General features: G+C 66.8%; 56 protein-coding genes (2 of these 56 cut by a window edge). 35 read left to right on the top strand and 21 right to left on the bottom strand.

What is annotated here, in order from left to right:
* Positions 1–627 carry the 5' portion of a phosphoribosylaminoimidazolesuccinocarboxamide synthase gene (locus ACX3PH_RS02535; protein ID WP_459089052.1) on the bottom strand. It extends 222 nt beyond the left edge of the window, so 627 of the gene's 849 nt are visible here — the first part of the coding sequence; its start codon is at positions 625–627; the stop codon falls past the left edge of the window.
* Positions 624–1,889 (bottom strand): phosphoribosylamine--glycine ligase, encoded by a 1,266-nt coding sequence (gene purD, locus ACX3PH_RS02530; protein ID WP_459089050.1) that lies wholly within the window; start codon positions 1,887–1,889, stop codon positions 624–626. The genes ACX3PH_RS02535 and purD overlap by 4 nt, the downstream gene beginning before the upstream one ends.
* Before the next feature lie 144 nt (positions 1,890–2,033).
* Here purD and ACX3PH_RS02525 point away from each other — a divergent pair, with 144 nt between their 5' ends.
* Genes ACX3PH_RS02525 through ACX3PH_RS02515 form a run of 3 tightly spaced genes read left to right on the top strand, consistent with a single transcriptional unit; the run spans position 2,034 to position 3,420 of the window.
* On the top strand, positions 2,034–2,603 hold the full coding sequence (locus ACX3PH_RS02525) for a GNAT family N-acetyltransferase (protein ID WP_459089048.1): 570 nt from the start codon (positions 2,034–2,036) through the stop codon (positions 2,601–2,603).
* 18 nt (positions 2,604–2,621) lie between these two features.
* Positions 2,622–3,014 carry a sterol carrier family protein gene (locus ACX3PH_RS02520; protein ID WP_459089046.1) on the top strand — a complete coding sequence of 131 codons (393 nt, stop codon included), beginning with the start codon at positions 2,622–2,624 and terminating at the stop codon, positions 3,012–3,014.
* Positions 3,015–3,036: 22 nt separating this feature from the next.
* A complete protein-coding gene (locus ACX3PH_RS02515; RefSeq protein ID WP_459089044.1) occupies positions 3,037–3,420 on the top strand; it encodes a hypothetical protein in 384 nt (127 codons plus the stop codon).
* 30 nt (positions 3,421–3,450) lie between these two features.
* On the opposite strand, the gene purF is transcribed toward ACX3PH_RS02515, so the two are convergent.
* The gene (gene purF / locus ACX3PH_RS02510) at positions 3,451–4,908 is read right to left on the bottom strand and encodes an amidophosphoribosyltransferase (RefSeq protein ID WP_459089042.1); all 1,458 of its coding nucleotides are present in this window, start codon (positions 4,906–4,908) and stop codon (positions 3,451–3,453) included.
* Positions 4,909–5,018: 110 nt separating this feature from the next.
* Here purF and purM point away from each other — a divergent pair, with 110 nt between their 5' ends.
* On the top strand, positions 5,019–6,110 hold the full coding sequence (purM, locus tag ACX3PH_RS02505) for a phosphoribosylformylglycinamidine cyclo-ligase (protein WP_459089040.1): 1,092 nt from the start codon (positions 5,019–5,021) through the stop codon (positions 6,108–6,110).
* A 4-nt stretch (positions 6,111–6,114) separates the two neighbouring features.
* Here the strand turns inward: purM and ACX3PH_RS02500 are convergent, their stop codons facing one another.
* Positions 6,115–6,816, bottom strand: a complete 702-nt coding sequence (locus tag ACX3PH_RS02500; RefSeq protein ID WP_459089038.1) for a winged helix-turn-helix transcriptional regulator — start codon at positions 6,814–6,816, stop codon at positions 6,115–6,117.
* A 163-nt stretch (positions 6,817–6,979) separates the two neighbouring features.
* On the opposite strand from ACX3PH_RS02500, the gene ACX3PH_RS02495 reads away from it, so the two are divergent.
* Positions 6,980–7,807: a class I SAM-dependent methyltransferase gene (locus ACX3PH_RS02495; protein ID WP_459089036.1), complete on the top strand. Its 828-nt coding sequence runs from the start codon at positions 6,980–6,982 to the stop codon at positions 7,805–7,807.
* A gap of 32 nt (positions 7,808–7,839) precedes the next feature.
* Here ACX3PH_RS02495 and ACX3PH_RS02490 read toward each other — a convergent pair whose 3' ends face one another.
* Positions 7,840–8,040: a DUF3073 domain-containing protein gene (locus ACX3PH_RS02490; protein ID WP_459089034.1), complete on the bottom strand. Its 201-nt coding sequence runs from the start codon at positions 8,038–8,040 to the stop codon at positions 7,840–7,842.
* A 169-nt stretch (positions 8,041–8,209) separates the two neighbouring features.
* On the opposite strand from ACX3PH_RS02490, the gene ACX3PH_RS02485 reads away from it, so the two are divergent.
* Entirely contained in the window at positions 8,210–9,304 is a 1,095-nt protein-coding gene (locus tag ACX3PH_RS02485) for an NAD(P)-binding domain-containing protein (RefSeq protein ID WP_459089032.1), read from the top strand.
* 97 nt (positions 9,305–9,401) lie between these two features.
* Here ACX3PH_RS02485 and ACX3PH_RS02480 read toward each other — a convergent pair whose 3' ends face one another.
* The 5 genes from ACX3PH_RS02480 to ACX3PH_RS02460 are packed head-to-tail and all read right to left on the bottom strand — an operon-like array spanning position 9,402 to position 16,667.
* Positions 9,402–11,864, bottom strand: a complete 2,463-nt coding sequence (locus tag ACX3PH_RS02480) for a hypothetical protein (RefSeq protein WP_459089030.1) — start codon at positions 11,862–11,864, stop codon at positions 9,402–9,404.
* 4 nt (positions 11,865–11,868) lie between these two features.
* On the bottom strand, positions 11,869–12,399 hold the full coding sequence (locus tag ACX3PH_RS02475; RefSeq protein WP_459089028.1) for a hypothetical protein: 531 nt from the start codon (positions 12,397–12,399) through the stop codon (positions 11,869–11,871).
* A 25-nt stretch (positions 12,400–12,424) separates the two neighbouring features.
* A complete protein-coding gene (locus ACX3PH_RS02470) occupies positions 12,425–13,378 on the bottom strand; it encodes an Ig-like domain-containing protein (RefSeq protein ID WP_459089026.1) in 954 nt (317 codons plus the stop codon).
* A complete protein-coding gene (locus tag ACX3PH_RS02465) occupies positions 13,371–13,874 on the bottom strand; it encodes an RNA polymerase sigma factor (RefSeq protein WP_459089024.1) in 504 nt (167 codons plus the stop codon). The genes ACX3PH_RS02470 and ACX3PH_RS02465 overlap by 8 nt, the downstream gene beginning before the upstream one ends.
* A 60-nt stretch (positions 13,875–13,934) precedes the next feature.
* On the bottom strand, positions 13,935–16,667 hold the full coding sequence (locus tag ACX3PH_RS02460) for a helix-turn-helix transcriptional regulator (protein ID WP_459089022.1): 2,733 nt from the start codon (positions 16,665–16,667) through the stop codon (positions 13,935–13,937).
* Positions 16,668–16,781: 114 nt separating this feature from the next.
* On the opposite strand from ACX3PH_RS02460, the gene ACX3PH_RS02455 reads away from it, so the two are divergent.
* Both ACX3PH_RS02455 and ACX3PH_RS02450 read left to right on the top strand, forming a co-directional pair.
* Complete coding sequence (locus ACX3PH_RS02455; protein ID WP_459089020.1) at positions 16,782–17,279, top strand: RNA polymerase sigma factor; 498 nt, start codon at positions 16,782–16,784, stop codon at positions 17,277–17,279.
* A gap of 212 nt (positions 17,280–17,491) precedes the next feature.
* Complete coding sequence (locus ACX3PH_RS02450; RefSeq protein WP_459089018.1) at positions 17,492–18,688, top strand: BtrH N-terminal domain-containing protein; 1,197 nt, start codon at positions 17,492–17,494, stop codon at positions 18,686–18,688.
* Between the two features lie 69 nt (positions 18,689–18,757).
* Here the strand turns inward: ACX3PH_RS02450 and ACX3PH_RS02445 are convergent, their stop codons facing one another.
* The 3 genes from ACX3PH_RS02445 to ACX3PH_RS02435 are packed head-to-tail and all read right to left on the bottom strand — an operon-like array spanning position 18,758 to position 20,129.
* Positions 18,758–19,135, bottom strand: a complete 378-nt coding sequence (locus ACX3PH_RS02445; protein WP_459089016.1) for a fluoride efflux transporter FluC — start codon at positions 19,133–19,135, stop codon at positions 18,758–18,760.
* Complete coding sequence (locus tag ACX3PH_RS02440; RefSeq protein WP_459089013.1) at positions 19,132–19,551, bottom strand: fluoride efflux transporter FluC; 420 nt, start codon at positions 19,549–19,551, stop codon at positions 19,132–19,134. Before ACX3PH_RS02440 ends, ACX3PH_RS02445 begins: the two co-directional genes overlap by 4 nt.
* Positions 19,552–19,571: 20 nt before the next feature.
* Positions 19,572–20,129 carry a DUF3558 domain-containing protein gene (locus ACX3PH_RS02435; protein ID WP_459089011.1) on the bottom strand — a complete coding sequence of 186 codons (558 nt, stop codon included), beginning with the start codon at positions 20,127–20,129 and terminating at the stop codon, positions 19,572–19,574.
* An 89-nt stretch (positions 20,130–20,218) separates the two neighbouring features.
* Between ACX3PH_RS02435 and ACX3PH_RS02430 the strand changes: the two genes are divergently transcribed.
* Complete coding sequence (locus tag ACX3PH_RS02430; protein WP_459089009.1) at positions 20,219–20,860, top strand: hypothetical protein; 642 nt, start codon at positions 20,219–20,221, stop codon at positions 20,858–20,860.
* A 119-nt stretch (positions 20,861–20,979) separates the two neighbouring features.
* On the opposite strand, the gene ACX3PH_RS02425 is transcribed toward ACX3PH_RS02430, so the two are convergent.
* Both ACX3PH_RS02425 and ACX3PH_RS02420 read right to left on the bottom strand, forming a co-directional pair.
* Positions 20,980–21,582, bottom strand: a complete 603-nt coding sequence (locus ACX3PH_RS02425) for a PadR family transcriptional regulator (RefSeq protein WP_459089007.1) — start codon at positions 21,580–21,582, stop codon at positions 20,980–20,982.
* Complete coding sequence (locus ACX3PH_RS02420) at positions 21,579–22,388, bottom strand: DUF4097 family beta strand repeat-containing protein (RefSeq protein WP_459089005.1); 810 nt, start codon at positions 22,386–22,388, stop codon at positions 21,579–21,581. The genes ACX3PH_RS02425 and ACX3PH_RS02420 overlap by 4 nt, the downstream gene beginning before the upstream one ends.
* 143 nt (positions 22,389–22,531) lie before the next feature.
* Between ACX3PH_RS02420 and ACX3PH_RS02415 the strand changes: the two genes are divergently transcribed.
* Positions 22,532–23,290 (top strand): MerR family transcriptional regulator, encoded by a 759-nt coding sequence (locus ACX3PH_RS02415; RefSeq protein WP_459089003.1) that lies wholly within the window; start codon positions 22,532–22,534, stop codon positions 23,288–23,290.
* A gap of 84 nt (positions 23,291–23,374) precedes the next feature.
* On the opposite strand, the gene ACX3PH_RS02410 is transcribed toward ACX3PH_RS02415, so the two are convergent.
* Together ACX3PH_RS02410 and ACX3PH_RS02405 are read right to left on the bottom strand one after the other, a co-directional pair.
* On the bottom strand, positions 23,375–24,016 hold the full coding sequence (locus tag ACX3PH_RS02410; protein ID WP_459089001.1) for a hypothetical protein: 642 nt from the start codon (positions 24,014–24,016) through the stop codon (positions 23,375–23,377).
* A gap of 1 nt (position 24,017) precedes the next feature.
* Complete coding sequence (locus tag ACX3PH_RS02405; protein ID WP_459088999.1) at positions 24,018–24,677, bottom strand: hypothetical protein; 660 nt, start codon at positions 24,675–24,677, stop codon at positions 24,018–24,020.
* 63 nt (positions 24,678–24,740) lie between these two features.
* On the opposite strand from ACX3PH_RS02405, the gene ACX3PH_RS02400 reads away from it, so the two are divergent.
* Complete coding sequence (locus ACX3PH_RS02400) at positions 24,741–25,406, top strand: TetR/AcrR family transcriptional regulator (RefSeq protein ID WP_459088997.1); 666 nt, start codon at positions 24,741–24,743, stop codon at positions 25,404–25,406.
* 24 nt (positions 25,407–25,430) lie between these two features.
* Here ACX3PH_RS02400 and yczE (ACX3PH_RS02395) read toward each other — a convergent pair whose 3' ends face one another.
* A complete protein-coding gene (gene yczE / locus ACX3PH_RS02395) occupies positions 25,431–26,054 on the bottom strand; it encodes a membrane protein YczE (protein WP_459088995.1) in 624 nt (207 codons plus the stop codon).
* A 61-nt stretch (positions 26,055–26,115) separates the two neighbouring features.
* Here yczE (ACX3PH_RS02395) and yczR point away from each other — a divergent pair, with 61 nt between their 5' ends.
* Positions 26,116–27,531 (top strand): MocR-like transcription factor YczR, encoded by a 1,416-nt coding sequence (gene yczR / locus ACX3PH_RS02390; RefSeq protein ID WP_459088993.1) that lies wholly within the window; start codon positions 26,116–26,118, stop codon positions 27,529–27,531.
* Positions 27,532–27,621: 90 nt separating this feature from the next.
* Here the strand turns inward: yczR and ACX3PH_RS02385 are convergent, their stop codons facing one another.
* Positions 27,622–28,317: a hypothetical protein gene (locus ACX3PH_RS02385; protein WP_459088991.1), complete on the bottom strand. Its 696-nt coding sequence runs from the start codon at positions 28,315–28,317 to the stop codon at positions 27,622–27,624.
* Between the two features lie 148 nt (positions 28,318–28,465).
* Here ACX3PH_RS02385 and ACX3PH_RS02380 point away from each other — a divergent pair, with 148 nt between their 5' ends.
* The 4 genes from ACX3PH_RS02380 to ACX3PH_RS02365 all read left to right on the top strand — a co-directional run bounded on the left by ACX3PH_RS02380 (position 28,466) and on the right by ACX3PH_RS02365 (position 33,268).
* Positions 28,466–29,629 carry an ATP-binding protein gene (locus ACX3PH_RS02380; RefSeq protein WP_459089818.1) on the top strand — a complete coding sequence of 388 codons (1,164 nt, stop codon included), beginning with the start codon at positions 28,466–28,468 and terminating at the stop codon, positions 29,627–29,629.
* Positions 29,626–30,294 carry a response regulator transcription factor gene (locus tag ACX3PH_RS02375; protein WP_459088989.1) on the top strand — a complete coding sequence of 223 codons (669 nt, stop codon included), beginning with the start codon at positions 29,626–29,628 and terminating at the stop codon, positions 30,292–30,294. Before ACX3PH_RS02380 ends, ACX3PH_RS02375 begins: the two co-directional genes overlap by 4 nt.
* 199 nt (positions 30,295–30,493) lie before the next feature.
* Positions 30,494–32,080: an ABC-F family ATP-binding cassette domain-containing protein gene (locus tag ACX3PH_RS02370; protein WP_459088987.1), complete on the top strand. Its 1,587-nt coding sequence runs from the start codon at positions 30,494–30,496 to the stop codon at positions 32,078–32,080.
* Between the two features lie 138 nt (positions 32,081–32,218).
* Positions 32,219–33,268: an EamA family transporter gene (locus ACX3PH_RS02365; RefSeq protein WP_459088985.1), complete on the top strand. Its 1,050-nt coding sequence runs from the start codon at positions 32,219–32,221 to the stop codon at positions 33,266–33,268.
* On the opposite strand, the gene yczE (ACX3PH_RS02360) is transcribed toward ACX3PH_RS02365, so the two are convergent.
* Positions 33,201–33,833 carry a membrane protein YczE gene (yczE, locus tag ACX3PH_RS02360; protein ID WP_459088983.1) on the bottom strand — a complete coding sequence of 211 codons (633 nt, stop codon included), beginning with the start codon at positions 33,831–33,833 and terminating at the stop codon, positions 33,201–33,203. The two genes, ACX3PH_RS02365 and yczE (ACX3PH_RS02360), sit on opposite strands and share 68 nt — an antisense overlap.
* 70 nt (positions 33,834–33,903) lie before the next feature.
* Here yczE (ACX3PH_RS02360) and ACX3PH_RS02355 point away from each other — a divergent pair, with 70 nt between their 5' ends.
* The gene (locus tag ACX3PH_RS02355) at positions 33,904–37,182 is read left to right on the top strand and encodes an efflux RND transporter permease subunit (protein WP_459088981.1); all 3,279 of its coding nucleotides are present in this window, start codon (positions 33,904–33,906) and stop codon (positions 37,180–37,182) included.
* 52 nt (positions 37,183–37,234) lie between these two features.
* Here ACX3PH_RS02355 and ACX3PH_RS02350 read toward each other — a convergent pair whose 3' ends face one another.
* Positions 37,235–38,239: a LacI family DNA-binding transcriptional regulator gene (locus tag ACX3PH_RS02350; RefSeq protein WP_459088979.1), complete on the bottom strand. Its 1,005-nt coding sequence runs from the start codon at positions 38,237–38,239 to the stop codon at positions 37,235–37,237.
* A 292-nt stretch (positions 38,240–38,531) separates the two neighbouring features.
* Here ACX3PH_RS02350 and ACX3PH_RS02345 point away from each other — a divergent pair, with 292 nt between their 5' ends.
* The 18 genes from ACX3PH_RS02345 to ACX3PH_RS02260 form a co-directional block, all read left to right on the top strand.
* On the top strand, positions 38,532–39,062 hold the full coding sequence (locus ACX3PH_RS02345; RefSeq protein WP_459088977.1) for a TRAP transporter small permease: 531 nt from the start codon (positions 38,532–38,534) through the stop codon (positions 39,060–39,062).
* The gene (locus ACX3PH_RS02340; RefSeq protein ID WP_459088975.1) at positions 39,059–40,336 is read left to right on the top strand and encodes a TRAP transporter large permease; all 1,278 of its coding nucleotides are present in this window, start codon (positions 39,059–39,061) and stop codon (positions 40,334–40,336) included. Before ACX3PH_RS02345 ends, ACX3PH_RS02340 begins: the two co-directional genes overlap by 4 nt.
* 54 nt (positions 40,337–40,390) lie before the next feature.
* Complete coding sequence (gene dctP / locus ACX3PH_RS02335; RefSeq protein ID WP_459088973.1) at positions 40,391–41,428, top strand: TRAP transporter substrate-binding protein DctP; 1,038 nt, start codon at positions 40,391–40,393, stop codon at positions 41,426–41,428.
* Positions 41,429–41,504: 76 nt separating this feature from the next.
* The gene (gene aroQ, locus ACX3PH_RS02330; protein WP_459088971.1) at positions 41,505–41,957 is read left to right on the top strand and encodes a type II 3-dehydroquinate dehydratase; all 453 of its coding nucleotides are present in this window, start codon (positions 41,505–41,507) and stop codon (positions 41,955–41,957) included.
* Positions 41,958–41,965: 8 nt separating this feature from the next.
* Complete coding sequence (locus tag ACX3PH_RS02325) at positions 41,966–42,949, top strand: Gfo/Idh/MocA family protein (protein WP_459088969.1); 984 nt, start codon at positions 41,966–41,968, stop codon at positions 42,947–42,949.
* A complete protein-coding gene (locus tag ACX3PH_RS02320; RefSeq protein WP_459088967.1) occupies positions 42,946–43,818 on the top strand; it encodes a shikimate dehydrogenase in 873 nt (290 codons plus the stop codon). Before ACX3PH_RS02325 ends, ACX3PH_RS02320 begins: the two co-directional genes overlap by 4 nt.
* 13 nt (positions 43,819–43,831) lie before the next feature.
* Entirely contained in the window at positions 43,832–45,673 is a 1,842-nt protein-coding gene (locus ACX3PH_RS02315) for a bifunctional sugar phosphate isomerase/epimerase/4-hydroxyphenylpyruvate dioxygenase family protein (RefSeq protein ID WP_459088965.1), read from the top strand.
* A 104-nt stretch (positions 45,674–45,777) separates the two neighbouring features.
* On the top strand, positions 45,778–46,866 hold the full coding sequence (locus ACX3PH_RS02310; protein WP_459088963.1) for a Gfo/Idh/MocA family protein: 1,089 nt from the start codon (positions 45,778–45,780) through the stop codon (positions 46,864–46,866).
* A complete protein-coding gene (locus tag ACX3PH_RS02305) occupies positions 46,863–47,654 on the top strand; it encodes an IclR family transcriptional regulator (protein ID WP_459088961.1) in 792 nt (263 codons plus the stop codon). The genes ACX3PH_RS02310 and ACX3PH_RS02305 overlap by 4 nt, the downstream gene beginning before the upstream one ends.
* Positions 47,651–48,415, top strand: coding sequence for an SDR family NAD(P)-dependent oxidoreductase (locus ACX3PH_RS02300; protein ID WP_459088959.1), 765 nt, complete (start codon positions 47,651–47,653; stop codon positions 48,413–48,415). Before ACX3PH_RS02305 ends, ACX3PH_RS02300 begins: the two co-directional genes overlap by 4 nt.
* A 27-nt stretch (positions 48,416–48,442) precedes the next feature.
* The gene (locus ACX3PH_RS02295; protein ID WP_459088957.1) at positions 48,443–48,739 is read left to right on the top strand and encodes a Dabb family protein; all 297 of its coding nucleotides are present in this window, start codon (positions 48,443–48,445) and stop codon (positions 48,737–48,739) included.
* A complete protein-coding gene (locus ACX3PH_RS02290) occupies positions 48,736–50,490 on the top strand; it encodes an FAD-dependent oxidoreductase (protein WP_459088955.1) in 1,755 nt (584 codons plus the stop codon). The genes ACX3PH_RS02295 and ACX3PH_RS02290 overlap by 4 nt, the downstream gene beginning before the upstream one ends.
* Positions 50,491–50,503: 13 nt before the next feature.
* The gene (locus ACX3PH_RS02285) at positions 50,504–51,253 is read left to right on the top strand and encodes a hypothetical protein (RefSeq protein WP_459088953.1); all 750 of its coding nucleotides are present in this window, start codon (positions 50,504–50,506) and stop codon (positions 51,251–51,253) included.
* Complete coding sequence (locus ACX3PH_RS02280) at positions 51,250–52,185, top strand: NAD-dependent epimerase/dehydratase family protein (RefSeq protein WP_459088951.1); 936 nt, start codon at positions 51,250–51,252, stop codon at positions 52,183–52,185. Before ACX3PH_RS02285 ends, ACX3PH_RS02280 begins: the two co-directional genes overlap by 4 nt.
* Positions 52,185–53,027, top strand: a complete 843-nt coding sequence (locus ACX3PH_RS02275) for a sugar phosphate isomerase/epimerase family protein (RefSeq protein ID WP_459088949.1) — start codon at positions 52,185–52,187, stop codon at positions 53,025–53,027. The genes ACX3PH_RS02280 and ACX3PH_RS02275 overlap by 1 nt, the downstream gene beginning before the upstream one ends.
* 114 nt (positions 53,028–53,141) lie before the next feature.
* Complete coding sequence (gene dctP / locus ACX3PH_RS02270) at positions 53,142–54,170, top strand: TRAP transporter substrate-binding protein DctP (protein ID WP_459088947.1); 1,029 nt, start codon at positions 53,142–53,144, stop codon at positions 54,168–54,170.
* Between the two features lie 10 nt (positions 54,171–54,180).
* Positions 54,181–55,215, top strand: a complete 1,035-nt coding sequence (locus ACX3PH_RS02265) for a zinc-dependent alcohol dehydrogenase (RefSeq protein WP_459088945.1) — start codon at positions 54,181–54,183, stop codon at positions 55,213–55,215.
* Between the two features lie 110 nt (positions 55,216–55,325).
* A protein-coding gene (locus tag ACX3PH_RS02260) for an IclR family transcriptional regulator (protein ID WP_459088943.1) crosses the window boundary here: on the top strand, positions 55,326–56,074 show its 5' portion. Its footprint extends 40 nt past the window's final position; only the first 749 of its 789 coding nucleotides appear in the window; the start codon lies at positions 55,326–55,328; the stop codon falls past the right edge of the window.

The raw sequence follows: 56,074 nt of genomic DNA, 5'->3' as shown, positions 1-56,074 counted from the left end.
GGTGCCGTCCGCGTCCGCGCCGAACTCGAACTTGGTGTCGGCAAGGATCAGCCCGCGGCTTTCTGCGATAGCGGATGCCTGGCTGAAGACCTGCAGGCTGAGGTCACGTAGCCGCTCGGCCACCTCCGCACCGACCAACTCCACCGTGCGCTCGAAGGTCACATTCTCGTCGTGCTTCCCCATCGGCGCCTTCCAGGCCGGGGTGTAGATGGGCTCCGGCAGCCGGTCGCCGTTGCTGAGGCCGGCGGGGAGGGCAACGCCGCACACGCTCTGCGTTGCCTGGTACTCCTTCCAGCCGCTGCCGCTCAGGTAACCGCGCACAACGCACTCGACGGGGAACATGTCGAGCTGCCTGACGAGCATCGCGCGGTCGGCGACCTCGGCGGGAACCGGCGCCGACGCATCCGCGACCAGGTGGTTCGGCACCCCCTCGAGCTGGGCGAACCACCACAGGCTCAACGTCGTCAGCAGCGCCCCCTTGCCGGGGATGCCGGGCTCGAGCACGTGGTCGAAGGCGCTCACCCGGTCGCTGGCGACCACCAGCATCCGCCCGGGCTGTGACGGGGAGGTGTACAGGTCGCGCACCTTGCCAGAGTGGGCGTGGTCCCAGCCGGGCAGTCCGGTCACGATGCGTCCCGCTCGCCGGCCACCCGCAGGGCGATGTCGGTGCGGAACTGGCCGCCCTCCAACTCGATCGCCTCCAGGGCTCGGTAGGCGCGGGATCTGGCCTCGGTGAAGTCGACGCCCGTCGCGACAACGCTGAGCACGCGCCCCCCGGTCGACACGAAATCGTCACCGGCGAACGCCGTTGCCGCGTGGGCGATCGTGACCCCGTGGATGGCCTCCGCGGTATCTAGACCCGTGATGATTCGTCCGATGACCGGGCGCTCAGGGTAGCCCTCGCTGGCGAGCACGACGGTCACCGCGACCTCTGGCGAGAATTCGGGGCGCGGCAACGACCCCAACCCACCAGTCGCCGCGGCGTAGAGCAGGCCGCTCAACGGGGTGACCAGCCGCGGCAGCACGACCTGGGTCTCCGGATCGCCGAACCTGGCGTTGAACTCGATGACGCGCGTTCCGGCCTCCGTCAGGATGAGCCCGCAGTAGAGCAGCCCGATGAACGGTGTGCCCTCCTTCGCCAGCTGGCGAACGGTGGGCAGGGCGACCTGGTCGATCACCTCGTCGACGAAACCGTCGGGCAGCCAGGGCAGCGGCGAGTAGGCGCCCATGCCTCCGGTGTTCGGCCCCTCGTCATTGTCAGCAAGCCGCTTGAAGTCCTGCGCCGGAGAGAGGGGGAGCACGTTCTGCCCGTCGGAGAGCAGGAACAGCGACACCTCCTGCCCGTCGAGGAACTCCTCGATGAGCACGCTGCCCTGGCCGAGGTAGTGCTCGGCGTGGGCGATGGCTGCTGCCCGGTCCTGCGTGACCAGCACGCCCTTCCCGGCGGCGAGGCCGTCGGCCTTGACCACGTACGGTGCGCCGAACTCGTCGATGGCGCCGACCGCTTCCTCCACAGTGGTGACCCGGGAGGCGCGACCGCTCGGCACTCCGGCGGCCTCCATGATGCGCTTGGCGAAGTTCTTGCTGCCCTCCAGCTGGGCGGCGGCCTTGCTGGGGCCGAAGACCGCGATGCCGCGCATCCGGAGCCGGTCGCAGACGCCGGCGACCAACGGTGCCTCAGGGCCGACAATCACGAGGTCGATGCCGTTGTCGACGGCGAAGTCGGTGACCACGGCAGGGTTCTCGGAGTCGAGCTGGATCACCGGCACCACCGCCGCGATTCCCGCGTTGCCGGGGCCGGCCACGATGTCGTGCCCGGCATCCTCCGCCAGCAGGGCGGTGACGATGGCGTGCTCCCTGGCACCTGAACCGAGGACAAGGATCTTCACCCTGTCAGAGTACCGGTCGCTGCCGAGCCAATTCCCAGCGTGACGAAAATGAAGGAAATGCGGCGGCGCATGCGCGTTGCGGCGTCCGAAAGCACCAATTCGGGCGAATCTCCTTCGTTTCGACACCGCAAATATCATGGGCGAATGAGCGCTGTAGCCGAGCCGTGGGCTCCCACCTACCCGATCCGAACGGAGCGGCTGCTGCTGCGGCCGCACCTGGAGACCGACCTCGACGACCTGGTACTGTTCCACTCCGACCCGGAGGTCACCAGGTACATCCCCTGGCCGGTGCGCAACCGGGTGGAGACCCGCGCCGCACTCTTGATGCGGCTCGACAAGGGCACGGCGGCGGCGGAGGGGGACTGGCTCATCCTCGCGATCGTCTATGCCCCCCAGGACCGAGTCATCGGCGAGGTGCTTCTGAAGCGCGAGGACGACACGCAGCGTATCGGCGAGCTCGGCTACGTGATCGCCCGGAGTCACCAGGGCCAGGGCCTCGCAACCGAGGCGGCGCGGGCGATGCTGGACCTGGCGTTCGGCGAGTTCGGGCTGGAGCGTGTGACCGCGAGGATCGATGAGCCCAACGAGGCATCGAGGCGGATGATCGCCCGGCTCGGTTTCACCGAGGTTTCCCGGTCAGAGCCGGATCCGGGCAGTGGCGAGACCGAGGTGCTGGTGCACTACTCGCTGCCAAGGGGTGCCGCGGCGCCCTGAGGTTGTTAGCGTTGAGGCATGGCCAAAGCGAAGATTGTCGCGCTCGTCGGGGAGGCCGCTGTTCGCCAGGCGCTCGGCGGCTCGGATGACCGCACCGTGGTGGCGACGGCAGTGCGCTACCTGCTCCAACTGCTTGCCGCCGAAGCACCGGGAAATACGGTCGAGGTGAGGGTGCCGCCGCACGGCGCCGTGCAGTGCATCGATGGCCCGAACCACACCCGCGGCACGCCACCGAATGTGGTGGAGCTGGATGCCGACACCTGGCTCGCCCTTGCCACCGGCTCACTGGCGTGGGCGGATGCTCTCGCATCCGGTCGCCTGTCGGCCTCCGGACAGCGCGCAGACTTCAGTGCCCACCTGCCGATCGTGTGGGAGCGGGAAGCGCAGGCATCCGGCGTCAGCGATGACTGACCGGATCGGCGACAATGGGAGTATGAGCGAAACGCCTGAGCCTGCCGCCCACGCCACCATCCGGCGGGCGCCGAAGCTGTCGATGTTCATGGTGGTCGGCGGCGGGCTCGGTGCCGTCGTCACGTTCATCCTCACCGCCATCCGGCCGGTCGACCCGCAGGTCGGGTTCGGTGCGCTGCTCGGTTACTTCATGCTCTACGGGATCCCCGCCGGGGTGGTCTTGGGCGCCGCCGTCGGGCTGATCCTCGACCGTCGCTCCCGCCGTCGGGCGACCGGTGTCTCGGTGGAGCGTGAGAACGTGGTTGAGCCCGAGCCGGTCGCCCCGCAGCCGGTGCAGCTCGACGCAGAGCCGCTCGCCGAGCCGCTTCAGCCTCGCGCCGGCGACCCCGACAACCCCAAGGGCTAGCCTTTCTGCCCCGCGCGGGCGGAAGCCCGATCAGCTCAGTTGCGTGCGCTCGACCCAGTCGAGGTACTCGGGGGTGACTGTTCCGGTCACGTAGTCGCCGGTGAAGCAGCTCATCTCGAGCGACTCCACGGATGAGCCCTCGATGATGGCGGCCTCCATGTCGGCGACCTCCTGGAAGATCAGGTGGTCGGCGCCCAGTTCGGCGTTGATCTCGGGGATCTTCCGTCCGTGCGCCACCAGCTCCTGCCGGGTCGGCATGTTGATGCCGTACACGTGGGGGAAACGCACCGGTGGTGCGGCTGAGGTGAAGGTGACTTTGTTGGCGCCGGCCTGCCGCGCCATCTCGATGATTTCCTTCGACGTCGTGCCGCGCACGATGGAGTCGTCGACGATGAGGATGTTCTTGCCGCGGAACTCGCTGCCCATCGCGTTCAGCTTCTGCTTGACCGAGCGCTTGCGCTCCGCCTGCCCGGGCATGATGAAGGTGCGGCCTACGTAGCGGTTCTTGTAGAACCCCTCGCGGTACTCGATGCCGAGCTTCTGCGCGACCTGCATGGCGGCCGGCCTGCTCGAGTCGGGGATCGGCATGACGACATCGATGTCGCCGAGCGGGGCGTGGCGCGAGATCGTGTCGGCCAGCCGGTTGCCGAGGCGCAGCCGCGCTTCGTAAACCGAGATGCCGTTCATGATCGAGTCTGGCCTGGCCAGGTAGACGTATTCGAAGGAGCACGGCACCAGGCGGGGGTTGCGTGCGCACTGCCTGGACGTCATTTCGCCGTCGATCGCGATGAACACGGCCTCGCCAGGGGCGATGTCGCGAACGACCTCGTACCCGCCACTCTCCAGCACCAGGGACTCGGATGCGACGACCCACTCGGTTCCGACCAGTCCGGTTGCGCGGCGGCCGAGTACCAGGGGGCGGATGCCGAACGGGTCACGGAAGGCGAGTAAACCGTGCCCGGCGATGAGGGCGATGGCGGCGTAGGAGCCCTCCACCCGCTCATGCACGCGCTCGACGGCGGCGAAGACCTGGTCGGGATCGAGGTCGGTTCCCGACACTTTCTCCTGCAGCTCATGCGCCAGCACGTTGACGAGCAGCTCGGTGTCGGAGGTGGTGTTCAGGTGGCGGCGGTCGACGTGGAACAGTTCCTCGCTGAGCTCCCGCGTGTTGGTGAGGTTGCCGTTGTGCACCAGCACGATGCCGTAGGGCGCGTTCACGTAGAACGGCTGCGCCTCGCCCTCGTTCTCGGCTGCGCCTTTGGTCGCATAGCGCACGTGGCCCAGGCCCATGGTGCCGGGTAGCGCACGCATGTCGCGGGTTCTGAACGCCTCACGCACCTGGCCCTTGGCCTTGTGCAGGTGGAAGCTGTGGCCATCCGCTGTGGCGATACCGGTGGAATCCTGCCCGCGATGCTGCAACAGCAGAAGGCTGTCGTAGATCAATTGGTTGGCAGGTTCAGACGAGACGATGCCCACAATGCCGCACATTCGGTGCAGACTCCAGACCGTAGAGTTGATGGTGCTAACAGTCTTTCATGCCGCCGAACCCCCGAGGTACGCCCAGCGAGCCCGGGACGCTGACGAACAGGATCACACTCATGGCCGATGCTTACGCCGCCTCGGGCGTCGACACTGCTGCCGGCGACCTCGCCGTCGAAATGATGAAGGCGGCCGTGGCGAAGACGCATGGCCCGCAGGTTTTCGGTGGGGTGGGCGGGTTCGCCGGGATGTTCGACGTCTCGTTCCTGACCTCCTTCCGGCAGCCCCTGCTGGCGACGTCGACGGATGGGGTCGGCACCAAGGTGGCGATCGCCCAGTCCCTGGACAAGCACGACACCATCGGCCAGGACCTGGTCGGCATGGTGGTCGACGACATCATCGTGGTCGGTGCGAAGCCGATGTTCATGACCGACTACATCGCCTGCGGGAAGGTCGTCCCCGCACGGATCGCCGACATCGTTGCCGGCATAGCCCGGGCCTGCTCTGAGACGGGCACCGCGCTCGTGGGCGGCGAGACGGCCGAACACCCCGGGCTCCTCGGGCCGGACGACTATGACGTCGCCGGCGCCGCGGTCGGCGCTGTGGAGGCGGATGCCCTGCTCGGCCCTCACCGGGTGGAGCACGGTGACGTGGTCGTGGCATTGGAGTCCTCCGGGCTGCACAGCAACGGATTCTCCCTGGTGCGGCACATCCTCGCCGGGCGGGACCTCGGCTTCACCGAGCACTCGGATGACCTCGGCGGCGTCATCGGCGAGGTACTGCTGGAGCCGACCCGCCTGTACACGACACCGCTGCTGCGGTTGTTCGAGGCTCATCCTGGAGTCGTGCACGCGCTCAGCCATGTCACTGGCGGTGGCATCGCGGCGAACCTGGCCCGCGTGCTGCCGGTCGGATCCTGGGTCGAGGTGCAGCGCGGCTCCTGGTCGCCGCAGCCGGTGTTCCGGGCGCTCGCCGAACTGGGTGGGCTGACGCTGGAAGACACCGAGGGAACCTGGAACCTCGGGGTGGGCATGTTCGCCGTCGTGAAGGCGGATGCCGCGGCATCCGTCATCGAATTCCTGGGCACCCAGGGGGTGCGGTCCTGGGTCGCTGGCGAAGTGTCGACCCACGCCAACGACCTGGCCGGCTTCGAGCAGGGCGCCAAGGGTGTCAACGGCGGCGCCGTGCGCCTGGCCGGGTCGTTCGCCTAGGAAGTTACGCCGGCTGCGGTTGCTCGGCTACTCGTACTGGACGCGGGACATCCGCCCACGCGCTGTGGCCCAGCCATGCCGGCACCGCCTGGGCAACGCCGGCTGAGCCGGTGATGACCATGCTGCCGGTCTTGAACGCTTCGGCCCAGGAGATGTCCCCTCGCCAGATTCTGGTCATGGTGCGCAGGCTCGTCGAAATTGTCGCGGTCACATCGAAGCCGGGGTCGAAATCACAGACGTCGGCGTGACCGTCGGCGACGACGATCCACCAACGTGCTTCACGCGCGGGCATGTCGTCGAAGGTGAAGTGCAGAATCGTGCGGGTGCGCGGCCAGGCATCGACGGGGACCCTGCGGCGCATGTCCCACATCAGCAGGTGCGGGTCGAGTTCCTCCTCACCGAGTTCCGAGATCCACCGCATGCCCCACACGCCGAGTGCCTCAATCGCGACCTTGAGCTCATGTCCACTCTCGGTGAGCTCGTAGGAGATGCGCCCCGAGCGCTCCCTACGGCGGATGACGCCACCACGTTCCAGGGTTCGCAGTCGTTTGGAGAGGAGAGCCGGCGACATTTTGGGGAGACCGCGACGCAAGTCGTTGAAGTGGGTGCTGCCGGCAACCAGCTCGCGCACCACGAGGAGGGTCCAGCGCTCGTCCAATAGGTCCATCGCCTTGGCAACCGGGCAGAACTGGCCGTAGGTAGACATCGTTGCCTCCGAGAGTCATCGCATGACATCGACAAGTACACACCCTGATGCGCACGGTGACTAGTACACATCGTGTACCGCATCCGCTTCACATGTGAGACTGGATTGGCGATAACGGCGATCTGACACTGGGTGTACCACCACACACCACAAGGAGATTGGCATGAACCAGCAAGTCATTGACCAAACCGACCGAGAGCTCAAGGCGAAGCACCGTGCGGTGTGGACGCTCGGAGACTACCCCGCGGTCGCAACCGAGATCATTCCGGAACTGGGCAGAACCCTGGTCGACGCTTCCCGCATCCGCCCAGGGGACCGGGTTCTCGACGTCGCAGCGGGCGCCGGCAATGTGGCGATCCCCGCCGCGCTCGTTGGAGCCCGCGTCGTGGCCAGCGACCTCACCCCCGCGCTGTTGGAGACAGGTCGCCGGCACGCCGCCGAACAAGGTGCGCGACTGGACTGGATCGAGGCTGACGCGGAGGCCCTGCCGTTCGCCGACGGAGAGTTCGACGCTGTGCTGTCGTGCGTCGGAGTGATGTTCGCGCCGCACCACCAGGCAAGCGCGAACGAACTCGTCCGTGTTGTCCGCCCAGGCGGAACGATCGGGCTCATCAGCTGGACACCCGAAGGCTTCATCGGCCAGATGTTCCGGGCGATGAAGCCCTACGTTGCACCGGCGCCGACGGGGGCTCAGCCTCCGCCGCTGTGGGGCGACGAGAAGCACGTACGTGAACTGTTCGGCGATCGCGTCACCGACATCGTCGCGGAGCGACGGAATCTCGTGGTCGATCACTTCGCCAGCCCGGATGCGTTCCTCGACTACTTCAAGGCGAACTACGGCCCGACCATCGCGGCGTACCGGGGGATCGCAGGCGACCCGGAGAAAGTGACCGGGCTCGACCACGACCTCTCAGCCCTGGCGGAGCGCTACCTCGGCCCAGGTTCCGAAATGGATTGGGAGTACCTGTTGTTCACCGCGCGACGGGCCTGATCAGGCGCAGCGGTTCACGCACTCGCACCGCGTCACGCGGTGCGAGTGTCGCCGTCGGCGGCGAACTCCGGCCACTTCTCGAGATCTTCTTCGAGCTTCGGGTCGGTGAAGGCCGCCCCCGGCTCGCTGCTGGTCAGCTCGCGCTCGAGCGCGTTGTAGTTGGTGTCCGGGCTGAAGTACTTCAGCTCCCGAGCCACCTTCGTGTGCTTTGCTTTTTGACGGCCGCGCCCCATGGCTTGACCCCCTTACGATTCCTGCCCGGTTGCCGCATCCGCGGGTCCGGGGTTGACCAACAAGGTTCCTTCAAATCTAACTTCTTACTTTAGCATGAGGGCACAATTCGGGAGGTCGGCCATGTGCTGAAGGTGTGCCTCTCCCAGCGTTCCCCGGTAACGTGTTGGGGTGACCTCCGAGCCTGCCAGAACATCCGTCGTGGTGATCGGTGCAGGCCAGGCCGGACTCTCCGTCTCCTACTACCTGCAGCGCCTGGGGTTGACGCCCGGCGACGAGTTCATCGTCTTCGACCGCGGGCCGTCCACCGGTGGTGCCTGGCAGTTGCGCTGGGAGGCCTTGAAGATCGGGAGCGCCCACCGCATCAATGACCTTCCCGGGCTGGACGACCTTGGCCTCTCGTTCGAGAATGCGGATCGGTCGAAGCCGGCAAAAGACGTTGTCGCCGACTATTACCGCCAATTCGAGGAGCACTATAATCTGCAGGTGCACCGCCCGGCCCGGGTTCGCTCGGTCTTCGACCGCGGGCTCGACCTGATTGTCGAATACTCCGATGAGTACGGTGACGGCGAGGTCGCCACCCAGGTGGTGGTGAACGCGACCGGCACCTGGGGCTCCCCGTTCATCCCCTGGTACCCGGGAATGAACACGTTCGCGGGCCGGCACGTGCACACGACCGACTATGCCAGCGCGGATGAGTTCGCCGGCCAGGATGTCGTCGTGGTGGGCGGTGGCACATCCGCCATCGGTTTCCTGCTCGAGTTGGAGCATCTTGCCGGCAGCACCACCTGGGTGAGCCGTCGCCCGGTCGAATTCCTCGATGAGGGCGAACTGAACCTGGAGGACGGCCGCCGCGCGGTGGCCGCCCAGGATGAGGCCGCGCGCTCCGGCCGAGCCCTTCCCAGCATCGTGAGCGGCACCGGGGTGCCGCGCACCCGGCGCATCCAGTCGGGCATCGAGCGGGGCCTGCTGGTGCCTGGACCGATGTTCACCGCGATCGAAGCGGATGGCGTGCGCCTCGAGGACGGCAGCTTCCAGCGCGCCGACGCCATCATCTGGGCTACCGGATTCCGGCCGGAGCTACGTCATCTGGCACCGCTCAAGCTGCGCGAGCGCGAGGGCGGGGTCAGCGTCGGGCAGGGGGCGTCGTGGAAGGATCCCCGCATCTTCTTCGCCGGCTACGGCCCGCAGGCATCGACGATCGGTGCGAATCGGTCCGGCCGTATGATCGCCCGCCAGGTCGTCGCGCAGCTCAGCAACCTCTAACCGTTACGCGGGCCGAGCCCTGAGGCGGGTCGAGCTTGTCGAGCGTTGTACTGAGCCTGTCGAAGTGACCAGCCGAGCTTGTCGAGGCCCACCTGCATCACCGGGGCCGCTCCGTGATCGACAGGATGAACTCGAACGGGGCATCGTCTGGCGACGCGATCCGCACCCCGACGGTGTTCAGGTCGGCCACCGGAATGGTGGTCTGGAAGGTGTACTGCTCACCGGCATCCGCATCCGTGCACACCGGATACAGGTCAGACTCCGGCGAGCCGTTGCCGTTGGCCATTCCCACCGAGACGGTGACCGTGACCAGCTCTGCCAGTTCGGCGGTCTTGTCCGTGTCGAAGTCGGCCAGGGTGTCGCCGTAGAAGCAGTCGCCCGTCTCCCTGACGCCGAGGTTGATCCGTTCGCCGTTGACGCTCAACTCGAGTGGGTTCAGGAGCGAGGTGTTGCGTCCAGGATCCGAGTCGGTGACCCGGTACCCGAAGTTCAGGAGCTTCTCGATCGGAGTGGTGCGGATCACGCCGACGCCCCAGTGGCCATCGGGGGAGCCGTCACCGTACGAGGTCACGGCGTCGCCATCGAACAGCTGCACACTCGCCCGGTAGTCGGTGCCGTGGCAGACATTGGCGAAGCGCACCCGCTGGGTGCCCGAGTCGTACTCGCCCGTCACCTCGGTCACCGTGCCGGGAAGGATGCAGTCACCGCTGAGCGTTGCGCTGAAGCGAACCGGCCGGTCCACCTCGAGGTCGAATTCCAGATGGAACCCGGATGCGTCGCTCACCTCTTTCAGGATCTTGCGAGTGTTCAGCTGCGCCCGGTCGGCGACCACGGTTTCCGGGGTGCTCTCGGCGATCTCGCCGACCGCCCACTCCGACTGTCCGTTCTGGAATCCCTGATGCCAGTCGACGCGGAACGTTGCGGTTCCGGCCGCCACCTCGGACGTCGGGGGTTCGCAGTCCCCGAAACTGGAGCCGCAGAGGCCGGATGCGTCCCGCACGGTCGGCAACAGCAGCTGGTAGGTCGCGCTCGCCGGCAGGTCGCAGACTCCGGTGCAGGCTATGGACGACAGCGGCAGCAGCACGTTGTTCTTGTTTTCGCCGACCGTGGCCTGCAGGATCACGTCCCCCGTACGCACGCCGTTGCCGCCGCTGAGGTGCCCCCACTGGCAGATCGGCTGTTCGAAGTCGCCAGGGCCGAAGAACGCCTCCACGGATGCGAAGGTGAACCCGCGGCCGCTGCAATTCGACCGGCTGCGGTCCCACCCGCGGATGTACAGGTCACCGTCGGTGTGGAGGGAGGAGTGCAGGCTGATGTCGGTCAGCGTGACGGAAGGCACCGTGACATCCGGAGGCTGCACCACCACCGAGTAGCGGTACTCCGCGGTGTCCCACGACCAGCTCGGGCGGTCGGTGTCGTAGACGAACAGGCAGAGCATGGTGGTCGATCCCTCTTCGAGGAAGAACGCCTGCCCGGTGCGCTTGGTGAAGGCGGACTGGTAGCCGTTGCGCTCCAGGTGCTCGATGTCGATGCTGACGGTGCTCGGCTCGGTGAGCGGCTTCAGGTTGTACAGCCCCGTCTCCTCCTCTTCGCCGCACTCGGTCGGCCCGCCTTCGTCGTCGAAGGAGAGTGCCTTGACGCTGACGGATTGGCGGTCGCGGTGCGGCACCGAGAGGAACACCAGGTTCTGCAGCAGGGGCACGACGCGGACGGGAGGTCGGGTGAGTTCCTGCTCGAGGCCGAAGTAACGAGTCTCGGTATCGGTGGCGCCCGCATCGCCCTCTGCCGTGACGGTCACCTGGTAGCGGAGGCCCGGGTCGAGCTCGTCGAGGGTGAAGCAGTGGGAGATGAGCGGCCGGATGCTTCCGGAGACCCGCTCCCAGGCTGCTCGCTCGTCCGCGGAGGTTTCCGTCGTCAACTCTCGCGCGGCATCCGGCTGCCCGATCGGGTGATAGACGACGGTCATGGATGCAGCCGGTGCGGTGGATCCGACACCGAACCGCATCCGGTCACGGGTCGCCGGGTCGATCGCCGGCTCGCTTGCCGGACACACCACACCCAGGTTGCCTGCGCTGGGAAGTTGCGGATTGAACACGGGGAAGATCGCCAGCGACGCCCCGGTGAGACTGAAGATGGCCCCGCGGATGCCGTCAGGGCAGTCAGCAGGCGCGTCGGCTTCGCTCGCACAGGGATCGCCCTCCCCACCCAGCACCGGGAGGTCGTAGACCGTTGCCGGATCGTCGACTGTGCCGAGCGCCAGGGCCGCCGCAGCGACCTCGTCCCGGGCTGCGTCACCCGGTGGCACATCGGCGTGCCCGATCGCGGGGCTGACATCGAAGGTGTCGGGGTCGCCGTCGCTGTCCTCCGGTGCTGCGTCGGCCGCGCGGCTCACTGGAGCGATAACCGGGAGAATCTCCGTCGCGATCGGCGCTGCCACACTCTCTACCGGAGCAGCAAGCCGGCTGCCGGCGAACCCTGCCCCCACGCCCAGCGCGAGGATGCCGAGTACAGCGGCGATGCGGGCTATCGCCCGCCTGCCGCTGAAAGTGTTCGCTCGCATACGATCACCACCCGAGGTTGGTGAGCACGGTTTCGGCAACCGCGACGAGCTCGGCCCCGGTGATCGGGGAAGTCTGGCGGTGGATGCGCACGGAAAGGTGGTGCCCGTCCGCGAGGATGTCGAGGCCCTTGGCCAGCGCGGTGTCGCCGAAGAACGCCTCGTCACCGGGGGAGCTCAGCTCCTCCGTCACGGTCAACAGGGCCTTCTGGTTCTCGTAGGTACGGGTGCCATCCTCATTGACCTGAACGTGGAGGGCTGCAGCGGACATCCCGGAGGTCGCCTTGACCTGGCAGGCCCCGCCTCCGCCGGTCGCCGCGCCCACCTCCTCGCCCATCAGCGCGACGAGGTCGATACCGGCCAGGGCGGCACAGACGTCGATGGACTCCGACTCCTCGGCCGGCTCGCCATCGGCCGGAACGTCAACCGGAACCTCGGCGACCGACTCCGGGTCGAAGGTGGGTTCCGGTGTGCTGCACCCGGTGAGGGCGAGCAGCGCGACGACGGCGAGAAGGGCAATGGTGCGGGGACGTGACATGAGAAGGCTCCTTAGCCGAAGTGGATTAGCCGAAGAAGATTCCGGTGACGGGGACGGTTTGCGAGGGGCTGGCGTTGCCGGCGGCATCCCTGGCCGTCAGGGTGAAGGTGACGGTGCCGGATGGTGCTGAGGCGGGGAAGGTGTAGACCAATCGCCACTCCGAGCCCACCTTGGTGAGCGCGGCCGATCCGGAGTCCGGCCCCGTCCAGGTCGCGTTCACGGCAGAGACGGCGACGTTATCGGATGCCGTGACATGGATCGTCGTCGACTCCGTGCTGTACACCGAGGTCGGGGTTGCCCAGGCCTGGATGATGGCCGGGGCCTGGCTGTCTCCGGCCGGCGGCTCGGGCAGTGGCACCGGCGCGGGCGCCGGGCCTGGCCCGGGTTCGGGCTGCGGAGCCGGCTCCGGTGCTGGTGCGGGAGCGGGGTTTTCCTCCCCTGCGGAGACGACCGGGATGAGGCATCCGCCGACCGGGAGGGAGTCGATGGCCGCCTGGCCGTGGTCGACAACCACCACGGCGGTCGGCAACCAGACCAGGCCGGCGGTGCTCGCCGGGTGCCGCACGGCAACCCAGCCGGAGTCGTCGCTTCGCTTGACGGCCAGCACCCGTTCGCCGCCCCCGAACGTCGCGGCCCCGGTGTCGCCCGGGCAGAGCCCGCCCGAAACGGACTGGCCAGCGGCAATCGCCGCTGAGGTCGAGGCAGTGGCAGGGCTGGCGAACAAGCCTGCACCGAAGAGGCCGGATGCTCCGACAGCGCCACCGAGGATCGCCACCGCGAGCCCCGTGCCCACCCACGGCATCCAGCCGCTGGAGCGCGGCAGGAGCGGCCCATCGACGGGGGTTCCGGTGTCACCGGCGTCCATCCGCGAACGGATGGCATCGGCGACACCGGTCGGGTCACCGGGTTCGGCGACGCGCTTCAGCGCGGTGCTCAGCAGCTCATCGATGTCGATGTCAGCGGTGTCGATCTCAGCCATGGTGATCCTCCCTCCTCAGCCGTGCTGCGAGCGCCTTGCGCGCCCGGTGCAGCTGGGTCTTGACGGTTCCGGGGGTCACCCCGAGTCCCTCGGCGATGGTGTCGACGGACTGGTCCATCAGGTAGTGCAGGGTGCACACCTGGCGCTGCTGCAGCGGCAGCTCGCCGAGCGCCTTCATGACGTCCACGTCGAGCATGTGCCGGGCATCCGCCATCGCCTCCGGATCGATACCCACCTTTGCGAGCGCGCGCTGCTCGGCGTCTTTGCGCCGGTACTGGTCCCGCACCCGGTTGCTGGCGACGACGGTGATCCAGGCGGAGACGTTGGTGACCGGATGCTGCGGAGGCTTCGCGAGGAACCCGACCAAGGCATCCTGAACCGCGTCGGCGGCATCCTGGCGGTTACCGGTGATCAGGCCAACCGCGGCAACCACCTTCGGGTACTCGTGCGTGACGAAGTGGTCCAGGTCTACCTGGGTCTTCTGCTGCACGGCCACGCTCATACCCGTACGACGCGGAACGCCCGGGTCTCGGTTGACAGCACAGCCGGTTGACAGCTACTCGGCGATGCGCTCCGCGAGCTGCGCCCGGTTGCGCACGCCCAGCTTGCGGAAGACCGACCCGAGGTGGTGTTCGACGGTGCGCCGCGACACGAAGAGGCGGGCGGCCGCCTCCGTGTTGCTGGCGCCACCCGCCACGGCCATCGCGACCGCGAGTTCGCGGGGCGTCAGTGTGCTGAGCGCACCGGAGGCGGCAGCGGTGTGGCGTTCGCCGCACGCCGCCAGCTCCTCCAGCACGGCGGATACCCAGGGCCGGGCACCGAGTGCCTGGAAAGCCGTGAGTGCCTGGTGAAGCGGCGCGCGGGCATCCGCTTTGCGTCGCTCCCGCCGCAGGCGCCGCCCCCAGGCCAGGTGGGTGCGGGCGATCTCGAACTTGTACGGCACCCGGTCGTGCATCGCGAGCGCCTCCGCGAAGGCGGCGTCCAATTGCTCCGGCGGAGCGACCATGGCCCGGCAACGCAGCGCGACCGCCGACGCGCTGTGCCGGGACGCCGTGCGCGCGCGCTCCTCGAAGTCATCGAGCTCCGTCTGCAACTGTTCCTGCGTTCCCATCCGCCAGGCCGACTCGAAGAGGTCGCCGAACCGGGAGTCGAACCCCGGCTCCCGGATGCCCATGCGGTGTTCCAGGGCGCCCGCATCCTGCAGGTGGCCGACAGCTTCCTCATGCCTGCCCAGGGTGAGCGCGAGCAGGCCGAGAACGCATCCGCTGAGGTGGCGGTGGATCGGGCGGTCCGATCCGGCCAGCGCCGCCATTTCAGCCACGATCTCCCGAACCTGCGTCTCATCGCCGCGTGCCGCCAGGAGGTAGGCGTGACGCAGGCGGATGTGCGGCATCGGGGCGGCGAAATCGGATGCCCGGGAGAGGTCTCCGGCTCCGGAGAAGGCCGCGTGCGCCTCATCCCAGTTGCCGGTCAGCTGGGCGATGACGGCGCGCTGGGCGAGGCAGAGGTCGATCAGGCTGACGCCGCCGCCGGCCTGGAGCGCCTCGTATTGACGGTCGATGGTCGCGCCGGCCCGAACGGCGTCTCCCATCCAGGCGAGGTGAACGAGCGGAGACGCGACCGGAATCGACGGGTCGCACAGTTCGGCGTCGCTCAGGCGCTCCGGCCAGTCCGACCGCAGGAATGCCCCAGCACCGGGCCGGCCGGCCAGCATCTCGGCATCGTCGTGCACCAACCGGTCGGCGAGTGAGAACTGGTGGTCGGGCAGCATGGCCCGCAGTTCGTCGACCACCGCACACGCCAGGCGGGTTTCCCCATCGAAGATGAGGATGAGCGCGTAGGTGCTGAGCAGCCGCGAAGCCGCCTCCGGCGCAGCCTCGGCAATCGACTGCGCCAGGTCGCGCACCTCGGCGTAGGGCGGCGGCTCCGCACCAGAGAACAGTCCGGCGACCAGGTGCACCGCCTGCCACTGAGCCTTCTCCGCCGCATCGGCCGCGTTCGCCTGGAGCTTCGGCAGCAGCTCGGCGAGCGGGGCGAAGGAGCCCAGCCGCAAATAGGCATCTACAGCGCGGCCCCGACGCTGGTGCGCGACCGCGGGATCCGGGCAGCGGACGGCGGATGCGCTCCAGGCCCGGCCGGCCTCTTCGTAGGCAGAGCGACCCCAGGCGTCCAGAGCGGCGCGACCCAGGGCATCCGCTGTTGCTGCATTCGTTCCGGAGGCGAGCGCCTCCAGATGCCAGGCCGCCCGCGTGGACGTGGCGGGAAGGGCGTCCACAATCGCCGCGTGAGCGCGTTGCAACTCGGCGAAACTGGCAGCGCGCTGGGCGGCGGAGCGCACCGTCGGATGCGGGAATCCGTAGCCGTCGGGTGCCAACCGGATCAAGCCGGAAGTTTCAGCGGTTTCCAGTGTTGCCAGGGTCAGCCCGACGCCGGCCAGGGCGGCTCCCAACTGATCGATGGTCAGGTCGTCCAGGCTGGCCAGCGCGAGGGCTCGACGACCATCGCCTCCCAAGGAGGACAGCCGGCCGCGGTAGAACTCGTCGAGGGCGGTACCGGGCGGAAGAACTGTGGGGAGCGCTGCGCTCCCGGCACGCTGCTCCGCGGTGAGGTCGGCGGGGATCTGAAGCAGGGCGAGTGGCAGGCCGTCTGCCTCGTTCAGCACCCGCGCGGTCACCGCAGCACTGAGTTCCGGGTGCGCCTGCCGCAGGAGGGCACGGCTGGTCGCGGTGTCGAGAGGGCCCAGCTCGATCCGGTCGAATCCGGCCGCCCAGCCGATGTCACCGGCACCACTGCGAGAACTGAACACCATGGCCACGGCGTCGGCGTCCAGCCGTCGGGCGGCGAACGTCAACGCCCGGGTGGTGGAGTTGTCCAGCCAATGCACATCGTCGACGACGACGAGCACCGTGCGCTGCTCGGCCTCCAGTGTGAGCAGCCCGAGCAGGCCGACGGAGACGGCCAGGCGGTCGAGGGTCTTTGATGAGCCGAGCGCGAGGGCGGCCGAGATCGCATCCGCATGCAATTGCGGCAGTTCGGGAAGGCGGTGCAGCAGGGGCGACACCAGCTGGTGCAAACCCGCGTACGGAAGGTCGGACTCGGCGGGGTGACCGGTGCAGCGCAGCAGCCGCAGCGATGATTCGGGAGCTACTTCGTCGATGAGCCGGCCGAGCAGCCAGGACTTGCCGACACCTATGCCCCCATGCACCAGCACAACGCTCGACTCGCCGCGCCGACCGCGCTCCACCGCGCCCCGCAGGCGGTCGAGACTTGCCTCACGGTTGGTGCTCACGGCATCCGGCTCCCTCAACGGTTCCAGAGTGGCACAACCGGTCGGCCGCGTGCACGCCACTATTCCGTAACGGTTACGGATGTACCGGCGGCCCCGATCGCCCACTGTGGGGTGGTGGGCAGCCAGCTTGAGGCGTTCGTCAGCGAGGAGTACCCGGCCGTGGTGGCCGCTGTGCGCCTCATCACCGGAGACCGCGAGGGTGCGGCCGATTCGGTGCAGGACGCGATCGTGCGCTACCTCGAGCATCCGCCCACCGAGCCGGTACGCAATCTGGCCGCCTGGGTCACCGTCGTCGCGTCGAATCGCAGCCGCGACCGCTTCCGTCGGCAGCAATCCGAACACCGGGCCCTCGATCGGGTGGAGGTGGCGGATGCCTGTGCGGCCGCTGACGCCCGGCTGCCAGACCCGCAGGTGGTCGGCGCGGTGCGAGCGCTCCCGCTCGGGCAGCGGCAGGTGTGCATCCTGTTCTACTTCCTCGACCTGCCTGTCGCGGAGATCGCCGAACAGCTGGGCGTATCGCCGGGCACGGTGAAGACCCAGCTGTTCCGCGCCCGCAGATCCCTCGCCGAAACGCTGGCGCCGGCCCGCGCGCTGCCCGTAGCCGTCGCCTGACCTCTGCGATAAACTCCTCGCAGGCTCCCTCGTGGGCCGCACTTCCTTGGTCGGCGACCCGCGCTCGCCGAACTCCGCTCGGCTTGCCGGACGTGGAAGCAAAGGTGACCACCATGTCATCGCGAGAGACACCGTCAACAGTTGCACTCATGATGCGATGAACGGGTCGAGGGCGCGGGCGCGACGCGTTCTGATCGCAGGAGAGCACTGAGATGACTGAGCACAACTCCCTCAAGAAGCTGGTTCGCGAGCGCATGGCCCGCACCGGCGAGAGCTACACCACCGCGCACCGGCAGGTGACCTCCCGACAAGCTGATCGCGCGCTGGCCGGATTGACTCCCGGGTATCCGGCGTTCGGGGCGGATGACCACGGCCCGTCCGGCCTGGCGCGTCACCTTCTCGCGCAGGCGGGCATCGACGTCTCCGAGGCGATGGCCTGCGGCCTGGGCGGCGGGATCGGCTTCCTCTACGCCATCTTCGAGTACAAGCAGGTGCCGCACCCGATGCTCACGATCGTGGCGCAGCATCATCCGCAGCCCTGGCTGGAGGCGGTCACCGAGCACCTCGGTTTGACGCTGTCGATGGCAACCTCATCCAAGCCCGCACCGGCGCTGGCCAAGCTGGATGCTGCCCTCGCGTCTGGCCGTGCTGCACAATTGACCGTCGGCCGCGGGCTGCTGCCCTGGCACAGCGCTCGCCCTGAAGAGGCCGCCGACCCGTACGCCATCGTGGTGGCAGGTAAGCACGGCAACGAGTACCTGGTGGATGACCGCTCCGCGGAGCCGTACCGCCTCAATGCCGACACCCTGGCTGACGCCTGGGCCGCGCACCGCAAGGGCCGGTTCGCGCTGGCCACGATCGAGCCGACTCCGGTCGACGCAGCACTGATCGACCGTGGTGCGGGCATCCGCTCGGCGATCGCCACCACCCACGCCCACCTGACCGGCCCGGTGCTGGGAAACAGCTTCGATGTGAACCTGGGGCTCAGCGGCATCCGCAAGTTCGCCGACGAGCTCGCTGATACTCGCACCAAGGCGGGCTGGGCGAAGCGCTTCGCCGACCCGTCAGCGCTCGCCGTGGGTTCTCGGCGGCTGGCCGAATGCCTGACCTGGGCGCACACCGCGGCGGGGGCGACGAGGCCGCTGTACGCCGAGTTCCTGGCCGAGGCGGAGGGTGTCTCCGGGCTGAAGCTGGCTGCTGCAAGTCAGACCGCGGCGGAGAGCGGAGCCTGCTGGGCGGAGCTGGCGGATGTCGCCGGCGCGACCACCGAGGACGACGACCCCGCCGAGACCATCGCCGCCTACGCGGACCTGGTCGCCGACATCCTGCCCCTCGAGGAGAAGCTGGTCGCGCAGTTGGCTGCCGCATTGGAGACCCAGAGCCGCGCCTCGGTCGACCGGCCGGAATGAGGGAGAAATCGCGTTTCAGCCGCGAAAAACTCCCTCATTCGGTGCCGTATTCCGAAAAGGTCTCTCAATTCAGCTCACGGTGAAGGCCCAGAAAGTCAGCGCATACGCCATCCCCGTGACGGCGAGCCCGGCGCCGAGGTTCAACGCGACGTTGAGCGCGGCGACCCGGGCTCGCCCGTCGAGCACCAACTGAACTGTTTCCACGCTGAACGTGCTGAAGGTGGTCAGCCCGCCGGCGATTCCGCTGAGCAGGATGAGCTGAATGTCGTCGGAGAGCCCACTGCCGAGGCCCAGTACCGCTCCACCGAGTGCCGATCCCACCGCGTTCACGATCAGCACGGCCCACGGGAACCGGGTATCGCCGGAGAACCACACCGCGACGAGGTACCGGGCGACGGCGGCCACGCCGCCGCAGAGGATGATGGCGGCGGCCACGGCGGCGGTCATTCGTCCACCCAGTCGGGTGCGTCCGGTCGCCGGCCGAGACGAAGCCCGACGCCGGCCGCCAGCAGCCCGAGCACGACGGAGGCGACGAGATAGCCGGCCGCGAGCATCCACTGGCCGGATGCCGCTTGGGAGACCAGCGACACCATGATGGCGGAGAAGGTGGTGAAGGCCCCCAGCAGCCCGGTACCCGCGCCCGCCTTCAGCCAGTACGGAACGCCGGGGCGCCCCCACAGTGCAGAGATCAACAGCCCCAGCGTGAAGCTGCCGGCAGTGTTCACCAGAAGGGTGCCGACCGGGAATTCGGCGCTGCTGTGTGGCATCAGCACATCGAGTGCCAACCGGATGCCGGTACCCAGCATTCCGCCGAGCAGCACCGCGGCAACTTCGCGGCGGCCAACCGCTACCCGAAACCTCACGGAGCCGAGACTATCGCGGGTCAGCCAACGACGATGCGCACCGCGCTTTCGACCTTCTCCTTCAAGTCGTCGGATGACATGGAACCGGTCTCGGCATCCACCGCGAACTCCACCAGCCGATCGTCGGTGCAGACCCGGAGCTCGCCCTCGACCTCGTTGAAGTCATCGAACTTCCACCAGGCCTGGTTGCCGATGCCGTCCACCGGGGTCACCTCGCCGACGCCGCCCGGCTCGATGCAGGCGATCTTGCCGTCCGGGAAGTCCGACGCTTCGGAGATGTCGAGGTCGATCTCCAGCTCACCCTCGCCTTCCCAATCGCAGCCGGTGCTCGTCCAGGTCACGCCGTTCTGGTCGCTGTCGCCGGTGGACGGGTCTGGCCCCTGTAGGTCGACCCCGAAGATTCCGACCAGGTCCTCTGTCGTGAGGCCGCCACACTGGTCACCGCCGGTGGTGACGTCCGGTTCTGCGGTCGCGGACTCGCTCGGTGCGGTCGGTTCGTCAGTGTCCCCGGCGGGCGCGGAGCATCCGCCCAATCCGATCACCAGAAGCGCGGCGCCGACCAGTGCAAGAGATCTCATGGTTCTGTCCTCCGTTGGGTAACACTTCGACGGATCAGCGTCCCCGGCCGGTTGACAGGGTCGTTCGCCGTCCGATCTACACTTCAGTCGTGGGCAAGTCGAAGCGCAAGGTGTGGCCGTGGATTGTCGGCACCGTTGCCGTGCTGCTGTTGGTGCCGACCGCCGTGGTGGTCCTCCCGATCCTCCTGCACCAGGACGGAGGGCAGTCCACCGTCGTCGAGACGGAGGAGGACTGGCCGCTCACCGCGACAGCGATCGGGGACGACGGGCGAACCCGCACGATCGACGTGCGTTCGGCCGAGCCGGGCGGAACGCTCGACACGTCCGCCCTCGAACCGGGTCAGCACATCGTGGTCAGCGGAACCGGGTTCGACACCGGGCAGGGCATCTATGTCGCCATCTGCAAGATCCCGGATGATCCGGCGACCAAGCCGGGACCGTGCCTGGGCGGCGTCCCGTCGACGGAGACCGGCGAGGAGTTCGCCGAAGGCACTGTGCAGTTCGCGCCCAGCAACTGGATCAACGACGACTGGGCCTGGAAGCTGTTCGGTGCCCGCAGTTACGACGACGCAGCGACCGGCACCTTCACCGCCTACCTCGAGGTGCCGCCACCTACCGGCGAGGGCGTCGACTGCCGAACGGATGCCTGCGGCGTCTTCACCCGCAACGATCACACCGCGCTGAACGACCGGGTGCAGGACGTCTACCTCCCGGTCGACTTCGCCGGCTGATCCCGCTGCCCTGCCCTCTGCCCAAACGAGAGACCTTTTCGGACATCCGCACCGGTTGAGGGAGTTTTTCCCGCCGAAGTTGCTGTTTCTCCTGCTTTCACGCTGTGGCTGTGCGCGCCTCAGCGCCCGCCGAAGCCCGCCCTCACAGCGTCGAGTTGCTCCTTGAGCCGTGCTGCGGTCCCCGGAGCGAGCGCGTCGGTCGCGACCAGCGTCCGCAGCTCCGACCGCACGAGGTTGCGGAACTCGTTCACCACCAGCTCGGCCTCCTGAAGCTCCCGGCGACCCTGCACGCCGACCGTCTTGCGCTCGGCCCGCTTCTCGCTGCGAGCATCCTGCTGCGCCTCCCTGGCGGCTGCCGCGAGGTCCGCCCGCAACGACCGCATCGCGTTGTTCACGTCCGCGCGCACCTGATCGGCGAGGTGACGAACGCTGCCGGTTACGTCGGTCTCGATCCGGTCGAGCTCCGGCTTCCTGGCGTTAAGCTCGGCTCGACCGGCATCCGTGATCGAGTACACCGTCTTCCTGCCATCTGCTTCGTTGCTGATCAGGCCGTCCGCCTGCAGCTTGGCCAGCCTTGGGTAGATGGTGCCCGCGCTGGGAATGTAGGTGCCGCCGAACCGGTCACCCAGCTCCTGGATGAGCTCGTAACCGTGCATCGGCCGCTCGCTGAGCAGGCTGAGCAGGTACAGTCGCAGGTCGCCGTGCGCGAAGACGGGACTCATTTCACCCTCTCGTCGACCGCGTGCATCACCGACACGTCACCGCTCACGGTGGTCGCCCTGAACTCGAGCCAGCTGTCGTCGAGTTGTCCGTACTTGCCGGAGTAGCCGCCGACCACGCCGGTGATCTCGGAGTCGTCCAGCTGCACCTTGCCCGAGACGGTGTTGATCTTGTACTCGGCCGGCACGCCGGGGGCGAGCCGCACGGTGACGTCGCCGGAGACCGTGCTCACCCTGGCCGTGTCCGGGATGCCGGCCAGGTCGAGCATGATGTTTCCTGACACGGTGTCGCCCGAGAACTTGACGATGTCACCAGTTGCCGCCACGTCGCCGCCCACCGTCCGGGCGTTCACGGTGCCCTGATGGTCGCGTACCGACAGTTCGCCGCTGACCGCGTTCAGGTCGAGTACCCCCGCGGTGTTGTCGATGACCGCCTCACCGCTGACGGTGCTGATCTTGCCGCCGTTCCGCAGCCCGCTGACGATGGCGGATGCCGACACCACTCCCAGCTTCAACTCGACGTTGCGGGGTACCAGGATGCTGACCTCGGCCCTGGCGTGCCCGCGGAAGTACTTGAACACGTCGATGAAGTTCTCCCAGTTGAGTTGCGGATGGTCGACTTCGAGCACGTCGCCTTCGATTGAGACCTTGATCGGCTTGCCGTCGACGGAGTGCACCTCGACCCGTGCTCCCGGTTCGTCGTGGCCGACGATGTCGACCCGGCCGGCCACCAGGCCGACCTTGAGGGCACGCACTTCGTGTACGTCGATGATCCTGGGGCCGTCTACGAGCCACTTCTGCCTGGCCATGTTCTCTCCCGCCGTAAGTCAAGCTATATCGCGTCTAATCCGGTTCACGCTATATCGCGTTTCAGAATCCCGCAAGATATTTCGCTTGACATTGACGTAGCGTCAACCTTTATCGTCGTAGTCGAGCAGGAAAGGGGTACGGCATGGACTGGTCCATCCAGGACATTGCGCGCCTGTCGGGAACGACGAGTCGCACGCTGCGTCACTACGACGACGTGGGGCTGCTGGCGCCTAGCCGCATCGGCGGCAACGGTTACCGCTACTACGACGAAGACGCTCTCGCCCGGTTGCAGCGCATCCTGTTGTTGCGGGAACTTGGACTCGGCCTGCCGGCAATCGGCGAGGTGCTCGCGGGGCAACGCAGGAATGCGGATGCCCTGCTGGGCCACCTGCACTGGTTGCACAAGGAGAAGGAACGGCTTGACCGGCAAATCGCCGCCGTCGAGACGACGATCACGAAATTGGAGGGGGGTGAACAACTGATGGCAGAAGAAATGTTTGACGGCTTCGACCACACCCAGTACAAGGATGAGGTCGAGGAGCGGTGGGGCAAGGATGCCTATGCGAAGGGCAACAAGTGGTGGACGTCCATGTCTGCCGAAGAGAAGCGCGGTTGGAAGCAGCGTGCCGAAGACCTCGGCAAGGCGTGGATCGCGGCGGCCCAGGCCGGAATCGACCCAGCCGGCGACGAGGCCCAGGCCGTCGCGCAGCAGCACTTCGAGTGGCTGCGCGGCATCCCGGGCACCCCGGGCGGCGGAACGACCGGCCCGACGAAGGAGTACTTCGTGGGGCTGGGCGAGATGTACGTCGCGGACGAGCGATTCGCCGCCAACTACGGCGGTGTGGACGGCGCGACGTTCGTGCGCGACGCGATGAAGGCATACGCCGAGCGCAACCTGTAGGTCATCCGGCCACGCTGTCGTTTCGATGGAACGCGCCCGAATATTACTGCGCGTTCCACCGAAAACGGCGCGTGGCTGGCGCCGTCACAGCCGGTCGACGTTCACCGCGGCATCCACCTTCGACGGCTGCAGCCAGCGCCCCAGCCAGAGGTACCAGAATGGCCAGCTCAGCCAGGCGGCCAGGCCGGGGATGAGCCCGATCACGCCCAGCGTGAGTTGCGGCCAGGACAGCCACGGAAACAGGACCGCCGCCCCGACGAAGACGACCCCGGCGACCAGGCCGATACCGATCGCCTGGCCGAAACGTGCCAGCCGGCGCGGGTAGTCGGTGTCTGCCAGGAAGTGCCCGCTCACCCAGAACAGCCAGATCGCCTGCAGCAGGATGACCGCCACCGTGATCGGCGTGGCGACCTCGAATGACAGCACGTCGGTCACCAGGAGGAACGAGGAGATCGCCGCGACGGGCGACAGGACGATCACGACCCAGTTGAAAGCCCTGGTTCCCGGGGTGGTGGCTGCGTTCGCACCAACGTGAGCGATGAGGAATGGCAGAAGCAGATTGCTGAGGCCGGACAGGATGTCGCTCGCCGGCCCGAACCAGCGGGAACCGCCCCCAGGCAACTCGATCCCGTACATCAGGATGAGTGAGATGCAGGTGAACAGGGTGATCGCAAACAATGCGTAGCTGAGGGCGGCAAACCGGGCATCCCGGGCGGGGGCGGGCATCTCACAACCAACTCTCTGCTGCGACCGGCGCGGCAGGCTCTGCTTCGGCCGCCTCCGTCGGGCGCAGCCAGCGTCCGACCAGGAGATACCAGACCGGCCAGCCCAGCCACACGGATCCACCGAGGAGCACACCGATCCCGCCGACGATCAGCTGCGGCAGCGACATCCATGGCAGCAACAGGCTGACTCCGACCAGGAGGAACCCGGCGATCAGGCCGATGCCGATGAGCCGGCCGAACCGAGCGAGGCGCCGCGGGAACGTGGGGTCAGCGAGAAGCCGCCCGTTCAGCCACACCATCCAGGCGGCGAGGAACGCTGTCACCGTCACAGCGATGGCGCTCGGCACCTCCAGCGGCACCAGTTGTGCCGCGAGCAGGAAGGATGCGGCCGCCGAGCAGATCGTGAGCACCTCGAGCGCTCCGATGATCGCCCGCGACACGGCGGAGTTCAGCAGCCTGCGACTGAGATGAACGACGAGCACCGCCAGGAGCAGCTTGCTCGCGCCATCGAGCGTGTCGCTGGCCGCCCCGAAGTAGTACGGTCCGCCGCGGGGGACCTCGATGGAATACATCGTGATGAGGCACACGCCCGCCAGCAGTGTTGTTGCGGCGAGGGCGAATGCGACTCGAGCGATGCGGACGTCGCGGGTGGGAACAGCCATGGTCCGGCTCCTTAGTGTTACTAGTGATGATCACTAGTGACTGTCACTAGTAGTGTAAGGAGGGTGAAGAGCAGCGTCAATGGGGAAAATGAGCCGAAACTCAGCCGAAAGGAGCGGGCTGGACGCACGCGTGCACGCATCCTCTCGGCCGCCCGCGAGGAGTTCACGGCGAGCGGCTATCACGCCACCACCATGGTGGTGATCGCGGCCCGCGCCGACGTTGCCGTGCAGACCGTGTACTTCGTCTTCGGCACCAAAGCGCAGTTACTCAACGACCTGCTGGGCGTATCCGTCATGGGTCAGTCCGAAACCGGTACCCCGATCGCTCGGCCCGAGGATTCGGACTGGTTCCGGGACGCACTCGAGTCGGGCGATGGCGCGACGGCGATCGCCCACTTCGTCCGGGGGACCGTGCCCATCTATGCGCGAGCAGCAGCCGTTGCGGAAACCGCGCGCGTCGCGGCAAGGACTGATCCTGATGTCGCCGAGGTCTATGAGGAATCGGAGCGCCACCGCTCCCGCGAATTCCGGAAGGTCACCGAAAGCCTGGGCGCGCACGGTCTGCTGCAGCCCGGGCTGACGGCTGCGCGGGCCGGCGACATCCTGGTCACCCTCCTCGGGCCGCAGAACTATCTGGCGTTCACCGCCCAGCATGAATGGACCGACGCCGAATTCGCGGACTGGGTGACGGATGCCCTGGCACGGCTGCTCCTGCCGCCCGTCGACTGACGGGAGTGTGACCCGACCCTGACGTCAGGGAGTCGCCGGAGCGACGGATGCCACGCTCTCGCTGGTCCGCGGCGCATCCGGTGCCCGCAACAGTGGCATCGTCACGTTGACCATCGGTCCGATGAACAGCGCGAAGGCGACCGTGCCCAGCCCCACCGTGCCGCCCAGCATCCAGCCGGCCGCCAGCACGACGACCTCGATGGTGGTGCGCACCACCCAGATGCGAACGCCGTAACGGCGATGGATGCCCGTCATCAGGCCGTCCCGGGGGCCGGGTCCGAACCTCGCTCCGATGTAGAGGCCGGTCGCGATCGCCAGCAGTACCAGGCCTGCAGCGAAGAGCAGAATCTGTGCCCAGAGTTCTGTCTGCGCCGGGATCAGCCACAGGCCCACCTCCGCGCTCGGGCCGATCAGCAGCACGTTGAGCACGGTTCCGATGCCCGGCTTCTCGCGGATCGGGATCCACAGGAGCAGCACGGCCAGGCCGATGAGGTTGGTAACCAGGCCGAACGCGAGCCCGGTCTGGATGGATACGCCCTGGGAGAGCACATCCCACGGCGAGACGCCGAGGCCGGCGCGAATCATCATGGCGATGGCCACCCCGTAGAGGAACAGGCCGATGAGCAGTTGGGGGATCCGACGAAGCATGATGATATCCAATTTGACTATTGGCCTTATATCAAGAGGCCAATCGGCGTAAAGTGGCCTCATGGCATCACTGTCTGCTCGCGCGCTGGCCGCCCTCCTCAGCGATTGGCGGGGAGAAGGGCCGTCCGCCTACGCGGCTCTCGCCGGCCGCATCCGCCTGCTCATCGTGGACGGTCGTATCCCACTGGGCACCCGCATTCCCGCCGAGCGAGACCTCGCGGCCGGGCTCGGCATCAGCCGGACCACCGTGACAAGGGCGTACAGCGAATTGCGCGAATCCGGCTACCTCACCAGTGTGCGCGGCTCCGGCAGCATCGCCCGCCTCCCCGGTCGTGCGCCGGTGTCCATCGACGCGGGCCTGAGCGACTACCTCGACTTTTCGAAGGCGGCCATGCCGGCAGCGCCCGGGATCGTGGATGCCGCCGAGCGGGCAACCGCAGACCTGCCCGCCTACCTGAGCGGCACCGGTTTCGATCCGGTGGGAATCCCGGTGCTGCGCGAGGCGATCGCCGAACGTTACCGGTTGAGGGGGCTGCCCACCGACCCGGACCAGATCATGGTGACGATCGGCGCGCAGCACGCCATCGCCCTGTTGGCCCGCACCCTGGTCGGCCGGGGCGACAGCGCCATCGTTGAGGTGCCCACCTACCCGCACGCCTACGAGGCCCTGCGCCATGCGGGCGCCCGGCTGGTTCCGGTGAACGTCTCGGTGGACGACGGATGGGACCGTCTCGCGCTCGAACAGGCGATCCAGCGCTCCAGTCCGGCGGTGGGCTACCTGATGCCGGACTTCCACAACCCGACCGGCCAGAGCATGCCGGTCGAGCTCCGGCAGCGGGCGCTCGAACTCGCCGAACGGCACGGCACCCGGCTGATCGCCGACGAGACGATGGCGGAGCTCTCCCTCGACCACGATCATCCGGTCACGCCATTCGCCGCTCTCGGCGACGCCATCTCGATCGGATCGGTCGGCAAGACCGTGTGGGGCGGCCTCCGGGTCGGCTGGATCCGGGCCGAGCGGCCTCTCATCCAGAAGCTGGTGCGGGCGCGGATGGCTGGCGACCTCGGCACGCCGATCCTCGAGCAGCTCATGGTCGCGCGGCTGCTGGCCGACTACGACGTCATCCTCGCTGAGCGTCGAGCCCAATTGCGGACCGGTCGCGACCACCTGGTCTCGGCGCTGCGATCCGCGTTTCCCGAGTGGTCGGTGCCGCACGTGCCCGGCGGCCTGACCGCCTGGGTGAACATCGGGCTGCCGGTCAGCTCCCAGTTGACGATCGCCGCCCGGAGCCACGGGCTGCTCATCACGGCGGGGCCGCGATTCGGCATCGATGGGGCGTTCGAGCGGTTTCTGCGCATCCCGTTCAGCTACGCGCCGGAGGAGACCGATCGCGCGGTCGCCGCCCTTGCCGCGGCCTGGGAATCGTTCGCCCAGCTCCCGGTCGGGGAGCAGCCCTACCTGACCGATGTCGTTTGAGCATCCGCCGCCGCGCTGTCGTTTGAGTGGTCCGCGCCCGCACCTGCGTGCGCGAACCACTCAAAACACCGCGTCGCGGCAGTGGGCAAGCTAGGCGCTCAGCGCCTCCGACTTGCGAGCGGCGTCCGCCGCGGTCGTCGCCGCGGATGCCCACACCGTCAGCGGGCTGCGCCAGACCGCCACGGCGAGGGCACCCAGGGTGCCGAGGTAGAGCAGCCCGGAGGCGAGGGTGGCCCACTCGGTGATGCTCGTGCCCACGAACTCGATGACCAGCCACAACCAGATCGCGTACGGCACCCAGCGCGGTCCAACCTTGGCCCGCAGCACGGCAACGCCGAGCAGCAGCATTCCGAGCACCGTGCCGACCGTGCCGCACAGCATCATGATCATCAGAGGCAGGGGCATCTCACCGTCGAGCAAGCCGGCGTAGACCGTGTGGTTCGCGGTGTCCGCCGCCATCGCCAGCTGCACGAGCTGGGTTCCGCCGAAGACCGCGTGCCCGAACCCGCCGATGACGGCGACGGTCCCGGCGATGACGGCGATGATGGGCGCGCGGATGCCGGCCAGGTGGGAGATGCCGAGCACCGCGATGATGAACGGCAGTTGGGCTACCACGAAGGCTGTCGCCGAGATGGTGGCCATGGTTCCTGCCGCATCGATCGCGGCGAGGTTCTCGGCGGTGCCCTGGGCGAACGCGGGCATCAGCGCAATGGAGACAACGCTCAGCACGGCGTTGAGCACCAGGCTGATGGCCGCGACGGTGCGGACATAACGGGCAGTGATCATCATGACTCCTTCGGTGGGGGTCGCGATGATCGCGACCTGCCATGACGGTAGGGAGCGCCCAGGGTGCGCGTCATCAGCCCCGGGTTGATGAACGCATCAACTTGCGGCTGATGCTGTCGGTCACTGCCGTCACTAGGCTTGCCCCGTGATGCAGCGGATGCTGGGAAAGCGGACGTTGGTGGCCTGGGTCATCGACGGGTCGTTCGCTGTCGTGCTGACCGCACTCGCGCTCATCGAGATCTGGCTGCCGCTGCCATCCGTCGCCGGTAGTGGCTCACCCGTCACCAGCTCTGTTGTTGCGATCATTCTGTGCCTGACTCTGGCATTGCGTCGGGTCTGGCCGCTGGCCACGGCGCTGGTGGTCCTGTTGACCTGGCCGATCGCCTTCAGCATCCAGCCCGTTCTGGTGTTGTTCTGGGGGCAATTCGTTCCCATCGTGGTTGCCACCTATTCGGTGGCCAGGCACGGCAACCGGCGGGAGTCCGTCATTGGCGCGCTCGCGGCCGCTTCCTGCCTGTTGTTCTTCGATTTTCGCGTCACCGAACTGCAGGATCCTGGCGAGGTGTTCTTCCACTGGTTCGGGGTGGTGCTCGCCTGGCTGATCGGTCTGCTGGTGAACCGGGCGGAACGACGCGCTGTCGAAGCCCAGCACCGGGCGGTCGAGATCGAGACGGAGAGCCGCACGCGGATGCTGACCGCCATCGCCGATGAGCGGTCCCGGATCGCGCGCGAACTGCACGACGTTGTCGCGCACGCGGTCAGCGTCATGGTGGTGCAGGCCGGCGCGGCCGAGCAGGTCGTCGACGATGACCCGGCATACGCGCGGAAGGCGCTGTCGAACATCCGCAATACCGGGGCGGATGCCCTGGGCGAGATGCGTCGGGTGGTCGCCATGCTGCGCGACAGCACGGACGAGCCGCTGCGGCCTCAACCGGGCCTCGACGGCTTGTCCGCCCTGGCTGATGACGCGCGAAACGGCGGGCTGGATGTCTCGATCGCCATCCAGGGAACACCACGTTCGCTTCCTCCCGGCCTCGACCTCGCGGCGTACCGCATCGTGCAGGAGGCGCTCACCAACGCGCGGCGCCACTCGGGTGCCACGCGCGCCGACCTCACCGTCGACTACACCGACACCAGTGTGCGGGTCGAGGTGCGCGATGACGGCTCCGGCGGGCACGGGTCGACCGACGGGCACGGGCTGATCGGCATGCGGGAGCGGGCGGCCGTCTACGGCGGTCGGCTGGAGACGGTGCAGAGCGACGGCCGTGGGTTCACCGTGCGCGCCGAACTCCCGTGGGCGGTGACCGCGTGACCGATCCGGCCCAGATCCGGGTCCTCGTCGCCGACGACCAGGAACTGGTGCGCGGCGGTTTCCGGCTGATCCTGGAGCGGGCCGGGATGCTCGTCGTCGCCGAGGCAGGCGATGGCCTGGAAGCCGTCAACCTCGCCAAGGAGAATTCGCCTGACATCGTGCTCATGGACATCCGGATGCCCCGCATGGACGGCATCGAGGCGACCAGGGTTCTGCTCGCCGGGGATGAGCCCCGGCCGCGCGTGCTTGCCCTGACCACTTTCGACCTGGACGAGTACGTCTACCAGGCGGTTCGAGCGGGGGCGAGTGGGTTCCTGCTGAAGGACGTCTCGCCGGACGACCTGGTGCATGCGGTGCGCTCGGTGGCCCGAGGTGACACGCTGCTTGCGTCAGCGGTCACCCGGCGACTGCTCGAACGCTTCTCGAAGGCACCGCTGGACGGGGTGCTTCCGGCACAGTTGTCCGGACTGCCGGAGCGCGAGCTCGAGGTGGCCAGGCTGGTGGCGCGCGGGCTGTCGAACTCCGACATCGGGCGCGAGCTGTTCCTCAGCGAGGCCACCGTCAAGACCTACGTGTCGCGCCTACTCGGCCGGCTCGGGCTGCGCGACCGAGTGCAACTGGCCGTTCTCGCCTACGAGACCGGGCTGGTGCGCCCCGGCGCCTAGCCCTTGCATCCGTCCATCCGCTCTGGCACCATAGACCGTCGGCCCGCACATCGCAGGGCCTCGACACAGCAACCTCCGAGAGAGTGCCAAGCCAGTGAAGATCTCCGCCTCCACGCCTGACCCCAGGCGCTGACCGAACCTTCACGCGTAGCGGAAGGCCTCCCGCGTCAGTGCACCCTGACGTTTCGAGGAGGCCGTTTTGGCTCATACATCCACCCCTTCCATTGTCATCACCAACCTCAGCCTGAGGTGGCCTAACGGCTCGACGGCGCTCGAAGCCATCACGGCCACGTTCGGCTCTGGCCGCACCGGTCTCACCGGCCTCAACGGGTCAGGCAAGACGACCCTGTTGCGGCTCATCGCGGGTGAGCTGACCCCGACCACCGGCACCGTGACGACAACGGATGCTGTCGCCTACCTGCCGCAGAATCTTCCGCTGGTCACCGGCAGCACCCTCGCCGAAGCCCTCGGAATCGAGGGGAAGGTGCGAGCGCTGAATGCCATCTACTCCGGCGATGCCACTGCGGAGAACTTCGATGCGCTCCAGAACGATTGGGGCGTCGTCGAACGTGCCCAGGCGGTGCTGTCCGAGCTGGGGTTCACCACCGAGGCGAACCTGGACCGTGCGGTGCAGACCCTGTCCGGCGGGGAAGCGGTCCTGGCCGGCATAGCCAGGCTGCGGCTGGCGGACGCCCCGATCGCCCTCCTCGACGAACCGACCAACAACCTCGACCGGCGCGCCCGCGAACTGCTGTACTCGGCGGTGCGCACCTGGCGTGGTGCGCTCGTCGTCGTCAGCCACGATCGCGAACTGCTGGAGCTCATGGATGACACCGCCGAACTGAGGGCGGGCAGCATCCGCATCTTCGGTGGGAGCTTTTCCGCATTCACCGATCAATTGCGCCTCGAGCAGGATGCGGCGGCGCGGATGCTGCGCTCGGCCGAGCAGGAACTGCGGGTGGAGAAGCGGCAGCGCGCCGAAGCCGAGGTGAAGCTGGCCAGCCGGGAGCGGTTCGGCCAGAAGGCGTTCGAGAACAAGCGCGAACCGAAAATCATCATGAACGCGCGCAAACGTGAAGCGCAGGTGTCCGCCGGCAAGTACCGGGGGATCCAATCGCAGAAGGTCGCGGATGCGTCGCACGCGGTCGCCGAGGCCGAATTGCGGGTACGCGAAGATGCTCGCATCCGTATCAACCTGCCCGGGACCGCGGTGCCCGCCGGCCGTATCATGCTCGAGCTTGCCTCCACGCCGCACCCGATCGAGGTGCGTGGACCGGAACGGGTGGCGCTCACCGGCGCCAACGGCGCTGGCAAGACCACGCTGCTCCGTGAGATCGTGCGTGATGCGCCGAGTGAGCGGGTGCCGTTCCGCATCGACAGCGTTGGTTACCTTCCGCAGCGGCTCGACGTGCTGAATGACGACTCCAGCGTGCTCGACAACGTGCGAGCAGCAGCGCCGTCGGCACCACCCAATGCGTTGCGGGCGCAGCTGGCGCGGTTCCTGATCCGCGGCGACCGGGTCGACCAGCTGGCCGGCCGGCTGTCCGGGGGCGAACGCTTCCGGGTGTCGCTCGCCAGCATCCTGCTCTCCGAGGTGCCGCCGCAACTGCTGCTGCTGGATGAGCCGACCAACAACCTCGATCTGCAGAGCGTTGACCAGTTGGTCGATGCACTGGACGCGTACCAGGGTGCACTGCTGGTGGTCAGCCACGACCGGTTCTTCCTGGACCGGCTTGGGATCACCACGTGGCTGGAGCTGCGCGCCGGGCTCCCGGTGCTCGCCTGAGACCCGCCGCGCGCCGTTTTCCGTGGATCGCGCCCGTGAATGCGCCGCGTGCCACTGAAAACGCAGCGCGGCGGAAGTCCGAAACCCGAGGCACTGTGGCGTGCCGCCATACCCGCGAGTCCGTGAAACGATTGCCGGATGCGCCACTTCGTCTTCGTCCTGCTTGCTGCGATCTGTTTCGGCACGACCGGCACCGCGCAGGAATTCGGGCCGGATGGCGCATCCGCTCTCTCCGTCGGGGCAGCCCGTATCGCCATCGGCGGTGGCGCACTTGCGCTCGTGGCGTGGCTCGCGCGGGCAATGTTTGCCAGCGCTCGACGCGGCGGCCTGTCCGCCAGCGCTGCGTCCGGCAGTATCCCCATCGCCCCCGAGGGCGCGATTGTCACCCCAGCCCTGTCGCCAACGACGGAGATCCGCGCGGGCAGCGGCGTGTTGGCGACGGATGCCCGGGGTGGCGCGAAAATCCCCGTCGTTCGCGACAGTCGAGCGGCCGCTCCCACCTGGCTCCTCATCGCGTTCGGCGCGGCCGGGGTGGTCGCCTACCAGCCGGCCTTCTTCCTGGGCACGAGCCTCAACGGGGTCGCGGTCGGCACGATCGTCGCGCTCGGCTCCGCGCCGATCCTGACCGGCGCGCTGGAGTGGGCGGTGACCAGGGTCTTTCCGGGAATCGTCTGGCTCGTCGCCACCCTCGTCGCCACGGTGGGAGTGGTGCTGCTCACCGGCATTGGCGGGGCGGATGCGATCAGCGTCGAAGGCCTGGCGGCGTCGCTTGCCGCAGGTGCCTCCTACGCCGTCTACGCCCTGGCGAGCAAGCGCCTCCTCGTGAGGGGGTGGACGCCCACCGCCGCCATGGGGAGTGTCTTCGGGTGGGCTGCCGCGGCATCCGTTCCCCTGCTGCTGGTCACCGACCTGCGCTGGCTGGCAACCGGAAGCGGCATCGGCATGGCCCTGTGGCTCGGACTGGTGACCACGACTCTCGCTTACCTGCTGTTCGCGCGCGGGCTGATCGGCCTGAGTGCCGCCACCGTTTCTACGCTGACCCTTGCGGAGCCGTTGACGGCAACCCTGCTCGGCATCCTCGTCCTGAACGAGCAGCTCTCCGGCAACGCCGTGATCGGCATCATCGTTCTGGCGCTGGGTCTCGTTCTTCTCGTGTTACCGCGGCGGGCACCAGCAATATCGGCATGAAGAAGCCGGCGAGCGGGCCGATGAGCAATGCGAAGGCGAGCGTCCCGACTCCGACGTTGCCACCGAGCAGCCAGCCGATCACCAGCACGGCGACCTCGATGCCGGTGCGCACCACCCAGATCGGCCATCCGGTCACCCGGTGAAGCCCGGTCATCAGGCCGTCGCGCGGTCCGGGCCCGAAACGGGCTCCGATGTAGAGGCCGGTTGCGAAGCCGACCAACACCAATCCGAGTGCAAACGACAGCACGCTCCAGACCAGGTTCGTGGGGACCGGGAACCAGACGAACCCGACCTCCACGAAAACACCGATGAGCAGCGCGTTGGCGATAGTGCCGATGCCCATCTTCTGGCGGATCGGAATCCAGAGGAACAGCACCACGATGCTGATCAGGATGGTCAGGAAGCCGAAAGCCAATCCGGTCTTGAGCTGCAACCCCTGCGTCAGGACGTCCCACGGTGCGATGCCGAGTTGCGCCCGCACCATGAGGGCGATTCCGAGCCCGTAACAGAGCAATCCAACGAACAGTTGCGCGATGCGCCGGGTCATGGTGAGGGCTGGAGACACCAGATCATTCAACACTAAACCGGGGGCCTGAAATACTAGGACTCCCACCCCACCTCTTCCCGGGAGCGCCGTGCATCTCCTCTCCGTCTTCAGCCTGCGAAATCGCGCGCTGATCGCCCTGGTGACGATCGTCGTTGCCGTCTTCGGCAGCATTGCGCTCACGTCCCTGAAGCAGGAACTGATCCCGTCGGTCAGCTTCCCGCAACTCGTGGTCGTCACGGCCTATCCGGGCGCCGCTCCTGAGGTGGTCAACGAGGATGTCAGCACCCCGATCGAAACGGCGATCCAGGGGGTGGCCGGGCTGGAGGGAACCACGGCGACATCGCGCACCAATGTGTCGACCATCTCCGCATCCTTCGCCTACGGCACCAACCTGGCCACCGCGGAGCAGAAGGTGCAGCAGGCGATCAACCGCATCAAGTCGACGCTGCCGGAGGATGTCGACCCGCAGGTGATCACCGGCAGCATCGACGACCTGCCGGTCATCCAGATCGCCGTCACCAGCAACCTCGACATTCGCGACCTCACCGCCCAGCTGGAAGCATCGACGCTGACCGACATCCAGGCGCTTGAGGGCGTCCGCGAGGCGAGCCTGCTCGGCACGATCGGGCAGCGCCTGACCATCACGCCGGACCGCGCGGCGCTTGCCGCGGCTGGGGCCACCAGCCAGGCGATCAATGACGCGCTCGACTCGAACGGTCTGCTGCTGCCGGCCGGTTCGATCACCGAGGGCGATCAGACGCTGACGGTTCAGGCGGGCACCAGGATCGAGTCGGCGGATGCCGTCGGCGCCCTCCCGCTGTCCGGCGTCACCGGACCGGATGGCGAGCCGTTGACGATCGCGGATGTCGCCAGCGTCGAGATCTCAGACGACCCGATCACCGGTATCTCCCGAGTCAACGGTGAACCGTCGCTGACGATTGCCGTCACCAAGACCCCGGCCGGGAACACGGTTGCCGTGTCCGGGCTGGTGCAGGACCTGATCCCCGAACTGGAGGAGTCCCTCGGCAACGGCACGCAACTCACCGTCGTCTTCGACCAGGCCCCGTTCATCGAGCAGTCGATCGAGTCACTGGCCACCGAGGGCGTGCTCGGGCTGATCTTCGCGGTCATCGTCATCCTGGTGTTCCTGCTGTCGATTCGCTCGACGCTGGTGACCGCGATCTCGATCCCGGCATCCGTTCTCATCACGTTCATCGGCATGCAGGCGGCCGGGTACACGCTCAACATCATCACGCTGGGTGCGCTGACCATCGCCATCGGACGGGTGGTCGATGACTCGATCGTCGTCATCGAGAATATCAAGCGGCACATCGGTCTCGGCGAGCACAAGCTGGTGGCGATCCAGACGGCGGTCAAGGAGGTCGCTGCCGCGATCACCGCGTCGACGGTGACCACGGTGGCGGTGTTCCTTCCGCTGGCCCTGGTCGGCGATATCACTGGGGAGCTGTTCCGTCCCTTCGCATTGACGGTGACCATCGCGCTGGCCGCTTCGCTGTTCGTGTCGCTCACGATCGTGCCGGTGCTGGCGTACTGGTTCCTCGGCAAGAAGGTGGACGCGAGGCTGGTCGAGCCCGTCGCGACCCCGTCCCCATCCCCGTCGGTTGAGCTCGCCGAAGGGCACACCCCGCCGGTTGAGTTTGTCGAAACCCCCACGGGCAACGTATTCCAGGTCGCATCCACGACCCCGGCGCTACCGGCGACCAGCCCGTCCAACGCGACGCCGACCTCCCGCCGCGCCATCCGCGACCGCACGGAGAACGCCGACCTCCACGAACTCGACACTCCGACCCGGCTGCAGAGGGGCTACCTCCCGGTCATCCACTTCACTTTGAAGCGCCCCGCGGTCACGATCCTCGCGGCGGCCCTGGTGTTGGGCGGCACTGTGGCGATGGTTCCGAGCATGAAGACGAATTTCATCGGCGACAGCGGCCAGAACACCCTCAGGGTGAGCCAGACCCTTCCCCTCGGTACCAGCCTTGAGGCGCAGGATGCGGCGGCCCAGGTGGTCGAGGACGCACTGCGCGCCATCGACGAGATCGAGACGGTGCAGTTGTCGATCGGTTCGGGGGGCAGTTCCCTCCGTGCGGCTTTCGGGGGTGGCGGTGGTGTGACCTATTCGCTGACGACCGATCCCGACGCCGATCAGGAGGCCCTGCAGGCCGAGGTCCGCGAGGCGCTCGCCGAGCTCGAGGACGTCGGCGAGGTGTCGCTTGCGGCCGCCGGTTCCGGTTTCGCCTCCAGCGACATCGCCGTGAACATCACCGCGAACAGCAACAGCGACCTGACCGAGGCAGCGGATGCCGTACTCGCCGCTGTCGAAGAACTTGGCGTGACGGCGGAGGCGGCGAGCAACCTGGCGGTCTCGCAGCCGTACATCGCGGTTCAGGTGGATCGGGTTGAAGCCGCCCGTCTGGGGCTAAGCGAGCTCGCCGTCGGCGGGATGGTGTCTAGTGCGATGCTTCCCCGCGTTGCGGGAACAGTTGTCATCGACGAGAAGACTTTGTCTATCTATATCGACACCGAGGGGGCGCCGGTCACGATCGAGGAGCTGCGCGCCTTCCCGATCCCGACCGCGCAGGGACTGACCCCGCTGGAGAGCCTGGCCACGGTAGCTGAGGTGGACGGCCCGGCATCCATCACCACCATCCGGGGCATCCGTTCGGCCACCGTGAGCGTCACGCCGAACAGTGACGACGTCGGTACAGCCTCGGCCGAAATCCAGGCTGCCGTCGACGGCGTCTCGTTGCCGGCCGGGGCCAGCGCCGAACTCGGCGGCGTGACCGCGCAGCAGGGCGACGCGTTCCAACAGCTGGGCCTCGCTCTGCTGATCGCCATCCTGATCGTCTACGTCGTGATGGTCGCGACCTTCAAGAGCCTGCGCCAGCCGCTGCTGTTGCTGGTCTCTGTTCCGTTCGCAGCCACCGGGGCGATCGCCTTGCAGGTGATCTCCGGCGTACCGCTGGGTGTCCCGTCGCTGATCGGCGTGCTCATGCTCATCGGCATCGTGGTGACGAACGCGATCGTGCTGATCGACTTGGTGAACCAGTACCGGGACCGTGGGATGAGGGTGGGCGATGCCATCGTGCACGGCGCCAGTCGACGACTCCGCCCGATCCTGATGACGGCGCTGGCGACTATTTTCGCCCTCCTGCCGATGGCTGTCGGGCTGACCGGTCACGGCGGCTTCATCTCGCAGCCGCTGGCTATCGTCGTGATCGGCGGGCTGGTCTCGTCCACCCTGATGACGCTGGTGGTGCTGCCGTCGCTGTACTACCTGGTTGAGGGCGCCAAGGAGCGGCGGCTCGAGCGGAAGGCCGGGAAGGCCGGTCCTGTGACGAGCGCGTAGCCCCGCTGGGTGAAGAATCGCCCTGCAAGCATTCTCGACACCGGTCCCGAGGTCAGTGCGCGGCGGCGACAGCAGTCGACTCGCGAACATGCAGCAGCCCCTGCAGGTTGTGCTGCCTTCCTGCTGGTGCGCCGTCGATGAGTGTGAGCAGCACATCGGTGGCGAGGCGGCCGGCCTGCACGATGGGTGAGGCGACCGTAGTGAGGGCGGGCTGGCAGAAGTCGGCACCGAAGGTGTCGTCGTAGCCTACGACGCTGATCCTGCCGGGGATGTCGATGCCGAGGTGGCGGAGCCGCTTGATCAGCCCAATGGCGAGCTGGTCGTTATATCCGATGATGGCGGTGGGATTGCGCGATAGCGCGGTCTCGGCGGCCGCTGCCCCTTGGTCGATGGTGGGCATGAACGGTCCGATCCGCTCGACCGAAATGCCGTGGAGCTCCGCTGTCTCACTGATGCCCTTCCACCGACGGGGTTCTGACCACGAGAGCTTGGGTCCGCCCACGTAGACGACGCGCTTGTGACCGAGCGATGCGAGGTGTTCGATGATTTGCCGGCTGCCGTGCTCGGTTTCGAGCACAACGCTGGTGACTCCGTCGACTTCGCGGTTGAACGAGACGACGGGGCGGCGGCGGCTGAGGTCGAGCAGGTCGCCGTCGGAGAGGCCGCGTGCGGCGACGATAAAGCCGCTCACCGAGCCCATGACGCGATTGATGTGCAGGCGCTCGATGTCGGCCGACTCGTCGGTGATGCCGAGCATCACCGAGTAGCCCGCTGAGCGAGCCTGCCGTTCGACGCCCTGGATGACTCCGGCGAAGAAGGGGTTGGAGATGTCCTGAACCATGAGGTCGATGCTCTTGCCGGCCAGAACAGGCATGCGGGTAATGGCGTTGGGGCGGTAGCCCAGTTCGTCGGCGACGCGCCGCACGATCTCGACTGTTTCCCGGCTGACCCGTTCGGGGTTGGAGAAGACGCGAGAGGCGGTGGAGGTTGCGACCCCCGCCGCTTCGGCCACGTCGACCAGGCGCACCCTCGGTGTGGCTCGGGCATTCGGCGACATGGCTCTCCTCTTGAACGGTTAACCGATTATGGCAAATTTTGGCAAACTGCGTGCAACAGCTTGTCAAGTCGTCCAGACTGACCTGAATGCACCATCCTGCTCGCAAGAATCTTTTGGCAATTGACTGGAACACAGCGGATCTTTCGGGTGCCTGATAGAGGCATCGCGCTTTTGGAACGACATTCCGAAAATGTTGTTCCAACGGCGGGTCTGTGCAAGGCTACGGATCGCGCAGCGAAATAATCCTGCTGCAAGAACCGTGTACGTCGAGGCAAATGAAGGATGTAGCTCAATGAAGAGACTGGTTGACCAAGCGCGGGGGGTGACGCGAATTCTGGGCATCGCAGAGACCATTTTGGGCGCTCTGCTCATGCTGCTGATCTTCGCGCTCATGCTCCTGCAGGTTGCGCAGCGTTACCTGCCGATTGGCCCGGGGGTTTGGGTGGGCGAGCTGGCCCGCTTCGGACTCGTCTGGTTGACTTTCGCGCTCGCCGGCTATCTCGTGAGTAAGAACGAGCACGTCGCGATCGGCGTCATCGACACCTGGCTCAAGGGTGATGCCTGGCGTCGCGGAGTGATCGTCTTCGTCAATATCGTGATCGTCGTAGTCGCCATCCTCTTCGCCATCGACGCATGGGCGATGGTCCAGGGCGCGACGATGCAGAAGACACCGGCCACCGGCATCCCGCTCTCATTCATCTACATCATCCCGTTGATCGGGTTCGTACTCTCTGCGGTGCATGGAGTCGTCCGGGTGTTCTCTGGCATCACGCTGCCGCTCGCCGACCTGATTGACGAAGAAGAGAGCCTGGCCAACGCATGAGCCTCCTGCTGTTTGGCATCCTCATTGTCGTCCTGCTCATCGCCCGGGTTCCCGTCGCGTTCTCGCTTCTCGGCCCGTCGATCATCTACGTGCTCACGAACGGCATGTCGGACGGACTCGCCTCGCGGATTGTCGCCGGTGGCGTTAACAGCTTCGCGCTGTTGGCCGTGCCGCTCTTCATCCTCCTGGGTGTCATCGCCAACCGTTCGGGCATCGCCGATCGCATCTTCGACGCGGCCGTGGAGACCCTCGGCAAGCTGCGCGGCAGTCTCGGCTACGTCAACGTGCTCGTCAGTCTGGGTTTCTCCTGGATGAGCGGGTCGGCGTTGGCGGATGCTGCCGGGCTCGGCAAGGTCGAGGTGCCGGCCATGGTGAAGCGCGGGTACCCGAGGCGCTTCTCCGTCGGTGTCACGGCGGCGTCGGCACTGATCAGCCCGGTCATGCCCCCGAGCATCCCGGCCGTCATCTATGCGTCGATCGCTGCAGTGTCGACGGGGGCCCTCTTCGCCGCGGCCATCGTCCCGGCGTTCCTCATGGCCGCCGGCATGTTCATCACCGTCTGGGTCTGGGCGCGCAAGCACCCCGAGCTGCGCGGCGAGGACTTCAACTTCAAGCGCTGGTGGAAAGCCACCGTGCGGGTGCTTGGCCCGCTCGTCGCGCCGATCATCATCCTCGGCGGCATCCTCGGTGGATTCTTCACGCCAACCGAGGCAGCCGGAATCGGCGCCCTCTACGTGCTCATCCTGGGCTTCCTCTACCGCACGATCCTGTTCAGGGACATCCCGTCGATCTTCAAGGAGGCCGCCGTCACGACTGCGTCGATCACGTTGATCCTCGGCGCATCAGCGCTGCTGGGGTGGATCCTCGCTCGCGAACAGGTGCCCCAGGCGGTTGCCAAGTTCCTGCTGTCGCTCACCGACAACCCCTACGTGTTCCTGCTGCTCGTCAACCTGCTGCTGATCCTGCTTGGCATGTTCATCGAGCCGACGAGCGCGCTGGTCATCAGCGTGCCGATCCTGCTGCCCATCGCGGTGCAGTTCGGGATTGAGCCGGTGCACTTCGGCGTCATCGTCATCATGAACCTCATGATCGGTCTGCTGACACCACCGATCGGCGGCGTGCTGTTCGTGTTGAGTACTGTCACGAAGACGCCCATCGACGAGGCGTTCAAGGGCGTCGCGCCATTCCTCATCCCCTTGGGTGCCGTCCTGCTGATTGTCACCTTCGTACCGGCTCTTGCCCTGTTCCTGCCGGAGGCTCTCGGCATGCTCTGATCTCAACCCCTGTCCCTGTAACACAGCAATACATCAATTCAAAGGAGAAACAAGATGTCCATCTCACGTAAGCAACTGCTCGCACCGCTCGCGCTGCTTTCAGCGGCCGGGCTCATGCTCGCCGGTTGCTCCGCCGATAACGGCGGGTCCGGCGACGACGCAAACGGTGGCGAAACCATCGAGTTGACGCTCGCCAACAGCTACACCGATGATCACCCGCACAACCGGTGCGGGGCGACGGTAATCGCCGAGCGCATCAATGGCATGGATATCGGCCTGCAGATCGAGGTCTTCGCCAACAGCACCCTCGGCGGCGACGCTGACCGCTTCACGTCGCTGATGGCGGGTGACATCGACATCGACATGCAGGGCTCTTCGGCCATCGGGTCGACCTACCCGCCCATTGGGGTGCTCGACGCGGCCTATGTCTTCCGCGGCGCAGACCACATGTTCGACTACTTCGCCAGCGAACAGTCAGACACGCTGAAGGAGGATCTGCTCGAAGCGACCGGTACTCGGGTCATCGAGCCGTTCTTCTTTGGCATGCGCACGTTCAGCGCCAACTCCGCGATCCGCACCCCAGAAGACCTTGAAGGCCTGCGGATGCGCTTCCCCGACACCCCGGCCTACCTCCAGAACGCCGAGGCGCTCGGTGCCAACGCGGTAGCGGTTGCGTTCGAGGAGATCTTCCTGGCGCTGCAACAGGGAATCATCGACGGCCAGGAGAACCCCATTCCCACGGTGGCGTCGATGAGCCTCGACGAGGTTCAGAGCCACGTCAGCCTCAACAACCACCAGACAGGCTTCCAGCTTGTGCTGATCAATGAGGAAACGTGGCAGGGCTTGAACGACGAGCAGCAGGGGGCCTTGAACGAGGTTATCGCCGAGGTTCGCGACGAGAACCGCGTCTGCATCGACGAGGATCAGGAAGCGATCATCGCCGAGTGGGAAGAGGCCGGAACGGTTGAGGTCGTTGAGGACGTCGACATCGAAGCCTTCGAGGAGAAGGCAGAGGAGTACTTCCTCGAGAAGTTCACCGGTGCCGACCTGGAGCTCTACGAGAGCATCCGCGCTTCGGCTCCTGCCGCCTAAGTAATGTCCCTGAGGGCCCGGCCGTCGCGCCGGGCCCTCATCTTCCACCGCACCATTCCCTGAAAAGGAGCCATCGATGACCGAAACCGCCCGTCCTATTGTCAAGGTGCTCAACGGCCCCAACCTCAACCTCTTGGGCTTGCGCGAACCGCACCTCTACGGCTCCACCACTCTCGCGCAGGTGGAGAAGCTCTGCGCCACGACGGCCGCCGACCTCGGCATCGACATCGAGTTCCACCAGAGCAACCACGAGGGCGTCATCATCGACCTCATCCATGAGGCACGTGAGCGCTGCCAGGGCATCCTCATCAACCCCGCCGGGTTCACGTCGACGTCGATCGCGATCCTCGACGCGCTGCTCGCATCCGAGTTGCCGATCGTCGAGGTGCATGTCACGAACATCCACAAGCGCGAGGAGTTCCGTCACATGTCGTATGTCTCGAAGGCGGCAACGGCGGTCATCGCCGGCGCCGGACCGCAGGGGTACGAGTTCGGCCTGCGACACCTTGCCGCGCTGACCGCGAAGTAGCTGCGACCGTGAGCGTGCGCTGGGGAATTCTGGGAACCGGTTTCATCGCCGAGCTTTTCGCCGCCGACCTGAACCACGTCGGCGCTGAGCTGGTTGCCGTGGGTTCTCGCAGCGACGCATCCGCTCGACGTTTTGCCGAGCGGTTCGGCGTCCCCGTCGCCCACGATAGTTACCGTGCGCTGTGCGAGGTCCCCTCGATCGACGCGATCTATGTCGCGAGCCCGAACCCGTTTCATGCCGAGCATGCCCTGATGGCACTTCGGGCCGGCAAGCACGTGCTGCTCGAAAAGCCGTTCACAATGACGACGGATGCCGCACGCGCGGTGATCGATGAGGCGGCGGCACGCGGGCGGGTCGTCATGGAGGCGATGTGGACTCGTTTCCTCCCGCACATGGTGCGCGCCCGAGAGATTGTCGCGGACGGGACGATTGGCGAGCCGCGGGCACTCGAGGCCAACCTGAGCCAGGCCTTTGCGCCCGATCCCGAACATCGGCTCAACAATCCGGAGCTCGGCGGCGGCGCCTTACTCGACTTGGGCGTCTACGTAGTCTCGCTGGCCACCGATTTTCTCGGCCTGCCACGGCAATGGCATGCTGTCGTCAGCCCGGCGCCCACGGGCGTCGACAGTCAGGCGTCGATTGTGCTCGGCTTCGATGGCGGCGCCCAGGCGGCGCTGCACATCGGCCTCGACCATCGCGGCTCGATGCGGGCCACCCTGCTGGGCACCCTGGGGCGCATCGAGATCGATGATGCCTGGCACCGGGCGAGTGCCCTGAGCGTGTTCGACAACGAGGGAACTCTTCTGGAACGCTTCGAGCCGGTGGTCGAGAGCCGCGGGATGCAGTTCGAGGCGGCAGCGTTCGAGGCGTTGATCGCGGACGGCGTTCTGGACAGCCCTGTGATGCCGCAGGAACAGACTCTGGCTGTGCTCGAAGTTGTCACCGACATCCGCGACCGCTTTATGGCGGAGCAGCCACAGGAGCGTCCATGAGCAGTCTCGGTGAGAGCCATCTGGTCGGGCTGATCGGCAGCGGCATCACCCGTTCGCTGACTCCGCCGATGCATGAGCGCGAGGCCGATGAGCTGGGCTTGCGCTACCTCTACCGACCCATCGACCTCGACATCCTCGGTCGTCCTGCGAGCGACGTGGGCGCGCTGCTGAAGGAGGGCCGCGATTTGGGCTTCACCGCCTTCAACATCACGTTTCCGTGCAAACAGATGGTGCTTGAGCATCTCGACGAGCTGTCGGCCGACGCCCGGTCGCTCGGCTCGGTCAATACGGTGCTCATTCGAGACGGACGGTTCATCGGCCACAACACCGACCACTCCGGTTTTGCCTGGGGGCTGACCAACGGGCTGGCGGGTGCATCCCTGAACAGGGTTGTGCAGCTCGGCGCAGGCGGGGCCGGGACCGCAGTTGCCTATGCACTGCTGACGGCGGGGGCGCGAACGTTGCACATCAGCGACCTCGATGCCGACCGCGTGAGCGCGTTCGTGGCAACCCTGGGGGCGATTTTCCCCGATCGCGATATTGTGGCGATCGGCCCCTCTGACCTGCCCGGCGTCATGCCGCTTGCCGATGGGCTGGTCAACGCAACCCCGGTAGGCATGCACCACCACCCGGGGCTCCCGCTCGACGAGTCGTTGGTGCGCTCGCACCTGTGGGTTGCCGACGTTGTCTACCGCCCGCTCGAGACCGAACTGCTGCGCCTCGCAACAGATCGCGGATGCCGCGTGCTCGACGGCGGAAACATGGCGGTCGGCCAGGCGATCGACACGTTCGAACTCATCACCGGGGTCAGTCCCGACCCGGCGCGGATTCGCGCCCACTTTCTTGATCTGATTGCCCGGGAAGTCTGACGAAAGGGTCACCATGCGCACGTCCATCGCCACGGTCTGTCTGAGTGGCAAGCTCGAGGAAAAGTTGCACGCCTGTGCCGAGGCCGGTTTCGCGGGCGTCGAGATCTTCGAGCAGGATCTGCTGGTGTCGCCGCACAGCCCGGAGCAGATTCGCGACCTGGCGGCGCGGCTTGGCCTCTCGCTGGACCTCTTTCAGCCCATTCGCGATGTCGAAGGTGTCGAGCCGGAGGTGTTCGCCGAGAACCTGCGACGGGTCGAGGCCAAGTTCGTGCTGATGAACCGCCTCGGTATCGACCTGGCGCTCATGTGTACGAACGTGGCGACGGCCACGATCGACGACGACGAGGTGGTCGCCGACCAGTTGCGCCAGTTGGGTGACCTCGCCGAACGCTACGCCGTGCGGGTCGCCATGGAGTCCCTCGCGTGGGGCCGCTTCATCAGCGACTTCGAGCACGTGCAGCGCGTTGTGGGTCTGGCTGACCACCCGGCGGTGGGTCAGTGCCTCGACACCTTCCACGTGATCTCGCGCGACTGGGCGCTCGAGCCGCTGGAGAACCTCCCGGTCGACAAGATATTCTTCGTGCAGCTCGCCGATGCACCGCGGCTCAGTCTTGATGTGCTCTCGTGGAGTCGCCATTACCGTGTCTTTCCGGGCCAGGGCGACATGGATGTGCCGGCTTTCCTCGGCTACATCGCACGCACCGGCTATGACGGGCCCGTTTCGCTCGAGATTTTCAACGACACGTTCCGGCAGGCCGACCCGTTCCGCACTGCGGTCGACGGGATGCGCAGCCTTGTCTGGCTGCAGGAGCAGACGGCCCTGTGGCTTGCCGGCAGGCCGGGAACTGCGCCGCGCATGGAACTCGCCCCCCTCGTGCAGGTCGAGGAACCGAGCGGGTACAATTTCGTCGAAGTTCGGGCCGACGACTCCCATCGCCTCCGCGATGTGCTGGCCACCCTGGGCTTTCGGTCGCAGGGAAAGCACCGCAACAAGCCCGTGGAGCTGTGGGAGCACGGTGGTGCCCGCATCATCGTGAACGAGCAGCCGACATCGCGCACCGAGCCGGCGATCGCCGCTCTCGGATTCGATGTGCCTGACCCGGTGCGGGCCGCGTCCCGTGCGCTGCAGTTGCGCGCGTCGTCGGTGCCTCGAAGCCAGCAGATCGGCGAGGAGGTGCTGCAGGCGGTCAGCGCCCCCGATTCGACCGAGATCTTCTTCAGCCGCGTCGATTCCGAGGGGGTGCCGCCGTGGGCGGTCGAGTTCGGGGACGGTGAGCGCGTCACCGGCACCGATGACCTCATCACGCACATCGACCACGTGAATCTGGCCCAGCCGTGGCAGCACTTCGATGAGGCCGTGCTCTTCTACCAGAGCATCCTCGGCCTGCACCCCCAGCCTTCCCTCGATGTGCCTGCACCGGTCGGTCTCGTGCGCAGCCAGTCGATGAGCACAACGGATGCTGCGGTGCGTCTTGCCCTCAACATCGTCCCCGCCCTGTCGGGCGACGACGACGGCACCATCTATCCCCAGCATGTCGCGTTCCTGTGCCGCGATATCGTTGCCCTGGCCGAGCGCGCGGTCGAGCGCGGCCTTGAGTTCCTGCCCATCCCCCCGAACTACTACGAGGATCTCGCCGCGCGTTTCATCCTGAGCCCGGAGTTCCTCGCCGAACTTGAGCGCCTGCACCTTCTCTATGACCGGGACGAGCACGGCGAGTTCCTGCATTTCTATACGGGAGCAGTGGGCCGGGTTTTTCTCGAGGTCGTCGAGCGGCGAACCGGCTACGCCGGTTACGGCGCCCCCAATGCACCCGTTCGGCTCGCTGCTCAGCACCGGCTCCTGGAAGCCAAGTAGCGGGGTCGACGTGTCCAAGCATCTGCCATAATTGGAACCCCGTTCCAAAAAACTGCTACCGTGTTGTAGCGGGGTACCCGCAACAACAGTGAAAGGTGACAATGGTGTCGACCAGTCCACGCAAGCCGCTGCGCATCGGCCTCATCGGCGCCGGCTTCATGGGGCGACAGCACGCCGAATACATCGAGAACAATCCCGACGCCCTGCTGGCCGGTATCGCCGACCCGTTCACCGCGACGGTCGCCGATGAGCGAAACGTTCCCCACTTCGGCGACCACCGCGAGCTGCTCGCGCAGCCAGGGCTCGACGCGGTCGTCATCGCCAACCCCAACAATCTCCACGTCGACACGGCAATCGATTGCATCGAGGCGGGCGTCGCCGCACTGCTCGAGAAGCCGGTAGCGCCCACCTACTCCGAGGCGCTGCGCCTCATGGCAGCAACCGCGGCATCCGCCGTACCGGTGCTCGTCGGCCAGCACCGACGCCATCACCCCTCCATCTCGGTTGCTCGTGACCTGGTTCAGACGGGTGGACTCGGCAAGCTGATCGCCGTCAACGGCATGTGGGCGGCGCGCAAAGAAGACAGCTACTTTGACGAAGAATGGCATCGCACGAAGGGTGCCGGCGTCATGCTCATCAACCTCGTGCACGACCTCGACCTGCTGCGCTACATCTGCGGCGAGATCCTCACCGTGCAAGCCGCTCTCGGCCACGAAGCCCGCGGCCTCGAGGTCGAAGACACCGTGAGTGTTGTGGTGCGGTTCGAGAACGGCGCGCTGGGCAGCTTCATTGCTTCGGATGCTGCGGCTTCCCCCTGGGGCTGGGATCAGTCCACCGAGGACTTCAATTCGTTCCCCTACATTCCGAACAATGCGAGCTTCTTCCTTGCCGGCAGCGAGGGCGCGCTCGCCGTGCCCAACCTCGCCCACTACTTCTATGCCGGCGAAGAAGCAAACTGGCATCATCCGCTCAGCCTTCGCTACGAGGAGAAGGGCACCGGCGACTCGTACACGCGCCAGATGGCCCACTTCGTCGATGTGGTGCGCAACGAGGCGACGTCGATCGTTTCGGTCGCGGATGCGGCACAGACCCTCGCCCTGATTGAGGCCGCCCGCGAGGCTGGCGAATCGGGCGGCACGGTTGTCGTGGCCGACTACATCAAGCGAATCGCCATGCTGGGCGGTGTGTCGTGAGCACAGCCGTACCCCGAAGTTTCGCCGTGCTGGAGCTGCTCGTCGGAAAGCCCGACGGCCTGCAGCTGGGTGAGATCGCAGAAGCACTCGAGCTACCGAAGAGCGCTGCCCACCGAGTGCTTGCAGAGCTCGTCGCCCTCGGGTACGTCAATCAGGAAAACGCCGACGGTCGCTACGCGCTCGGCCTGCGCCTCATCTCCCAGGCCGTCCGACACCTGGCGCGCATACCGCTCGTCGAACTGGCGAAGCCGCTGCTCGACCGTCTCGCCGAGGTCTCGGGCGAATTGGCTCGCCTGGGCCTGCCCGATCACGGATCACTCATCTGGGTGGCGAAGACGCAGGGCGCGCGGTCGGGCCTGCGCTACGACGCCGACGCGGGTCGCGAGGTCAAACTGGTACGCACGTCCAGCGGCATGGCCTGGCTTTCGACGATGTCCGACGTTGTCGCGAGTGCGCTCCTCGCCGCGCAGGGCTTCGACGACCTCGAGAACTTCGGACCCGACGGCCCGACCGACCTGGAATCCGCGCTCGAGTTGCTGAACCAGGTACGGGCGGATGGCTACTGTTACACCGACTCGACGTTCGAACTCGGCACAGCGACGATCGCGGTGCCCATCAGCTCAGAGGGAACCGTCGCCGCCGGCGTGCTCAGCATCTCCGGGCCAAGTGTGCGCCTGACGCAGGAGCGCGGGCTCGCCCTGGTGCCGCATCTGCGCGAGGCCGCCGCACAACTTTCCATATTCAGTGTCGACTCGGGGCGCGAGCCCCAGAAAGCGAGCGTTTCATGAACGCCATCATCATCACCGGCGCCGCCGGCGGCATCGGCCAGGAAGTGGCGCGCCGACTGGCCCGGGACCACGGTTCCAACGCGCGGCTCGCCCTCGTCGGACGCACCGAAGAACGTGTGCAGGCCCTCGCCGATGAGCTGCGGGAAGCCGGCGCCAATGTGCTGCAGGTCGGCAGTGACCTGGCCGCTGCCACCGGTCCCGGCGAGGCCGTCAAGGCGGCGGCAGCGCACTTCGGTGGCATCAGCGGCGTGGTGAGCGTCGCCGGCATCATGGGAAGCGCGCGCCTCACCGATGTAAGCGTCGAAGATTTCGATCTTGCCTTCGCCGTCAATGCGAGGGCCACTTTCCTGCTGGGTAAGGCAGCCTTTCCCCACCTTGCTGAGTCGAGCGGGTCCCTCGTCGCGATCGGGTCCATGGCCGGAAACGATGCCGCGCCGTTCGGGGCGTACAGCGCCACAAAGGCGGCGCTGCAGATGATCGTGGAGCTTTTCGCACGCGAGTGGGGACAGGCCGGAGTGCGGGCGAACGTTATCTCCCCCGGCATGATCATGACGCCCATGTCGCCGGCCGCCCACAACGAAGAGCTTCGACTGCGGAGGGAGGGGCGCATCCCCCTTGGTCGCATGGGTGCGCCCGACGACATTGCCGGCGTCGTCTCGTTCCTGCTCAGCCAGGACGCCCGGTACGTGACGGGCGCGAACATCGCGGTCGATGGCGGAGTGCGGGGCAACTACGTCTCCGGCGTCGTCGGCGTCTCATAGCCCGCAGCAGTGAAAGGACCCTCAACCATGATCAGACACGTCGCCGTACTCCGGTTCGTCCCCGAGTTCACTGAAGGGCAGCGCGACGAGTGGATCGCCCTTCTGCTCGACCTGCCCAACCACATCCCGCAGATCAGGGCCATCAGTGCCGGCAAGAACGTCGTGCCCGGGCCCGCCGCACATGAGGTGGCCATCGTCGCCGACTTCGACAGTGTGGCCGACCTGCAGACCTACTCGACCCATCCCGCTCACCAGCGCCTTGTCGATATCTCGGGCCCGGTCAAGGCGTCGCTTGCCGTCGTCGATTTCGAAATAGACGGATGACCGGGGCACGACTCCATCGAATTACCGAGTATCCCGACGGCACCGAATTCGATGTAGTCGTGGTCGGTGCTGGCGCGGGAGGCCTTGCGGCCGCGCTGTACGCAGCCATTCGGGGGGCCCGGATTCTGCTCGTCGAGCGCACGGACCTCGTGGGCGGCACGACGGCCTATACGGCCGGCACGCTCTGGATTCCGGGAACACACCTGGCGCGCGAGGCGGGGGGCCCGGCCAACGACATCGACTCGGCGGAACGCTATCTCGACACCGCAGTGGGTGACCGGTCCGACCGAAACCTGCGCACGGCGTTCTTGCGTGCCGGCCCTGAGGCGGTCGAAGTACTCGCCCGCGAGCACGGCATGGAGCTTCGGGTGCGCCCCCACCACCCCGACTACATGGGCGAGCTTGCGGATGCTGCGCTGGGTTGGCGTCCCGTTGAGGCCCTCACGGTGAATGGCTCCCAGGTGCCCGCGCTCGATGTCATCCGCCAGCAGACACAAGAGTTCACGGTTTTCGGTGGCATGATGCTCGAGCACCAGGAGATCGCTGACTTCAGCAAGATAGCCCGTTCGCCGTTCGCGCCGTCGAGCTGGCGGCCGCTCGTCAGTGCTGCCCGCGTGTTTGCACGACACCTGCTGACGCGCCCTTTTCATCGCAGGGCAACGCGAATGACGATGGGGAATGCCCTCGTCGGCCGCCTCATGATCGCGCTCGGCAACCGCGAGGTGCCGATCGTGTTGGACGCGACGGTCGACGAGATCGAAACCCGAGATGGACGCGTCGTCGGCGTCGTCATCGAGCAGCACGGCGTCCGTCGGCGTTTCGGGGTGCGCCAGGGACTGATCTCGGCAACCGGTGGGTTCAACCGCAGTGTCGAGCGCCGGGCGGCCCTCATGCCGAAGGTGCCGATGGAGTGGAGCCCCATCGCGCCTGGCTCCACCGGGCAACTGCACGACAAGATAGAGGAGCTGGGCGGCCACTACGGCGAGCTTCCCGACACGTCCGGATTCTGGGCCCCCGTCTCGCTGCCGCCAAGGGCCGATGGCACCACGGGGGTGTACTCGCACTTCGCCCTCGACCGCGCGAAGCCAGGTTTCCTCGTCGTCGATCAAGACGGCATCCGCTACCTGAATGAATCCCTGTCGTACCACCGCTTCGGCCTCGCCATGCAGCAGCGCGAGGGTGGCAAAGGCATGCCGAGCTATCTGATCGGCGACGCGCAGGCCGTCAGGCGCTACGGCATCGGAGCCGTGTTCCCAGGCGGGTGGGGCACCCGGCGCCGTCTTCGCGACGGCTATCTGGTGCGGGCGTCGACGATTGACGAGCTCGCGGCGAAGCTGCGGCTGCCCGCCGACGTACTGCGCGCCAGTGTTGAGACCGTCAATCGGGCGGCCGCCGATGGCGTCGACCCCGAGCTGCATCGCGGCACGACCGCGTATGAACGCAACCTCGGCGATGCGGGCCATGGACCCAACCCGTCGCTGGGCGCCCTTACCGAGGGACCGTACTTCGCCATTCGCCTCTATCCGGGCGATATCGGCGCCGCGCAGGGCTTCGTGACCGACCAAAATGCAGGCGTTCTACGGCGCGACGGGTCCGCGATCGGCGGTCTCTACGCGATCGGCAACGACATGCAGTCGGTCATGGGCGATCGGTATCCGGGCCCGGGCATCACCCTGGGACCGGCCGTCGTCTTCGCCTACTTAGCCGTGCGGGATGCCGTGGCCGGGCCCACTCTCAAACCATTTTCATAGCGAAGGAGCATCCATGATCAACGCCAATGCAGTCCTCTCGATCTGGCACGATATCGAGCCCACCGGGCAGGCCGACTACCTGGAGTGGCATGTCATCGAGCACATGCCGGAGCGGGCATCCATTCCCGGCTTCGTGCGCGGCCGCAGGGGTGTCGCCGTCGATCCACACCAGTCGCCCAAGTACGTGACGCTGTATGAGGCGACGGATGTCACCGTGTTCCGCTCGGCGCCCTATCTCGAGCGCCTCGACAACCCGAGTGAGTGGACCCAGCGCATCCAGCCGTCCTTCCAGAACTTCGTGCGCTTCGCGAACGAGGTGTCGGTGCAGCGTGGTTTCGGCGACGGTGCCTTTGTCACGACCGCCCGTTTCGAGACCGTCGGCGCATCATCGACCCAGTATTCGGATGTTCGGGGTCGCCTTGAATCACTCGTGGACGCCATCGAAGTGGTTCCGTTCGTGGCATCGGTCGCGCTCGCCCGCTCCCGGGACGATGTCACCGACTACGTGACGGAGGAGGCCGAGCTGCGCCCGGTCAACCCGGACCTCGACGGCGTCTCGCATGTGGCGCTGCTCTGCGTCGACACGCTCACGGAGGCGGCGGCCGGTGCCGTCCGCGCGCTCATCCTCGCTGCCGGCGGTGAACTCGGCGACGTTCGGGTCGGCCACTGCTCGACCTTCCTCGTCGACTACGTCGTCGCAGCCGATCAGGTGAACCGGGAGCCGTTCTCGGCCGCGGCGATGGACCAGCGTGGCCGGATATGACCGAATTCCTTCCCCGTTCGGTGCTGGTCACGGGTGGCAACGGTTTCATCGGAGCCTGGGTCGTCAAAAACCTGCTCGACCGCGGCGAGGTTCCGGTCGTCTTCGACGTTGGAGCCCCGAGTGACCTGATGCGCCAGCTCGTTGGGGACGGTCTCCGTCGCGTCCGGTGGATAGCGGGCGACATCTGCGACACCGAACAGGTGCGCGCTGCTGTCAGCGGCGCTGATGCGATCGTTCACCTGGCCGGCGTGCTGACGCCGTTCTGCATCGCCAACCCGGTGGAGGGGGCGAAGGTCAACATCATCGGCACGACGAACATCCTCGATGCAGCCCGGCAGAAGGGTATCGCCGGGGTCGCGTATGCGAGCAGCGCGGCGGTGTACTCATCGACTAGCCTCGACCTCGCTCCCGTATCGCTGTACGGCGCATTCAAGTTCTCCACCGAACTCATCGCGGGTGCGTTCCACCGGCAGTTCGGGCTCAATTCGATGGGGCTGCGCCCCCTTGTCGTCTACGGGCCCGGCCGCGAGACCGGCTCGACCGCCGGAATTTCCCTCGCCTGCCGAGCGGCGGCACTCGGCGAGCCGTTTGAAATCGAGATCGGCGGGCGCACCGACGCAGTCTTCGTTGCGGATGTCGCGGACGCCTTCGTCGTGAGCGCCCTCGACCCGATCAGCGGAGCGCACTCCTACAGCGTTTCGGGAGAGGTCGCATCCATTGACGAGATCATAGAGATCATTCGTTCGATCACGCCGGAAGCGGAAATCACCTCCGGGTCCGGCGATGTCGGTATCCACGCCGACGTCGCAGAGCTCGACCTTCGCGCGCGCCGCGACGACTTCGTGCACACGTCGCTGCGGGACGGACTCGCCCAGACGATCGACGCGTACCGCACCGCGTTTCAGTCGCAACCGCTTCGTTCAGGACAGTAATGCCGACCCTCACGCCCCTGGGCATCGCCCCACTCTGCGCGATCGGCGCGACCCCGGCGGAGTACGTTGCGGCCGCAGCATCCGCGGGCTTCGATTTCGTGGGGATCCGCCTTTCGCCCGTGACCGAGGCCGACACCGTGTACACACCGCTCGGCCCCGATTTTCGGGAGCTCGAGCTCCTCATCGCCGACAGCGGGCTCGACGTGCTTGACACCGAGGTGTTCCGGATGACGGAGCACGCGACTGCCGAGCTGTGGATGCCACTGCTTGAGATGAGCGCACGCCTCGGCGCGCGGCTCTTCAATGTGGTCGGCGCCGACTCCGACCTTGCACGCCTGGCCGACCGGGTGGGCAGCCTCACGTTCGATGCTGCGCCGTTCGGCATCACCCCGGTGCTTGAGCCGCTTGCCTACCTGCCGCTCAATTCGTACCGCACCGCCGTTGACATCGCTCTCAAGGCCGGCTGCGCGGTGGAACTCGACGGACTACACGCGGTCCGCACGGGGCTCGACCCGCTGCTTGTCGCGGACCATCCTGAGCTGTTCCCCGTCTTCCAGGTGTGCGATGCTCCCGCTGTGCTCGTGGAATGGGGGGAGGACCGACCACCCGGTGCCCGCCCCGGTGATAGCGACATGGTCATCGAGTCGCGGCTCAACCGGCTGCTTCCCGGGCGGGGCGACTCACCTCTCGGCGAGCTCATGGCCGCCCTCCGGCCCGGCACACCTGTGGCGATGGAGGTGCCGAACCTCGAGCTCCAGGCGCGCCTTTCGGTCGATGAGTACATCGAGTTGCTACATCGCGAGGCGGTGGAGTTTGTGGGCCGGTTCTCGACTTCGGTGTGAGGTTCGCCCTATGGCTTGGCTTCCACGCTGAACTCTGCGAAACTGATGCTCGTTGAATTTTTGAAACGCTGTTCCGAAAACTGCAAGTACATTCATTTCAAAGGAGAAACCCCCATGGCATTAACCCGTAGAGCGGTACTTGCCCCACTCGCCATACTGTCCGCAGGACTATTGCTGGCCGGCTGCGCCGGTGGCGGTGGAGACACTGCGGATGGGTCTGACGAAACCGTCACACTCACGTTCGCGAACAGCTTCACCGACGACCACCCTCACAGCCGCTGCGGCGCCACCATGATCGCCGACAAGATCAACGCGATGGAGATCGGCCTGCAGATCGACGTCTTCACCAACAGCACCCTCGGCAGCGACGTCGACCGCTTCACCTCGCTGATGTCCGGCGACATCGACCTCGACATCCAGGGCAATTCGGCGATTTCCTCGACCTACGGCCCCGTCGGAGTCATGGACTCCGCCTACGCCTTCACGGGCGCCGACCACATCTTCGAGTTCTACGACAGCGGTGCTGCCGACAAGATGAAGGCAGACCTCCTCGAGGCCACCGGCACGCGTGCCATCCAGCCCTTCTTCTTCGGCATGCGCAACTTCAGCGCGAACAAGCCGATCCGCACCCCCGAAGACCTCGAAGGTGTTCGGATGCGCTTCCCGGACACCCCGGCCTACCTCGCGAATGCCGAGGCTCTCGGTGCAGAAGCGGTCGCTGTTGCTTTCGAGGAACTGTTCCTCGCACTCCAGCAGGGCATCGCTGACGGCCAGGAGAACCCCATTCCGACCGTCTCGTCCATGAGCCTCGACGAGGTGCAGAGCCACGTCAGCCTCAGCGAGCACCACGCGGGATCGCAGCTCGTCCTGATCAACGAGAAGCGGTGGCAGTCACTGAACGACGAGCAGCAGGGCGCACTCACCGACGTGATCACCGAGGTGCGTGACATCAACCGCGAGTGCATCGATGACGTACAGCAGGAAATCATCGACGACTGGGAGGCGACCGGAGCCGTTGAGGTCGTCGAAGATGTCGACCGCGAGGCCTTCGCGAAGAAGGCTGAGGCCTACTTCCTCAACAAGTACACGGGCGCGGAGCTGGAGCTCTTCGAGAGCATCCGCTCCTCGGCCCCGGCCGAGTAGTCACGTCGTCATGAGAGCAGTGGTCAAGACAGCACCGGTCGACGGAGCCCTCGAGTTGGTCGAGTTGGACCGACCCGTTCCGAAGCCCGGTGAGGCACTGCTCGCTGTGACGGCGACCGGCATCTGCGGCACCGATGTCGCAATCTGGAGGTGGAAGGAAGCGGTCGTCGGCCAGTACGGCGCCCGCTTCCCCCTCGTCCCCGGTCATGAGATGGGCGGCAGGGTCGTCGAATCCACCTCCGGCGCCTTCAGCGTCGGCACGGTCGTCGGCGTGAACCCGCAGATCTCCTGCCGGGTTTGCCAGTTCTGCGCCGAGGGCCGTCCCACGCTCTGCGTCGACCGGGTGTTTCTTGGCGGGGGCGTAGACGGTGGCTGGGCGGAGTACGTCTGCGTGCCGGAGACCAACCTGTATGCGCTGCCCGATGGTGTGGACGCCGACGTCGCGACCCTGATGGAGCCGCTCGCCGTGGCCGCGCACGCAGTACTCGAGCGGGCAAAGCCCGAACCCGGCGACACCGTCGTGGTGATCGGTGCTGGGCCGATCGGGCTGGCCACGCTCATTTTGGCCCTCGACGCCGGGGCCGGTGAGGTTTTCGTCACCGGGATCGGTGCCGACACCGCCCGTCTCGCCTTGGCGGCCGAACTCGGCGGAATCCCCATCAACGTCGACGAGCAGGACCCGCTCGCCGTCGTGCGGAACTCACAGGCGGATGGTGCCGACATCGTCTACGAGACCAGTGGCAGCCCCCTCGTGTTCGGTCAGGCGCTGTCTCTCAGCCGGCGCGGCGGCCGTATCGCTCTGATCGGGCTTGCCTCAGTTCCGAGCGAGGCGGTCATGACCCCCATCGTGTTGCGGGAGCTGACCGTGCTCGGGTCGCGCGGCTACAACGAGACCACATGGAACCGGCTGCAGCGGGTTCTGCCGAGGGTGCAGCAGCGGGCGTTGATGCTCGTGTCGCATCGGATGCCTCTCTCCGAGTTCGGTACGGCACTGGATATGCTCGCCGGCGGGCACGGAGCCAACAAGATCCTGCTGGTTCCCTGACTCGCGCGCGAGGTCGTCTCGTGTCGGCGTCCGTCGCTGGAGTAGAGTCTCAATGTTTGCACGCTCATCGATTGTGACTGTGCCGGGCCCATTTTCTAGTCGAGGATCTGATGAGTTCAACCCTGCTGCGGGCTTTCACCATCCTTGAGGTGCTCACCGGCAAACCGGAGGGCATGCGGCTCAGCGACATTGCTTCCACGGCTGAGCTGCCTAAGAGTGCCGTGCACCGCACGCTGGCGCACTTGAGCGATGTGGGGTACGTCAGCCAGGATCCGGTGCACGGTCGGTACATGCTGAGCTTGCGCATGTTGTCCCGTGCGGTGCGCCATCTCGCGAACCTTCCGTTGATGGAGGTGGCGGCTCCCCTCCTCGATGAGTTGGCCGCAGTATCCGGCGAACTTGTGCGGCTCAGTGTCGCAGACGGTGACAAACTGGTCTGGGTCGCGAAACGTCAGGGTGCACGATTCGGGCTGCGCTATGACCCGCAGGCGGGGCGCGAGATCAAGCTGATCCGTGCATCCAGCGGCCTTGCCTGGCTTTCGGGACTCGAGCACCACCGTGCCGTCGCGATTATCGATGCACAGGGGTTTGACGACCTCAACGAGTACGGGCCGCACGGACCGTCCACCCGCGAGGAGGCCCTCAGGGCCCTCGCCGACGTGACGGAGTTGGGTTACAGCTTCACGGATGCCACGTTCGAGCTCGGCACGGCCGCGATCGCTGTGCCCATCCGGGAGCCGGGCCGGGATGCGGTAGGGGCGCTGAATATCGCCGGGCCGAGTGTGCGGTTGCTGCGCGAGAATGCGCTCGAGCTGCTCCCCATGCTGCGGGATGCTGCCGACGACCTCGCGGTGCTCAG

This window comes from Homoserinimonas sp. A520 (genome assembly GCF_054489245.1).
This window is presented reverse-complemented; position numbering and strand designations above follow the sequence as displayed.

Bases quoted from the DNA above. Each gene is read 5' to 3' on its own strand.
- ACX3PH_RS02315 (WP_459088965.1), top strand. From the start codon at position 43,832: ATGCGCACGTCCATCGCCACGGTCTGTCTGAGTGGCAAGCTCGAGGAA.
- ACX3PH_RS02405 (WP_459088999.1), bottom strand. From the start codon at position 24,677: ATGGCTGTTCCCACCCGCGACGTCCGCATCGCTCGAGTCGCATTCGCC.
- ACX3PH_RS02265 (WP_459088945.1), top strand. From the start codon at position 54,181: ATGAGAGCAGTGGTCAAGACAGCACCGGTCGACGGAGCCCTCGAGTTG.
- ACX3PH_RS02295 (WP_459088957.1), top strand. From the start codon at position 48,443: ATGATCAGACACGTCGCCGTACTCCGGTTCGTCCCCGAGTTCACTGAA.
- dctP (WP_459088947.1), top strand. From the start codon at position 53,142: ATGGCATTAACCCGTAGAGCGGTACTTGCCCCACTCGCCATACTGTCC.
- purF (WP_459089042.1), bottom strand. From the start codon at position 4,908: ATGTGCGGCATTGTGGGCATCGTCTCGTCTGAACCTGCCAACCAATTG.
- ACX3PH_RS02480 (WP_459089030.1), bottom strand. From the start codon at position 11,864: ATGCGAGCGAACACTTTCAGCGGCAGGCGGGCGATAGCCCGCATCGCC.
- ACX3PH_RS02320 (WP_459088967.1), top strand. From the start codon at position 42,946: ATGAGCAGTCTCGGTGAGAGCCATCTGGTCGGGCTGATCGGCAGCGGC.
- aroQ (WP_459088971.1), top strand. From the start codon at position 41,505: ATGACCGAAACCGCCCGTCCTATTGTCAAGGTGCTCAACGGCCCCAAC.
- ACX3PH_RS02475 (WP_459089028.1), bottom strand. From the start codon at position 12,399: ATGTCACGTCCCCGCACCATTGCCCTTCTCGCCGTCGTCGCGCTGCTC.
- ACX3PH_RS02345 (WP_459088977.1), top strand. From the start codon at position 38,532: ATGAAGAGACTGGTTGACCAAGCGCGGGGGGTGACGCGAATTCTGGGC.
- ACX3PH_RS02340 (WP_459088975.1), top strand. From the start codon at position 39,059: ATGAGCCTCCTGCTGTTTGGCATCCTCATTGTCGTCCTGCTCATCGCC.
- ACX3PH_RS02410 (WP_459089001.1), bottom strand. From the start codon at position 24,016: ATGCCCGCCCCCGCCCGGGATGCCCGGTTTGCCGCCCTCAGCTACGCA.
- ACX3PH_RS02435 (WP_459089011.1), bottom strand. From the start codon at position 20,129: ATGAGATCTCTTGCACTGGTCGGCGCCGCGCTTCTGGTGATCGGATTG.
- ACX3PH_RS02515 (WP_459089044.1), top strand. From the start codon at position 3,037: ATGAGCGAAACGCCTGAGCCTGCCGCCCACGCCACCATCCGGCGGGCG.
- ACX3PH_RS02490 (WP_459089034.1), bottom strand. From the start codon at position 8,040: ATGGGGCGCGGCCGTCAAAAAGCAAAGCACACGAAGGTGGCTCGGGAG.
- ACX3PH_RS02300 (WP_459088959.1), top strand. From the start codon at position 47,651: ATGAACGCCATCATCATCACCGGCGCCGCCGGCGGCATCGGCCAGGAA.
- ACX3PH_RS02450 (WP_459089018.1), top strand. From the start codon at position 17,492: ATGACTGAGCACAACTCCCTCAAGAAGCTGGTTCGCGAGCGCATGGCC.
- ACX3PH_RS02470 (WP_459089026.1), bottom strand. From the start codon at position 13,378: ATGGCTGAGATCGACACCGCTGACATCGACATCGATGAGCTGCTGAGC.
- ACX3PH_RS02280 (WP_459088951.1), top strand. From the start codon at position 51,250: ATGACCGAATTCCTTCCCCGTTCGGTGCTGGTCACGGGTGGCAACGGT.
- ACX3PH_RS02500 (WP_459089038.1), bottom strand. From the start codon at position 6,816: ATGTCTACCTACGGCCAGTTCTGCCCGGTTGCCAAGGCGATGGACCTA.
- ACX3PH_RS02445 (WP_459089016.1), bottom strand. From the start codon at position 19,135: ATGACCGCCGCCGTGGCCGCCGCCATCATCCTCTGCGGCGGCGTGGCC.
- ACX3PH_RS02495 (WP_459089036.1), top strand. From the start codon at position 6,980: ATGAACCAGCAAGTCATTGACCAAACCGACCGAGAGCTCAAGGCGAAG.
- ACX3PH_RS02385 (WP_459088991.1), bottom strand. From the start codon at position 28,317: ATGATCACTGCCCGTTATGTCCGCACCGTCGCGGCCATCAGCCTGGTG.
- ACX3PH_RS02425 (WP_459089007.1), bottom strand. From the start codon at position 21,582: ATGAGTCCCGTCTTCGCGCACGGCGACCTGCGACTGTACCTGCTCAGC.
- ACX3PH_RS02365 (WP_459088985.1), top strand. From the start codon at position 32,219: ATGCGCCACTTCGTCTTCGTCCTGCTTGCTGCGATCTGTTTCGGCACG.
- ACX3PH_RS02525 (WP_459089048.1), top strand. From the start codon at position 2,034: ATGAGCGCTGTAGCCGAGCCGTGGGCTCCCACCTACCCGATCCGAACG.
- dctP (WP_459088973.1), top strand. From the start codon at position 40,391: ATGTCCATCTCACGTAAGCAACTGCTCGCACCGCTCGCGCTGCTTTCA.
- yczR (WP_459088993.1), top strand. From the start codon at position 26,116: ATGGCATCACTGTCTGCTCGCGCGCTGGCCGCCCTCCTCAGCGATTGG.
- ACX3PH_RS02420 (WP_459089005.1), bottom strand. From the start codon at position 22,388: ATGGCCAGGCAGAAGTGGCTCGTAGACGGCCCCAGGATCATCGACGTA.
- purM (WP_459089040.1), top strand. From the start codon at position 5,019: ATGGCCGATGCTTACGCCGCCTCGGGCGTCGACACTGCTGCCGGCGAC.
- ACX3PH_RS02415 (WP_459089003.1), top strand. From the start codon at position 22,532: ATGGACTGGTCCATCCAGGACATTGCGCGCCTGTCGGGAACGACGAGT.
- ACX3PH_RS02520 (WP_459089046.1), top strand. From the start codon at position 2,622: ATGGCCAAAGCGAAGATTGTCGCGCTCGTCGGGGAGGCCGCTGTTCGC.
- ACX3PH_RS02275 (WP_459088949.1), top strand. From the start codon at position 52,185: ATGCCGACCCTCACGCCCCTGGGCATCGCCCCACTCTGCGCGATCGGC.
- ACX3PH_RS02285 (WP_459088953.1), top strand. From the start codon at position 50,504: ATGATCAACGCCAATGCAGTCCTCTCGATCTGGCACGATATCGAGCCC.
- yczE (WP_459088995.1), bottom strand. From the start codon at position 26,054: ATGCTTCGTCGGATCCCCCAACTGCTCATCGGCCTGTTCCTCTACGGG.
- ACX3PH_RS02380 (WP_459089818.1), top strand. From the start codon at position 28,466: ATGCAGCGGATGCTGGGAAAGCGGACGTTGGTGGCCTGGGTCATCGAC.
- ACX3PH_RS02350 (WP_459088979.1), bottom strand. From the start codon at position 38,239: ATGTCGCCGAATGCCCGAGCCACACCGAGGGTGCGCCTGGTCGACGTG.
- ACX3PH_RS02290 (WP_459088955.1), top strand. From the start codon at position 48,736: ATGACCGGGGCACGACTCCATCGAATTACCGAGTATCCCGACGGCACC.